At 38.7% G+C, this 57,671-nt stretch carries 47 protein-coding genes, 11 tRNA genes, 2 riboswitches and 1 other annotated feature (1 of these 61 running past the window's edge); of the genes, 11 read left to right on the forward strand and 47 right to left on the reverse strand.

All coding sequences use genetic code 11. The features are described 5' to 3' along the window. Positions 1–102: 102 nt before the first annotated feature. The 12 genes from ACAN53_RS16480 to ACAN53_RS16535 all read right to left on the reverse strand — a co-directional run bounded on the left by ACAN53_RS16480 (position 103) and on the right by ACAN53_RS16535 (position 1,783). Positions 103–173, reverse strand: a tRNA-Gly gene (locus tag ACAN53_RS16480). A 1-nt stretch (position 174) separates the two neighbouring features. Then, positions 175–251, reverse strand: a tRNA-Pro gene (locus ACAN53_RS16485). Positions 252–255: 4 nt separating this feature from the next. After that, positions 256–332: transfer RNA gene (locus ACAN53_RS16490), tRNA-Arg, on the reverse strand. A gap of 72 nt (positions 333–404) precedes the next feature. Beyond that, positions 405–489 (reverse strand) — tRNA-Leu (locus ACAN53_RS16495). A 9-nt stretch (positions 490–498) separates the two neighbouring features. Then, positions 499–582 (reverse strand) — tRNA-Leu (locus tag ACAN53_RS16500). Positions 583–591: 9 nt separating this feature from the next. After that, positions 592–663 (reverse strand) — tRNA-Lys (locus ACAN53_RS16505). Between the two features lie 4 nt (positions 664–667). Next, positions 668–742 (reverse strand) — tRNA-Gln (locus ACAN53_RS16510). Positions 743–841: 99 nt separating this feature from the next. Further along, positions 842–917 (reverse strand) — tRNA-Val (locus tag ACAN53_RS16515). A 13-nt stretch (positions 918–930) separates the two neighbouring features. Next, positions 931–1,002: transfer RNA gene (locus ACAN53_RS16520), tRNA-Glu, on the reverse strand. Between the two features lies 1 nt (position 1,003). Then, positions 1,004–1,094, reverse strand: a tRNA-Ser gene (locus ACAN53_RS16525). 3 nt (positions 1,095–1,097) lie between these two features. Next, positions 1,098–1,172 (reverse strand) — tRNA-Asn (locus ACAN53_RS16530). A gap of 158 nt (positions 1,173–1,330) precedes the next feature. Further along, on the reverse strand, positions 1,331–1,783 hold the full coding sequence (locus ACAN53_RS16535; RefSeq protein WP_379971352.1) for a SprT family protein: 453 nt from the start codon (positions 1,781–1,783) through the stop codon (positions 1,331–1,333). Between the two features lie 200 nt (positions 1,784–1,983). On the opposite strand from ACAN53_RS16535, the gene cmpA reads away from it, so the two are divergent. Beyond that, positions 1,984–2,094, forward strand: a complete 111-nt coding sequence (gene cmpA, locus ACAN53_RS16540; RefSeq protein WP_379971257.1) for a cortex morphogenetic protein CmpA — start codon at positions 1,984–1,986, stop codon at positions 2,092–2,094. 24 nt (positions 2,095–2,118) lie between these two features. On the opposite strand, the gene ACAN53_RS16545 is transcribed toward cmpA, so the two are convergent. The 10 genes from ACAN53_RS16545 to ACAN53_RS16590 all read right to left on the reverse strand — a co-directional run bounded on the left by ACAN53_RS16545 (position 2,119) and on the right by ACAN53_RS16590 (position 14,419). Further along, a complete protein-coding gene (locus tag ACAN53_RS16545; protein ID WP_379971353.1) occupies positions 2,119–4,305 on the reverse strand; it encodes a Tex family protein in 2,187 nt (728 codons plus the stop codon). A gap of 80 nt (positions 4,306–4,385) precedes the next feature. After that, on the reverse strand, positions 4,386–4,736 hold the full coding sequence (ndoA, locus tag ACAN53_RS16550) for a type II toxin-antitoxin system endoribonuclease NdoA (protein WP_379971258.1): 351 nt from the start codon (positions 4,734–4,736) through the stop codon (positions 4,386–4,388). Positions 4,737–4,740: 4 nt separating this feature from the next. Continuing rightward, positions 4,741–5,028 carry a CopG family ribbon-helix-helix protein gene (locus tag ACAN53_RS16555; RefSeq protein WP_379971259.1) on the reverse strand — a complete coding sequence of 96 codons (288 nt, stop codon included), beginning with the start codon at positions 5,026–5,028 and terminating at the stop codon, positions 4,741–4,743. A gap of 198 nt (positions 5,029–5,226) precedes the next feature. Beyond that, positions 5,227–6,396 (reverse strand): alanine racemase, encoded by a 1,170-nt coding sequence (gene alr, locus ACAN53_RS16560; protein ID WP_379971260.1) that lies wholly within the window; start codon positions 6,394–6,396, stop codon positions 5,227–5,229. Between the two features lie 173 nt (positions 6,397–6,569). Continuing rightward, positions 6,570–7,556: a LolA family protein gene (locus tag ACAN53_RS16565; RefSeq protein ID WP_379971354.1), complete on the reverse strand. Its 987-nt coding sequence runs from the start codon at positions 7,554–7,556 to the stop codon at positions 6,570–6,572. A 103-nt stretch (positions 7,557–7,659) separates the two neighbouring features. Continuing rightward, positions 7,660–8,013 (reverse strand): holo-ACP synthase, encoded by a 354-nt coding sequence (gene acpS, locus ACAN53_RS16570; RefSeq protein WP_379971261.1) that lies wholly within the window; start codon positions 8,011–8,013, stop codon positions 7,660–7,662. A gap of 354 nt (positions 8,014–8,367) precedes the next feature. Beyond that, positions 8,368–9,870: a DEAD/DEAH box helicase gene (locus ACAN53_RS16575; protein WP_379971262.1), complete on the reverse strand. Its 1,503-nt coding sequence runs from the start codon at positions 9,868–9,870 to the stop codon at positions 8,368–8,370. A 386-nt stretch (positions 9,871–10,256) separates the two neighbouring features. Next, complete coding sequence (locus tag ACAN53_RS16580) at positions 10,257–11,633, reverse strand: UDP-N-acetylmuramoyl-tripeptide--D-alanyl-D-alanine ligase (protein WP_379971263.1); 1,377 nt, start codon at positions 11,631–11,633, stop codon at positions 10,257–10,259. A 60-nt stretch (positions 11,634–11,693) separates the two neighbouring features. Then, the gene (locus tag ACAN53_RS16585) at positions 11,694–12,770 is read right to left on the reverse strand and encodes a D-alanine--D-alanine ligase (RefSeq protein ID WP_379971264.1); all 1,077 of its coding nucleotides are present in this window, start codon (positions 12,768–12,770) and stop codon (positions 11,694–11,696) included. 269 nt (positions 12,771–13,039) lie between these two features. Beyond that, positions 13,040–14,419 (reverse strand): MATE family efflux transporter, encoded by a 1,380-nt coding sequence (locus tag ACAN53_RS16590; RefSeq protein ID WP_379971265.1) that lies wholly within the window; start codon positions 14,417–14,419, stop codon positions 13,040–13,042. 254 nt (positions 14,420–14,673) lie between these two features. Here ACAN53_RS16590 and ACAN53_RS16595 point away from each other — a divergent pair, with 254 nt between their 5' ends. After that, on the forward strand, positions 14,674–15,549 hold the full coding sequence (locus ACAN53_RS16595; protein WP_379971266.1) for a Cof-type HAD-IIB family hydrolase: 876 nt from the start codon (positions 14,674–14,676) through the stop codon (positions 15,547–15,549). A 47-nt stretch (positions 15,550–15,596) separates the two neighbouring features. Here the strand turns inward: ACAN53_RS16595 and map are convergent, their stop codons facing one another. From map to ACAN53_RS16645, 10 genes are all read right to left on the reverse strand, one after another. After that, positions 15,597–16,352, reverse strand: a complete 756-nt coding sequence (gene map, locus ACAN53_RS16600; RefSeq protein ID WP_379971267.1) for a type I methionyl aminopeptidase — start codon at positions 16,350–16,352, stop codon at positions 15,597–15,599. Positions 16,353–16,627: 275 nt separating this feature from the next. Further along, complete coding sequence (locus ACAN53_RS16605) at positions 16,628–17,284, reverse strand: response regulator (RefSeq protein ID WP_379971268.1); 657 nt, start codon at positions 17,282–17,284, stop codon at positions 16,628–16,630. Then, positions 17,281–18,471, reverse strand: a complete 1,191-nt coding sequence (locus ACAN53_RS16610) for a sensor histidine kinase (protein ID WP_379971269.1) — start codon at positions 18,469–18,471, stop codon at positions 17,281–17,283. The genes ACAN53_RS16605 and ACAN53_RS16610 overlap by 4 nt, the downstream gene beginning before the upstream one ends. A gap of 170 nt (positions 18,472–18,641) precedes the next feature. After that, on the reverse strand, positions 18,642–19,784 hold the full coding sequence (locus tag ACAN53_RS16615; RefSeq protein ID WP_379971270.1) for a glycosyltransferase family 2 protein: 1,143 nt from the start codon (positions 19,782–19,784) through the stop codon (positions 18,642–18,644). Between the two features lie 1,039 nt (positions 19,785–20,823). Beyond that, positions 20,824–21,753, reverse strand: coding sequence for a manganese-dependent inorganic pyrophosphatase (locus tag ACAN53_RS16620; protein ID WP_379971271.1), 930 nt, complete (start codon positions 21,751–21,753; stop codon positions 20,824–20,826). A 119-nt stretch (positions 21,754–21,872) separates the two neighbouring features. Beyond that, positions 21,873–22,799 carry an alpha/beta fold hydrolase gene (locus ACAN53_RS16625; RefSeq protein ID WP_379971272.1) on the reverse strand — a complete coding sequence of 309 codons (927 nt, stop codon included), beginning with the start codon at positions 22,797–22,799 and terminating at the stop codon, positions 21,873–21,875. A gap of 120 nt (positions 22,800–22,919) precedes the next feature. Then, positions 22,920–24,338 carry a PH domain-containing protein gene (locus tag ACAN53_RS16630; protein ID WP_379971273.1) on the reverse strand — a complete coding sequence of 473 codons (1,419 nt, stop codon included), beginning with the start codon at positions 24,336–24,338 and terminating at the stop codon, positions 22,920–22,922. Beyond that, positions 24,328–24,795, reverse strand: a complete 468-nt coding sequence (locus ACAN53_RS16635; RefSeq protein WP_379971274.1) for a PH domain-containing protein — start codon at positions 24,793–24,795, stop codon at positions 24,328–24,330. The genes ACAN53_RS16630 and ACAN53_RS16635 overlap by 11 nt, the downstream gene beginning before the upstream one ends. A gap of 99 nt (positions 24,796–24,894) precedes the next feature. Continuing rightward, positions 24,895–26,556, reverse strand: coding sequence for a copper resistance CopC/CopD family protein (locus tag ACAN53_RS16640; RefSeq protein ID WP_379971275.1), 1,662 nt, complete (start codon positions 26,554–26,556; stop codon positions 24,895–24,897). Positions 26,557–26,560: 4 nt separating this feature from the next. After that, positions 26,561–26,857: a putative quinol monooxygenase gene (locus ACAN53_RS16645; RefSeq protein WP_379971276.1), complete on the reverse strand. Its 297-nt coding sequence runs from the start codon at positions 26,855–26,857 to the stop codon at positions 26,561–26,563. A gap of 308 nt (positions 26,858–27,165) precedes the next feature. Next, positions 27,166–27,418, forward strand: a binding site (T-box leader). A gap of 56 nt (positions 27,419–27,474) precedes the next feature. Here ACAN53_RS16645 and ACAN53_RS16650 point away from each other — a divergent pair. Continuing rightward, complete coding sequence (locus ACAN53_RS16650; protein WP_379971277.1) at positions 27,475–28,434, forward strand: bile acid:sodium symporter family protein; 960 nt, start codon at positions 27,475–27,477, stop codon at positions 28,432–28,434. A 160-nt stretch (positions 28,435–28,594) separates the two neighbouring features. Here ACAN53_RS16650 and ACAN53_RS16655 read toward each other — a convergent pair whose 3' ends face one another. Together ACAN53_RS16655 and ACAN53_RS16660 are read right to left on the reverse strand one after the other, a co-directional pair. Continuing rightward, complete coding sequence (locus ACAN53_RS16655) at positions 28,595–29,929, reverse strand: LLM class flavin-dependent oxidoreductase (protein WP_379971278.1); 1,335 nt, start codon at positions 29,927–29,929, stop codon at positions 28,595–28,597. A gap of 24 nt (positions 29,930–29,953) precedes the next feature. Beyond that, positions 29,954–30,802, reverse strand: a complete 849-nt coding sequence (locus ACAN53_RS16660) for a MetQ/NlpA family ABC transporter substrate-binding protein (RefSeq protein WP_379971279.1) — start codon at positions 30,800–30,802, stop codon at positions 29,954–29,956. Between the two features lie 78 nt (positions 30,803–30,880). After that, a riboswitch (SAM riboswitch) is annotated at positions 30,881–30,985 on the reverse strand. 180 nt (positions 30,986–31,165) lie between these two features. Then, a riboswitch (SAM riboswitch) is annotated at positions 31,166–31,284 on the forward strand. A gap of 160 nt (positions 31,285–31,444) precedes the next feature. Here ACAN53_RS16660 and ACAN53_RS16665 point away from each other — a divergent pair. The 5 genes from ACAN53_RS16665 (at position 31,445) to ACAN53_RS16685 (ending at position 36,351) form a co-directional block, all read left to right on the forward strand. Beyond that, complete coding sequence (locus tag ACAN53_RS16665) at positions 31,445–32,476, forward strand: methionine ABC transporter ATP-binding protein (protein ID WP_379971280.1); 1,032 nt, start codon at positions 31,445–31,447, stop codon at positions 32,474–32,476. Then, positions 32,466–33,116, forward strand: coding sequence for a methionine ABC transporter permease (locus ACAN53_RS16670; RefSeq protein WP_379971281.1), 651 nt, complete (start codon positions 32,466–32,468; stop codon positions 33,114–33,116). Before ACAN53_RS16665 ends, ACAN53_RS16670 begins: the two co-directional genes overlap by 11 nt. Before the next feature lie 90 nt (positions 33,117–33,206). Beyond that, a complete protein-coding gene (locus tag ACAN53_RS16675; protein ID WP_379971282.1) occupies positions 33,207–34,415 on the forward strand; it encodes an amidohydrolase in 1,209 nt (402 codons plus the stop codon). Between the two features lie 22 nt (positions 34,416–34,437). Further along, positions 34,438–35,268, forward strand: a complete 831-nt coding sequence (locus ACAN53_RS16680) for a MetQ/NlpA family ABC transporter substrate-binding protein (protein WP_379971283.1) — start codon at positions 34,438–34,440, stop codon at positions 35,266–35,268. A 297-nt stretch (positions 35,269–35,565) separates the two neighbouring features. Then, positions 35,566–36,351, forward strand: a complete 786-nt coding sequence (locus ACAN53_RS16685; protein ID WP_379971284.1) for an arginase family protein — start codon at positions 35,566–35,568, stop codon at positions 36,349–36,351. Positions 36,352–36,411: 60 nt separating this feature from the next. Here ACAN53_RS16685 and ACAN53_RS16690 read toward each other — a convergent pair whose 3' ends face one another. From ACAN53_RS16690 to ACAN53_RS16705, 4 genes are all read right to left on the reverse strand, one after another. Beyond that, complete coding sequence (locus ACAN53_RS16690; protein ID WP_379971285.1) at positions 36,412–37,671, reverse strand: dicarboxylate/amino acid:cation symporter; 1,260 nt, start codon at positions 37,669–37,671, stop codon at positions 36,412–36,414. A gap of 292 nt (positions 37,672–37,963) precedes the next feature. After that, positions 37,964–38,464, reverse strand: a complete 501-nt coding sequence (locus ACAN53_RS16695) for an acetone carboxylase subunit gamma (protein WP_379971286.1) — start codon at positions 38,462–38,464, stop codon at positions 37,964–37,966. Positions 38,465–38,483: 19 nt separating this feature from the next. Next, complete coding sequence (locus tag ACAN53_RS16700) at positions 38,484–40,757, reverse strand: hydantoinase B/oxoprolinase family protein (RefSeq protein ID WP_379971287.1); 2,274 nt, start codon at positions 40,755–40,757, stop codon at positions 38,484–38,486. A 20-nt stretch (positions 40,758–40,777) separates the two neighbouring features. Further along, positions 40,778–42,925, reverse strand: a complete 2,148-nt coding sequence (locus tag ACAN53_RS16705) for a hydantoinase/oxoprolinase family protein (protein ID WP_379971288.1) — start codon at positions 42,923–42,925, stop codon at positions 40,778–40,780. A 229-nt stretch (positions 42,926–43,154) separates the two neighbouring features. Between ACAN53_RS16705 and ACAN53_RS16710 the strand changes: the two genes are divergently transcribed. After that, positions 43,155–45,143 carry a sigma-54-dependent Fis family transcriptional regulator gene (locus tag ACAN53_RS16710; protein ID WP_379971290.1) on the forward strand — a complete coding sequence of 663 codons (1,989 nt, stop codon included), beginning with the start codon at positions 43,155–43,157 and terminating at the stop codon, positions 45,141–45,143. A gap of 174 nt (positions 45,144–45,317) precedes the next feature. Here the strand turns inward: ACAN53_RS16710 and ACAN53_RS16715 are convergent, their stop codons facing one another. Continuing rightward, positions 45,318–46,565, reverse strand: a complete 1,248-nt coding sequence (locus ACAN53_RS16715) for an MFS transporter (protein WP_379971291.1) — start codon at positions 46,563–46,565, stop codon at positions 45,318–45,320. 492 nt (positions 46,566–47,057) lie between these two features. Here ACAN53_RS16715 and ACAN53_RS16720 point away from each other — a divergent pair, with 492 nt between their 5' ends. Together ACAN53_RS16720 and ACAN53_RS16725 are read left to right on the forward strand one after the other, a co-directional pair. Next, positions 47,058–48,539: an FTR1 family protein gene (locus tag ACAN53_RS16720; protein ID WP_379971292.1), complete on the forward strand. Its 1,482-nt coding sequence runs from the start codon at positions 47,058–47,060 to the stop codon at positions 48,537–48,539. A 31-nt stretch (positions 48,540–48,570) separates the two neighbouring features. Continuing rightward, the gene (locus ACAN53_RS16725) at positions 48,571–49,308 is read left to right on the forward strand and encodes a hypothetical protein (protein WP_379971293.1); all 738 of its coding nucleotides are present in this window, start codon (positions 48,571–48,573) and stop codon (positions 49,306–49,308) included. A gap of 277 nt (positions 49,309–49,585) precedes the next feature. On the opposite strand, the gene ACAN53_RS16730 is transcribed toward ACAN53_RS16725, so the two are convergent. From ACAN53_RS16730 to ACAN53_RS16765, 8 genes are all read right to left on the reverse strand, one after another. After that, positions 49,586–50,305, reverse strand: coding sequence for an HAD family hydrolase (locus tag ACAN53_RS16730; protein WP_379971295.1), 720 nt, complete (start codon positions 50,303–50,305; stop codon positions 49,586–49,588). A 253-nt stretch (positions 50,306–50,558) separates the two neighbouring features. Next, positions 50,559–51,935: a putrescine aminotransferase gene (locus tag ACAN53_RS16735; RefSeq protein ID WP_379971296.1), complete on the reverse strand. Its 1,377-nt coding sequence runs from the start codon at positions 51,933–51,935 to the stop codon at positions 50,559–50,561. A 147-nt stretch (positions 51,936–52,082) separates the two neighbouring features. Then, complete coding sequence (locus ACAN53_RS16740) at positions 52,083–52,667, reverse strand: TetR/AcrR family transcriptional regulator (RefSeq protein ID WP_379971297.1); 585 nt, start codon at positions 52,665–52,667, stop codon at positions 52,083–52,085. 470 nt (positions 52,668–53,137) lie between these two features. Then, the gene (locus tag ACAN53_RS16745) at positions 53,138–53,890 is read right to left on the reverse strand and encodes an IclR family transcriptional regulator (protein ID WP_379971299.1); all 753 of its coding nucleotides are present in this window, start codon (positions 53,888–53,890) and stop codon (positions 53,138–53,140) included. Between the two features lie 106 nt (positions 53,891–53,996). Continuing rightward, positions 53,997–54,998: a 5-oxoprolinase subunit C family protein gene (locus ACAN53_RS16750; protein WP_379971300.1), complete on the reverse strand. Its 1,002-nt coding sequence runs from the start codon at positions 54,996–54,998 to the stop codon at positions 53,997–53,999. Further along, positions 54,995–55,720, reverse strand: coding sequence for a 5-oxoprolinase subunit PxpB (pxpB, locus tag ACAN53_RS16755; protein WP_379971301.1), 726 nt, complete (start codon positions 55,718–55,720; stop codon positions 54,995–54,997). The genes ACAN53_RS16750 and pxpB overlap by 4 nt, the downstream gene beginning before the upstream one ends. Positions 55,721–55,846: 126 nt before the next feature. Further along, positions 55,847–56,638, reverse strand: coding sequence for a putative hydro-lyase (locus ACAN53_RS16760; protein WP_379971302.1), 792 nt, complete (start codon positions 56,636–56,638; stop codon positions 55,847–55,849). Between the two features lie 16 nt (positions 56,639–56,654). Continuing rightward, positions 56,655–57,671 carry the 3' portion of an NRAMP family divalent metal transporter gene (locus ACAN53_RS16765; RefSeq protein WP_379971303.1) on the reverse strand. Its footprint extends 219 nt past the window's final position, so the window shows 1,017 of its 1,236 coding nt (coding positions 220–1,236); its start codon lies off the right edge, out of view; the stop codon is at positions 56,655–56,657.

The raw sequence follows: 57,671 nt of genomic DNA on the forward strand, positions 1-57,671 counted from the left end.
TCATCCTGAGCCAGGATCAAACTCTCCATAAAAGTTAAAGTTTGTCTAAGCTTTAAAAAATAAAACTGACGTTTCATGTTTTGTTTAGTTTTCAAAGAACTAAGCGGGTGATGGGAATCGAACCCACGCTATCAGCTTGGAAGGCTGGAGTTCTACCATTAAACTACACCCGCATGGTCGGGAAGACAGGATTCGAACCTGCGACCACCTGGTCCCAAACCAGGTGCTCTACCAAGCTGAGCTACTTCCCGTTTATGGTGCGCCCAGGAGAATTCGAATCTCCAACCTTTTGATTCGTAGTCAAATACTCTATCCAGTTGAGCTATGGGCGCATATTTTATTAATGAAGCGACTCAAATATAGTAACATGTTTGAAATAAAAAAGCAAGTGTTTTTTACTTCAATGCGGCCGAGAGGACTTGAACCTCCACGGGATTTAACTCCCACTAGGCCCTCAACCTAGCGCGTCTGCCGTTCCGCCACGACCGCATGGGAAAATGGTGCGGGTGAAGGGACTCGAACCCCCACGCCAAAGGCGCCAGATCCTAAGTCTGGTGCGTCTGCCAATTCCGCCACACCCGCGTATAAATGTGAGCCATGAAGGACTTGAACCTTCGACCCTCTGATTAAAAGTCAGATGCTCTACCACTGAGCTAATGGCTCATATTGGCTGGGCTAGCTGGATTCGAACCAACGCATGACGGAGTCAAAGTCCGTTGCCTTACCGCTTGGCTATAGCCCAATAATTCGATAAAAGATAAAACATTTACGTTTAAAGCAACAAAATTTAATTTATCATAAACCGAAATGAAAAACAAGTGCTAATTAATCTAAATAACAATGGTGGAGGATGACGGGATCGAACCGCCGACCCTCTGCTTGTAAGGCAGATGCTCTCCCAGCTGAGCTAATCCTCCATATTTAAATTAATGACCCGTACGGGAATCGAACCCGTGATACCGCCGTGAAAGGGCGGTGTCTTAACCGCTTGACCAACGGGCCATGGCAGAGAAGAAGGGATTCGAACCCTCGCACCAGTTTCCCGATCTACTCCCTTAGCAGGGGAGCCCCTTGAGCCACTTGGGTACTTCTCTATATGGCTCCGCAAGTAGGATTCGAACCTACGACCTATCGGTTAACAGCCGATTGCTCTACCGCTGAGCTATTGCGGAATAATATAACACGCATAATACGTATTAGAAATAAGACTCATTATATTCTACAAAACCTTCTACTGTAAGTCAAGACCAAGGACATAATTATATTAGCTTGGTTGCTTGGACACGTTTATAATATACTGAATATTTCCCTTTTCTGTCAAGATAATTTTTTATACGCTTTCAAGCTCTCCATTGCACTTTCCGCATACATAACGCGTTAGATTCATTCGTCTCTTCCGAACATATCGACAGCCACAACGCATACATTTATATTCATATACAGTCGATACTGTTTTTCTATGAACAGAAGGAATACTTTTACAATAGCGAGGAGCGTTCACTTGCTGAAGTAAATTTCGGAAGTCAGCATCTCGGTGACGATACCCTTTCCCCTCTAAATGTAAGTGATAATGACACAATTCGTGCTTGATAACCTCAATTAATTCTTCCTTTCCAAAGGTTTGATAATAATTCCAGTTTAACTCAATATTATGATTACGGAGCAGGTACCTACCTCCCGTGGTACGCAGTCGTTTGTTAAACAAAGCCCGATGACCAAATACCTTAAAAAAATATTGCAAAGAAATGCTCTCCACCAGCTGCTGCAGCTCGAAATCCTGCATATCAAATCTCTCCCTTAAAAGAAATACACTCTTAACATGTCCACCGCATACAATAAAGAAAAGCGGAATCGGCTCGTTCAGCTCCAAAGGTTAGAAGTTCTCCCACCATAAAGGCGCTTTTTGCCTTTATGGTGGGAAGTTTTCCAGTCAGAAGGAGCCAATTGCCATCAAACTCTTATAATCAAAAAGGAGGGACGATTATGCCTTCATGGCTTCAAAGTCAAATGCGCCGCGCCTATTTTGAAAAAAATCGATATCGAATCAAGTTATTAAATGAATGTTGGTTCTTTTATAGAAAAATACAAGAGTAGCAAACAAATGATAGATTCCATCTTCTAGTTTGCTTTCATTTCCTTTGAATCTAGAGGTAACATCGATAATGCAATTCTTGCCTTTTGAACATCCACACTGTCAATCCATACTTTCACAATCTGTCCTACCGAAACAATATCAAGCGGATGCTTCACATACTGATTGCTTAACTTCGATATATGAACAAGTCCATCCTGCTTCACACCGATGTCCACAAAAGCGCCGAAGTCAACAACATTTCGCACCGTACCTTCTAACTCCATCCCACGTTTCAAATCTTCCAAATGAAGAATATCCTTTTTCAAAATAGGCTTTGCAAGTTCATCACGTAAATCGCGTTCTGGACGTATGAGTGCATCTACAATATCGATAAGCGTTGGCTCACCAATTCCCGTATCATGCGAAAGTTCATGTATATTGATAGCTTCTAGCGTAGCTCTCAAATGATCCGAACCTAAATCCTGCGTTGATAAGGAAAGCTGTTGCAAAAGCTTTTTAACATCATCATAGCGTTCAGGATGTATACTAGTACGATCTAATGGATTTTTTCCCTCTAACACCCGTAAGAACCCAATACATTGCTCATAGGTTTTCGCTCCAAGTCTTGGAATCTTCTTCAATTCTGTGCGACTTGTAAATTTACCAGCTTCCTCTCTTTGCTTCACAATATTTTTCGCAACTGCTTTTGATAAACCAGATACATACTGCAACAAGGAAGAAGATGCCGTATTCACATTAACACCCACTTGGTTTACGGCCGTTTCAACTACAAATGTAAGACTTTCATTTAATTCCTTTTGTGACACATCATGCTGATACTGCCCTACACCAACAGACTTAGGATCTATTTTCACTAATTCAGCTAATGGATCTTGTAATCTCCGCGCAATCGATATCGCACTTCGTTCCTCCACATGAAAATCCGGAAATTCTTCACGTGCAAGATCTGATGCTGAATACACGCTTGCCCCTGCTTCATTTACGAGAATATAAAATATATCCCGGTCTACTCCCTTTAGCATGTCCACTACAAACTGCTCTGTTTCCCTAGAGGCCGTTCCATTGCCAATCGCAATTACTTCAATAGCGTATCGCTGTAAGATAGCTAGGAATTTTTTCTTGGATTCCTCAGGCTTTGCTTTTGGTGGATGGGGATAGATTACATCAATATAAAGTGTTTTGCCTGTATCATCCACTACAGCTAATTTACACCCTGTTCGGTATGCAGGATCTACCCCAAGAACCATTTTTCCTTTCATAGGTGGCTGCAAGAGCAAGTTCCGTAGATTTTCAGAAAAAATATGAATCGCTTGCTTTTCTGCCACATCAGTTAATTCCTTGCGAATTTCCCGTTCAATTGATGGCTGTATGAGTCGTTTATAACTATCCTCAATGGCCTCCTTAATAAACGGAGCAACGGAGGAGACAGTATTACAAAGAATGCTTTTCTGTAAATAATAGATGATTTCTTCAATAGACATAACAATAGAGATTTTGAGGATATCTTCCTTTTCTCCTCGGTTCATTGCCAGTACGCGGTGAGGTACAATTTTACTAATTGATTCCGTGTAATCATAGTACATTTCATACACATTTTTTTCATCTTTTTCTTTCCCCTTTACAGAAGAAACAATAGCCCCCTTTTGAAAGGTTGTGTGACGAATCCACTTACGGTACACTGCTTCATCCGCAATTTGCTCTGCAAGAATATCCTTTGCTCCTTGCAGTGCTTCCTCCTGTGTGGCGACTTCCTTTTCTTCATTGACGAATTCCATTGCTTTTTGCATGGCATTTCCGTGAGAAGGAAGCGTGAGTAACCACTGTGCGAGCGGCTCTAAACCTTTTTCCTTTGCAATTGCCGCTTTCGTTCTTCTCTTTTCCTTAAACGGTCTATATAGATCCTCTACTTCTTGTAATTTCGTAGCATGATGTAACTTTTGCTGTAGCTCCTCTGTTAGCTTCCCTTTTTCTTCAATTAATCGCAGCACTTCTTCCTTTCTCGCTTGAAGATTTACTGCATATTGCCATTTTTCTAATACCGAACGAATTTGTACTTCATCAAGGGAACCCGTCATTTCCTTTCGGTACCGTGCTATAAAGGGCAATGTATTCCCCTCTTCTGTTAGTTGAATTACATTATGTATATGTTTTTTAGGAATACCAAGTTCAGTTGCAATCGCTTGAACAATCGTTTGTTGTTTAGCTTCCATTAGATTCATTCTCATCCTCCTTTGGTATGTTGCCTACTTTAAAAAAAGTTGCCCTCAATTGAGAGCAACTTCATGAATAATCAAAAATCTATAAGTCCCAAGCTAATTTGCAGCGCTTCATCTACTCGACTCATCATACCCTCATCTAAATGAGTGATTTTATCCGTAAGCCGTTGTTTATCGATTGTTCGAATTTGCTCTAACAGAATGACGGAATCCCGTTCAAATCCGTAGCGCTTCGCATCGATTTCCACATGCGTGGGAAGTTTCGCTTTTTGAATCTGAGCTGTGATTGCAGCTACAATCACAGTAGGACTAAATCGGTTCCCAATATCGTTTTGAATAACGAGAACAGGACGCACTCCGCCTTGTTCAGAACCAACAACCGGAGAAAGATCTGCAAAATATACGTCACCGCGTTTTACAATCAAAGGATTACCCCCCGCTAACTAAGCGTTCTACCGTATGAGCTGCTTCATACTCCGCTAGAAAGGATTCAGAGGCAATATTAAGATTAATTTCTCCCATTTCAATATATCCACGTCTCATTGATTCATGTTGATAACGCTTCTTTGTCTTGTGTTTTCGCAAAAACATTTTAGTTGCTTCACAAATCAATTCGTTTCGGTTGCATTTTTCCTGTTTCCCGATTCCATCCAGCTCTGATAAGATTTGTTTGGGCAGACGAATAACTATTTCTGTCGTCACACTCGATTCCGACACGAAGATACACCTCCAACATCAACTACACACACCAAATTATATATATATTGACACTTGTTTTTATCATACCATTGTATGGTGCAAGTTGCAAAGACTTCCTAGCTTCTTGTTTAGGGTTACCCATCAGCAAATAAATCATTCATTCCCTGACTTCTATCCCTCTTTTTTATCTGCACCTAGGAATAATGCCTCTTTTTCTTACCGCTGCACTAGTAGATTTTCAATTTCTACAATTTGGCCATTTTTTCGAAATACACGAGGAACACGGAAATTTATCATACAAGTAACTTCATAGTTAATAGTTCCTAAATATGCTGCCACATCATTTGCACTAACTGTTTCGCTTCCTTGTTTTCCAATTAGTATAACATGTGTTCCAACAGGTAATGGATGCGGAAGTCGAATCATCAATTGATCCATACAAATACGACCTACAATTGGCGCTTTTACTCCATCCACCAGGACTTCAAAACCTTGAAGCTTTCGTATCCATCCATCAGCATATCCAATAGGAACAGTTGCAATCCATTCCTTGCCTTGTGCGGTATACGTTGCCCCATAGCTTACACATTCCCCTCTCTCAATTTGCTTTACATGAACGATTTTACTATGAAGAGAGAAAGCTTCTTTCAGATCGTAAGGAAGAAGTGGACTCATTTCAGGAGATGGGGTAAGACCATACATAATAATACCAATGCGAGCAGCATTGAATAAGCAATCAGCAAATCGTAGACTGGTAGCACTATTTGCGCAATGAATTAATGCAGGTCGCCCATGCATTTCTTCAAGCCACTGTATTTGCTCTTTAAATGTAGCATATTGTTTTTCAAAGTAGGTTGTGTCTAATTCATCCGCTGTAGCAAAATGAGTAAAGGCCCCCTCTATTTCAAAAGCAGGTATGTCATTTAATTCAGTAAGACAAGCTATTAATTCAGATTTTTGGCGTATTCCAATCCGTCCCATACCACTATCAAATGTAACATGCAGATGCAACGGTTGACTTTCATTCCATACTTTCTTCGCTTGATTCAACCATTCGGAATTAAAAACTGGCAACGCAATATTATTTGCAGCTGCTATATTGACATCTTGTGGGCGCACAGCCCCTAACACTAATATCGGCACAGTTATACCGGCTGCTCTCATCGCTAACGCCTCGTCCAGAAATGCGACCGCTAAACGATTAGCTCCTGCTTCTAATGCTGTTCTAGCAACAGCTGCTGCTCCGTGACCATATGCATTCGCCTTCACAACTGCAAATAGCTCTACATCTTCCGGAATAGTCTCTCTTGCATGTCTGACATTTTCGTGAATGGCATCTAAATCCACTTCTACCCATGTATCCCGGTAAAACGACGACACTTTCATTAAAAAAACACTTCCCTTATACGTTATGCAATGCTTATTCTTATATATTCTCAATTTTTAATAAAGTCTATCCTAGATTATTGTCTCATGGCAAGGAAATGTCAACGGTATTCAACAAAAACTAAACTGCTTAACAAAGAAACATGACGAGACCACGCTCGTCATGTTGATGGTTACTTCGAGGACTTTTGATACACTGACCGAGCCACCGCAAGAATTTCATCTTGCGATAATCCTTTTGCTACTAACATATAATCTACACCTTCATGCGACCAGGACACCGATTTATCCGTTAATGCTCCTATTGTAAATCCTAAATCTACTGGTTCTCCGCTCACACCAATCGGCACACTCGTTTGTGATGCTTTCGCTTTTTCTTCTACCAATGTAAATGTTTTGTCGCCAGTACCATATGTTAAGATAATGCGTTTCCCGTTGCTTGATTGCAACTGCTTTTCATCATTTAGTTTCATGTCTTGTGGGAGAGCATTTGGATATAAAACAGAAAATGGTTGATCTTCTTTTCCATTCGTAGGTACTTCCATCTGTGCACCAGACATATTCTTCTTCATGTCAAAAGCACTCGCATCAAACTTCGCATCGAATTTCACATTTGAAAAATCCACTTGAACAAGTGCGTTCTTATCATTGTCTAATAGTTTTACAGAAACAGGTGCTAAATCCTTTTTACTAAATGTAATTTCCTGCTTGGGCATCATATTTTGATTTTGATAATTGGTTTTTGTTTCAAAAATATAGTATTGGTCTGTACTCGTAAATGTCGCATCTTTATCTTTCACAATATCGCGAACAAGTGACTCAAACAGATAGGATTGACTACTATTTTGTGGCCAATCGCTTTGAAAACGAAAGCTTTTATTTAAAGCAGGTGTCAATACAAATACTCCATCATCATTTCGCAGGATAATTTGACTTTGGTCTTGCTTCGCATTCTTTAGGTTAACCCGATAATAAGTAGGCTTACTATGCCAAACATCAACTGTATATTCTTGTGCATCTGCGCCCGTTTTAATCGACAGTTTCGCCTGTGCTTGATATCCTGACATCTTTTTCACTTTGGAATCTAAATCGGAAATGACAGTTTCCTTACTTTTTTGCCCACAGCCTGCTAAAGCGACTATTGCAAGCAATCCGATCATCACTGCAAATAGCAGTTTCTTCATTCCTTCAGCCCCTTTGTCTCATAAGATAAGTAGTTTCTAGCTACTCAAATATATGAGAAGACAAACAGGATTATGCAGACTAGTCCATACCTTCTAGAATTACTTGTGCAACGGCATAGTCCTTGCTATGTGAAATAGAAATGTGAATCATATAGGGGTAAGAGGCATGTACAATCGGCTTTCCTCGTTCATCATTTATAATTTCGATATCCTGAAAGCCTACTTCTTTCCCAATCCCCGTACCTATTGCCTTGGAGAACGCCTCCTTTGCAGCAAATCGTCCTGCCACAAATTCAACTTTTCTCTTTCCAGCAAGAACAGAAGCAAGCTCACGCTCACGCTCAGTAAGTATCCGTTCTAAAAATTTAGGATGTTCTATTGATGTTGCTATTCTATAAAGTTCAGTAATGTCTATACCAATTCCTACTATCACCCTAGGGACCTCCTCTTCTGCAAATTCACTCTAAATAAAACAAACCCGATATGAAAAAGAAGAACAACTCTTTTTACGTATCGGGCTCATACTTATAATTGATTCTATATTGTTAAAAGGAAAAATGGTTGCCCTCTAAGCAGGCTTTTTGTTGTAAGGACTAGATGCACCCTATTTATATACGCGAGAAAAACAGCTATGATACCGAGCACAAGACAATAAACTCATACGATGTTTGTCTTTGTCATCGCGACTGCATTTCCAATCAATTACCCCATTTATAACGGACGAGAAACATACACTGAAGCGAGTATCGCTATATATGAATAGGTATTACCAATAAAGAATCGAGACTTATTTTGTTGCTGTCGGTTTACGTCCTTGCTTTCTGTTTTCAGAATATCCTCTGCCTTGGCCTTCAGAATGATGGCCACCTTTACGATTTCTGTTACGATCGCGAGAATCACGGCTGCGATCACGATTACGATCTCCACCGCCACGGTTACGATCTCCACCACCACGGTTACCTCTTGATGAAGTAACAGGTGGTTCATCCGTTAATCGAACAGGTGTTGTATCAGGTTCCTTTGTCATCATCTTCAATGCAGCAGCAATAACTTCTACAGAGTCTTTTTCTTCTAATATTTCTTCTGCCATACGTTTGTAGTAAGACAAGTTGTCATTGTCAATAATATTGAATAATTTTTCAGCAATTAAACGTTGTTGTCCTTCTAGTGCTTCGTCTAAAGTAGGCGTGTTCATACGTTCAATTTTGCGTTTTGTTGTACGTTCAATGTTGTGCAATTGACCGGATTCACGTGGTGTTACGAATAGCATCGCCATTCCCTTTTTCCCTGCACGTCCAGTACGTCCAATACGGTGAACATAAGACTCAGGATCTTGAGGAATATCGAAATTGTATACATGTGTTACACCAGAAATATCTAATCCACGAGCAGCAACATCTGTTGCGATAAGCAATTCGATAGAGCCTTCTTTAAATTTCTTCAACACAGACAAACGCTTTGCTTGTGTTAAATCACCGTGAATTCCTTCTGCAGCATAGCCACGTAGGTTTAATGCTTCTGATAATTCATCCACACGACGTTTTGTACGACCGAAAATGATCGCAAGCTCTGGAGATTGAATGTCCAGTAAACGAGTAAGCGTATCAAACTTTTTCTTTTCTTGCACTTCAACATAGAATTGTTGAATATTCGGCATTGTTACTTCTTTTGCCTTTACTTTAATAAGTTTTGGTTCGTGCATAAACCGTTCAGCGATGCGACGAATTGGGTCAGGCATTGTAGCTGAGAACAACAATGTTTGATGTTCTTTTGGTACATCCGTTAAAATAGATTCAATATCTTCAATGAATCCCATGTTTAACATTTCATCCGCTTCATCAAGCACTACTGTTTCAACGCTTTGCAAACGAATTGTTTTACGATTAATATGGTCAAGAATACGTCCAGGTGTTCCGACAATTAAATGCGGATGCTTTTTCAAAGAACGAATTTGACGATTAATGTCTTGACCGCCGTATATAGGAAGGATACGAACGCGTTTGCTAGTACCAATCTTATATAACTCTTCTGAAACTTGGATAGCAAGTTCACGAGTCGGTGCAATAACAATCCCTTGTATCCAATCATGGTTCGTATCTATTTTTTCCAATAACGGTAAGCCAAATGCAGCTGTTTTCCCAGTACCTGTTTGTGCTTGACCGATAATATCTAATCCTTGTAAGGCAACCGGGATGGTTTCTGCCTGAATGGGTGTTGCTTCTTCAAATCCCATTTGCTCTACTGATGCGAGCAATTCTTCACTTAATCCTAATTCACGAAATGTTGTCAATTTTACGTGCTCCTTTTCTATTTCATATAACTATTCACTTAAAAAGGCATCCTCCTCATTTTAGGAAAATGCCCTTGCTATCGAAAAGTAATCTCTTCCGCTTTTCTAATGGGCTCATCTTCGAAAGAGAAATAATGGAAATGCTTTTTTGTGCTCTACCTATTATAAGTTTTGTAATTAAAAAAAGCAAACTCACTCTTTCCCTATTTTTCAAAAGAAAGCCCTTTATTTCTAGGTTTTACAACGAATTAAGGGCTAACAAATTTATTTCATTTTTCCTATTCTACCACTTTTCGTAAAGAACTACTCAATTAAGAATTTCCATTTTGCTTACATTTATCAAAAAAAAACGATAGGATACTTTGCTCCTATCGTTACTTTCTATCTTAACCAAACAGAGGAATCAGTTCTTCAAGCTTCATGCCCCGAGATGCCTTTAGTAAAATAACATCATGCGAACATGCTATCTTCCGCAATTCACTTGCTAATTCTTCTTTATCTGTAAAACTCATCACGCGACTAGAATCAAAATTTTCATGGGCTCCTTTTGCAATCTGCTTACCAAGTTCCCCATATGTGAACACATAATCGACAAACTGCGGATCAATACACGTTCCCACTTCATAGTGGAACTGCTCTTCTTGATCACCGAGTTCTAACATTGTGCCTAGCACAACGATTTTCTTCTTATATCCGTGCATATCTTTCATAATGGTAAGAGCTGCCTTCATGGAAGTTGGACTAGCATTATACGCATCATTTATAATCGTTAATCCATCTGCTGCGTGCACCATTTCCATACGCATGCGCGTCATTTGTAGATGTGCAAGGCCTTCCTTTACATGTTTCCATGTTACACCGAAGAATGAGGCGACTGCCATACAGGCTAACGTATTATAGACATTATACTTACCAAGTACAGGAATAAAAAACGAGGTTTCCGGCGCTTGGTTCATAGAAAACTCTGTACCATTTTCCTTCGTTGTAATACGAGTAGGAAAATAATCATTTGTTTCATTATTTCCAAATGTAGCTATCGTAGCTGTAAATTCTAATTGCGGTACTCTGTTTGCCAGTAACGGCTCATCTCCGTTATAAACAAACAATCCATTTTGCTGCAAGCCGGTGACAATCTCAGTTTTTGCCTTCGCAATTCCTTCACGTGAACCAAGATCCATTAAATGAGACTCACCAATGTTCGTAATAATTGCTGCATTCGGCCGGGCAAGCTTGGATAGAAATTCAATTTCTCCAAAGCTTGACATTCCCATCTCGATTACTGCCATTTCCGTATCTTCTTCTAGACGCAGGATTGTAAGTGGCAATCCGATATGATTGTTCAAATTACCTTCCGTTTTTTGCACCTTATATGTGGTAGCAAGGATGCCCGTAAGAATGTCCTTCGTTGATGTCTTACCATTACTTCCGGTAATACCAATTACGCGAATAGATAACTGACTGCGATATTCATAAGACAAGGATTGCAAGGCGTGTAGCGTATCTTCTACAAAAATGACAGGAATGCCCGTTGGGGGATTCGGTACATCTTGCTTCCAGAAGGTCGCAGCTGCACCGTTATCCACAGCGTTTGCTACAAAGGAATGTCCATCAAAGCGCTCCCCTTGAATCGGAATGTATAGATTGCCTGGTTGAATCGAACGGGAATCAATCGATACACCCTTTATCTGCAGGCTCTCCCATTTTTCGTCCAAGCCATTTCCGCCAACCATTTCTTGAACTTGTAATAATGTTCGTTCTATCATACGAGTTCCCCTTCACAAGGAAGAAACACTATTCCCGTTGAATAGTGCTTCGTTTCCCTCTTAAATTGTATATTTGATTTGTTGCTTTTGTTCATGGCGTTCCAACGCTAAACGAACAAGTTCTTCAATCAGCTGTGGATACTCAATGCCGGCACTTTGCCATAATAATGGGAACATACTTACCGGTGTGAAACCAGGCATTGTGTTCACTTCGTTCATATATACTTTACTATCTTTTGTTAAAAAGAAATCTGCTCTTGTTAGGCCAGAGCCATCCAATGCCTTAAATGCATTAATAGCATCGCTGCTAATACGGTTATATTCTTCCTCTGTAATGTCGGCAGGAATGATTAAAGCTGTACTTTCGTCTGAATACTTCGCTTTGTAATCATAGAATTCCACTTTCGGAACAATTTCACCCACAACGGAACAACGAGGCTCTTCATTTCCAAGAATACCGATTTCCACTTCGCGTCCCACGATGTTTTCTTCAATAATAATTTTACGATCAAATTGGAAGGCTTCTTCAAAAGCTGCTTCTAATTCTTCCCGATTTTTACATTTACTTATACCAACGCTTGAACCAAGATTTGCAGGTTTTACAAAACAAGGATATCCAAGTGCTGTTTCTACTTTATCATAAGCAGCATCGCGGTTTTGTTCCCATTCATGGCGAATAAACCAAACATAATTCGCTTGAGAAAGACCGGCTTGTGCAAAAATATTCTTCATCACTACTTTATCCATACCAGCTGCAGATGCTAACACTCCGTTACCTACATAGGGAATATTCAACAATTCAAGCAGACCTTGGACAGTTCCGTCTTCCCCATTCGTTCCATGAAGGAGCGGGAATACAATGTCTACTACCTCTTCATTACTAGTTGGAGCCATTTCACGACTAAGTGCGAGTGGAGATACCGCATTGCCATCTTCTGTAAGCTTCAATGACTCAACAGATGTAACGTCTCCTTCAATACGATTTCCCTTTCGCCACTGGCCTTGCTCCGTAATATAAATTGGATAAATATCAAATTTATTACGATCTAACGCCTTTGTAACAGCGAGCGCAGTTTGCAAAGAAACTTGATGCTCCGCTGATTTCCCACCATATAGCAAGCCTAATTTTGTTTTCATGGTAACCACCTTACTCGTTTTTTCTCACCATCTTATTTTAGCACTTTTTATAAAAATGGATAGAGAATGTTTACAGAACCCATAAAGAAAAAATCAATTCTGCCCTTGTAGGTATATACGTAAGTATATGTTTTCATTAGTTAAAAATGTCCAAATGGGATGCATTCTTCCATGAAACAAAGTAGAAATTACTGTGAAAACTTCTCTAAAATAAAAGTACAAAAAGGCTGTTGAACAATGTTCAGCAGCCTTTTTGTATACGTTTTTACTTACCGTCCCATCTTTACTTCCTTCCAGTTTCCATACAGGTAATACAAAATATTTAATACAACGGTCACTGTAAAGCTAATCGGAAAGCTCCACCATACTGCACCGAGCCCATACATCTTACCAAGATTATAAGCAAGCGGCGTTCGTAGTACCCAAAGTGCTAAGAACGTGATCATAAGAGGTACCATTACCGCACCAGTAGATCGAATCACACCGGAAACGACAAACATAATTCCAAACAAAATAAACGACCAAAGTGTAATATTATTTATTTGAATCCCAATATCCAAAGCATTACTATTTTCCGGCAAGAAAAGAAGCAGTGCTTGGCGATTGAATAGATGGATAATCGCAACAAGTGAGCCTGTTAATAAAATATTGAACCATACTCCCATCCACGTTATTCGGTGAACCCGATCCCATTTACCAGCACCTATATTTTGTGCAGCCATAGAGGTTACCGCTCCTCCAATAGCCATAGCTGGCATTTGCACATAATTGGATAGCTGCGAGGCTGCCCCGTATGCAGCAGTTGCTTCTGAACCAAACGTATTAATAATGTTAACCAGCCCGAGTACACTTGATGATACGACAATCATTTGAAGTCCCATTGGAACTCCCTTCGCAATGAGAACACGAAGAATATCCCAATTCACGCGAAGCATAGAAAGATCATTCTTTGTAATACGAAGAAAATATTCCTTTTTGTATAAGTAAAAGATGATAGCAAAGAGACTAACAAATTGCGCAATAAACGTCGCCGTCGCCGATCCCCCAATATCCATCTTAGGAAAAGGTCCAATTCCAAAAATAAGCAATGGATTTAAAATAATATCTAGCCCTACGGATAAGAGTAAGAAATAAAATGGTGTCTTACTATCACCAGAGCCACGTAAAATAATCATTACATAATTGTATCCGAACATAAACGGAACACCAGCAAACATGATGCGCGTATAGACCAGTGCCATCGCCTTTGCGTCATTAGGTGTATTCAATATATCTAAAATAGGTGAAGCAAACACGAAACCTAATGATGCTACTAGTAACGAAAGGGCCATGAAAAAAATAGCACTCGTTCCTACTACCTTCTTGGCTTCTTCTATTTGCTTTGCACCAATTTTTTGTCCAACTAGTATCGTTGCCGCCATTCCGATGCCGAAAACGGAACTAATTAGAAAGAACAATATTATATTTGCATTGGAGGTTGCAGCAAGCGCCTGTTCTCCTAAATACTTTCCGACCCATATGGAATTGACCGAACCATTTAAAGATTGCAGCATATTTCCTAATAAAATAGGCATAGAAAAAAATAATAATGTTTTTGCGATGGGTCCTTCTGTTAATACAGGGCGTTGCTTCATTGCTGTTCGCTCCAAATAAATTCCTCCTCTATTATCCGCTCAGGTTAACATGCCAAATCGCATGATGATATTAGTATGTTTCGTGTCCTACTTACGTATCATCATCGAACTTCAAATAAAACACAACTAATTTGCACTTCATTCATCAATTTGTAACTTCTCTCTCTACTCACGTACACACAAGGCTCATATCACTTCCATTTTCGATGAATCATGATACATTTAGGAGGTTGAGTCATATATCTTAGTAGATAAGGAGTGTCCTAGAAATGAAAATCATTGCCATTGATATGGACGGAACATTATTATCAAATGATTTAACCATCTCAGATGAAAATGTAAATGCGATCAAGAAGGCTCAAGAAGCAGGTCACATCGTTATGATTTGCTCAGGCCGTACGAAATATAGCATTTTACAAGTAAGTAACAAATATTCGATTCGCTGTCCAATTGGAGCAAGCAACGGATCTGTAGCATATGTAGAGGATGAAATTGTGTACGCTTCCTACTTGTCAAAACAAACCGTATCCGAACTAACTCAACTTCTAGAAAACGGCTTGTTTCCTTACAAACTCTATACTAACAAAGGTGTATACGTTCCAAATACGTGGAAAGAACATGTTATGATGGCATATAAAGAAGATTCACAAATAGCTAAGATGATGACAAGAGAAGAGCTAGAACGTGTAACAGACAAAGATTTGCAAGCGCCGTATTACCGTTTTTTTGATGATGTAACCACTGTACTTGCAGACAATTCCGTTGATTTTGAGAAAATATTTCTACTAACGTTAGAACAAGAAAAACGGAAACAGTTAGTACAAGATATGCAACAAAGTAAAGATATTATGATTACCGCTTCCGCTCCAACTAATTTAGAAGTAACAACGGAACACGGGAACAAAGGAAGTGCACTAAAAGCGATTGCAAAGCATTTTCACGTTTCTATGGACCAAACAATTGCAATTGGCGATAATTTCAACGATCTTCCTATGCTGAAAGTAGCAGGCCTTAGTATTGCAATGGGAAATGCAGAAGAAGATGTAAAAGATATCTGCGATGCCGTAACACTAACAAATAGTGAAAGCGGCGTAGCTCATGCCATACACAAATATGTATTAGCTTCCGAAGGAGTTTTAAAATAAAGACTGTATAGAAAGGGACCGTTATGCAACGGTCCCTTTCGCATTTACTACTTCCCTAGCTGTTCTGTTAAAATTATCGGATCCCCGTCCGTAATGACAATCGTATGCTCATATTGCGCCGATAACGAGCCGTCAAGGGTTCTCGCTGTCCAGCCGTTACTATCCATCTTCGATTGCCAATCTCCCGTATTGATCATTGGTTCAATTGTAATCACCATACCTGGTTTAAGTCGAACCCCTTTTCCCGGAAGTCCATAATGCGGAATATACGGATCTTCATGAATGGTATTCCCTATACCATGACCCGTAAATTCACGAACGACAGAGTATCCTTTCGGTTCCACATAACTTTGAATTGCGTGACCAATATCGCCCACACGATTGCCAGCCTTTGCCTGATCTATTCCGAGATACAAGGCTTCCTTTGTGACATTAAGCAAATCACTAGCCTTCTGAGATATATTTCCTACCCCATAGCTCCAAGCTGAGTCTGCTAATCCACCATGTAAATTTACAACCATATCTACCGTCACGATATCCCCCTCTTTTAGAGGTGATTTACGCGGAAATCCGTGGCATATTTCATCGTTAACCGAAGCACATGTTGCATACTCATAGCCTCTGTAACCCTTTTGCTCAGGTTTTGCTCCGTTTTTCGCTAAGAATTTGTCTACAAACGCATCAATTTCCTTTGTCGTAATGCCAGGTTGAATTAAGGTAGCAAGCTGTTGATGACAAGAGGCTAATAACTTCCCAGCCTCATGCATAAGTGCAATTTCACGTTCTGTCTTTAAATTAATCATACTGCAGTCCTCCCTAAATACATACTAATACTTCTCTCTCCTTGGAGACAAGCATACCGAAAATGTATTTCATAAAAATATATGATAGGAGTGAGAAACCGTTCCTCTTTAGCCGTTTTATAAATAACGCAAGACCTACAATCGCTAGCAGCAGAGCAGAAACGAGAACGATATTTCCGAGCACATTTCTCCATGTTACATGGAAGATAAGATTGGTAAGTACCATCAACATTCAATAAAACAGCTTTGTTGTATGATTCTATCTATGCCTAAAGTCATATGTATGCGGTAATGCCATATCGAACTGCAAAAATTGCAGCTTGTGTACGATCACGTAATTCGAGCTTGCTTATTAGATTGGACACATGGTTCTTCACCGTTCCCTCTGTGATAAACAGCTTATTCGCAATCTCTTTATTGCTATGGCCATATCCTATCTCACGCAGTATATCCATTTCTCGTTCTGTAAGTAGCTTTATAGAAATCGGTACAGCTTCTAGTATGGGAGCCGTCGTTTTCTTTAATTCCTGCAAAACCTGAGCCGTTACCTCTTGTGGTAGAACAAGACCACCTGATTTTACCGTTAGAATCGCTTGCACGATCGTATCTGTCGGCATATCCTTTAGTAAATACCCGCTTGCTCCTTGTTCTAGTGCTTTAAAAATGAGCTCACTATCCTTAAATGTCGTTAACATTAGGACCTGAACATCGGGTAACTGCTCAAGCAAAAGTCTTGTGCCTTCTACCCCATTTGTACCCGGCATACGAATATCCATTAGTACTATTTCAGGATCGCACATCTTCGCTTTTTCCAATGCTTCCCCGCCATCATTTGCAGTCCCAACAACTTCTAACTCCTCACGTAGATTCAAAAGCATAGCCAATCCATCGCGAATGAGCGGCTGATCATCTACAATCATAATTCGTATCATACTACTCCCCCTACGGCTTTTTTATCTTGGAATAATGGAAATTGGATGAAAATATGAAAGCCTTCGTTTTCCTCACTTGTATATACAATCTTACCGCCATGTTCTTCTACTCGCTCTTTCATATTCGTAAGTCCAAACCCTTGTTTCAATTGGGTTGTCCCCCTTCCATTATCATCCATTTGTACTTCTACGGTATTCTCAGTACAGGAAATAGTAACCGCACATTCAGTTGCCCTGCCGTGACGGACCGCATTGGTTAACGATTCCTGAATAATTTTTGAAATAGAAAGATTCATAGAGGATGGGATAGTAGTAAGATCTCCGTCCATCTCAAAGGAAACCGTGACTCCTGTTGCCTTTGAAAAATCATGAATAATCGTTCGAATCACAGGTAGAAAAGAAACTTCTCTTGTATCCTCTTCCTTTAATGTGCGAACACTCATCCGAATATCTTGCAGAGTAGTCCTAGCAAGTTCAGTACACGTTTGCAACGTAGTAGCTTGTGGTAGCCCCTTCTTATAAAGTTCTTGGGTAAGTTCGAGCTGAACGATAAGTGCGGTAATATGATGTCCAACTGTATCATGAATGTCCCGTGCAATTTGATTTCGTTCGCGAACCGCTGTTAGTTCTTCCACTTCCTTCGCATACACACGAAGCTGCTCATGAGCATCCTTTAATGCTCGGTGAGATTGATACAGTGCATCATACTGAACATCGATATTCGATCTTGCAACTCCAAGCTTATGAATTAATCCCCCAACAACTGCTTCTAAGAGAATAAGAATTAAATTCATAATAGTCTGAATAGTCTCGATAGTCCCTAACAAAATGTAAGAGTTAATAAAAATAATTGCTGAGCAAACGAAGAAAAATAATGTGAATCCAGTCAATATCTTCTTATTCCCTGTGAATAAAAATAATGTGAGTACTTCGACTCCTAGTAGGATTAAATGAAGAGTTGAGGCAGGGAAACATAGACCAAGTACGACGATCCATGCGCAGTCAATAGCAAGCAGATAATAAAACAACTGACTTTTTCTTGCAATAGACAGAATAAAGAAATGATTCGTAATGAATGCTACTAGCGCTACTCCAATAAGCACCTTTATATACATAACATTGGGTGCCTCATAATAATAAACAATGGTTGCAATGGTTAATGTGGCTAATCTCAAATAACCTAACAAGATTTCACCTCAATTTTTAATTAGTAGTTTTAATCCATAGATGGCTATATTTTACTATATCATATTATAATCAAGGCCAATACCATAATTATCATAAAATTACTGTAAGTATTATCTGCTCAAGAGCAAACAAAAAAGCCGCCTAAGGCGACTTTTTTGTTTAGAAAAGATTAATCTAAGCTTACAGGCTTAACCTTTTCTCCATATTTTACATTCGCTGTTCCATGAGGAGTACGAACCCAGCTGTTGTTTTTAAATGTAAATAAAGCATATACCATAATTACATTTTGTATGATTAAGTACGGAATATGAAGCAATAACCCCGGAAGTTCAGAAAGTCCACGATCCATTGCCATCCAGAACAAAATAAATATAACTGAAAATATTAAATTCAATATGGCATTGTTATTAAACCAAAATCCAAACAAACCAATTAACATAAATAACGGTAATGCCAAGTACATGCAGAACTCAAAATCTTTAAAAACAAGTTTAGGGAAGTATTGAAAAAATACTTGCCATTGTCCTCTTGCCCAGCGTGTTCTTTGACGAATACCAACTCTTACACTTTGTGGCTTTTCATCGTAAATTCGCATAAGCGGATTATATTTCACCCGAATTTTCGCTAAGCGTAACATAGCAGAATATTCTAAGTCATCCGTAACTGAGGTTACGTCGAATGGAACACGTTCTAAGATTGATAAACGAAATCCCCAACCCGTACCACCTAAAATAGAAGAACGATTTAATCTTTCTCTTCCTGAATAGTAATAACGTAACATAAAGTGATAGTTCATTGCATACCAGCGTGTTTGTAAATTATCTGAACTATTTAATGTTGCAATGTAACCTTGTACAACATCATCTTCTTGTAAAGAGTCAACAAGTTGCTCAAAGTAATCTGGTTCGATTTTGTTATCTGCATCTAAAATTGTAACAATGACATTCGGATTAGATCCATATTCTTTCGTTAGGCTAGCAAATACATCTTTTAACAAATACTGCTTACCAGGAAGACCCGTTTTTCTTTCAAATACTTCTACATCATTTCTTTTACATATAGGTACCGTATTATCTGTACAACGATCTGCACATATAATCAAACGAACTGGATACCCATTTATATTTGACGTTACATTTTCTATCAATCGTCCAATGACTTTTTCTTCGTTATGAGCAGGGACCAATACAACGATTTGCTCCGGATGAAAATGTTTTGCTGAACGGGTTAATCGTTTCGGTATGAGCGCAGAAACGAACACAACGACTGACCATACAGCAAAAATGAACATAATTAATTGTATAAGAATCATAAGTTTCCTCCTAATTACAACTGAGTTCATCCCAAATTAAGTTAGATGAGTATATATGAGCTGTAGCTTGGTCTTTTTACACCAATAAAGATCGCCCTAAACAGATGAAAATGAATTCCCATTTTCAAACTAAGCGCGTTCTTTTTTATTTGTTGCTATTATTTTCACCGGATCTTCTTTTTACGTTCCGTATGAAACGAAAAAAGACAACTCACTTCTTCCTGTCCCTCTATATAATGGGAAGTTTGTACGAATACATTTTACTGCCTAAACGAGTCTACCAGAGGCATCATCCAATCGCTTATGTTACAAACAGATTTAATATAGGTACAAATGGATGAGATTTATAATATGTTCAATCCATCATTCACCAAGGATCCAGATAAAATGAATGTTTTGTCCATTAGCACCACCCTTTTACATTTAACCCATAATCACTATTGTATCAAATAAGCAATAAGTAAATGTTAAGATTAGATAAATATACAAATGAACTGGTATAGACGACCACCTATTACAGTTAGATTCTATACCCTTTTCTTCGTAAAGTGAATGAAATATGTATGTCAAATAGTAGAAGTCCTATTTACAGCATTGGCATGAAAGTGAAAAATCATTCTTTTCATTTTCAAATATGCCAATTCTTAATAAAGTACAGCCTTACGTCTCCACTAATTCAACATGTGTACACATAAAAAGTATCCACATATTGTGACATACAAAACAATTTCATAGACTCCATATTTACTGATCTTCGCATTCCTCTGATCAACACTCTGCAGTGATTCTAAACAGCGTGAGATCGTAACTCCATCCAAAATCCATCCACGATGCAACGAAAACGACAGATACAAAGATTTTACTTAACAAGGTGTATCGTAAATATGCCTCCACTGATAGAGTATATACTTTCTTTTCTCTCTTGGTAAGAGGGTATTTCATAATACTAGCACATTACTATAATTTTCAACATACGCAAACACAACACCATCCAATCCTTTGAACGGTGTTGTGTGCATATATTATATACTTTTTTTCTTTATTTGTTTAGTACATTCGTTAAAACGGGTACAATTTGTTTCTTACGAGAAACAACGCCTTTTAGTAAAGCTTTATTATTATCTAATGTAACACCAAACGCTTCTTCTACTGCATGTGCCGCACTACCAAGAGCTAGAGCAACTGAATCATTTTCTAAAATGTCCGTTGCAGCAAATACAAATAGGTCTAAATTACGCTTTTCAATAGTGTCACGAATCGCCTTTTCAATTTCATCTTGTTTAGCGAATACTTCATTTGTATCTACTGTGTTCACCTGTGCAATAACAGCTTTTTGACTTCCCATCTGGAATTCCTTAGCATCAAGAGAAATCAATTGATCCACTGTTTTGTCACTTAAGTTAGCGCCAGCCTTTAGCATCGATAATCCGTAGCTGTTTGCATCCACTCCTGCGATTTCTGCCAATTCCTTAGCGGCAGCCACATCTTGATCTGTACAAGTTGGAGATTTAAATAATAGCGTATCTGAAATAATGGCAGATAGCATTAAACCAGCGATTTCTTTTCGAATTGCTACACTGTTTTCCTTATACATTTTATTTAAAATTGTTGCTGTACAACCGACTGGTTCTGCGCGGTAGTATAACGGATCACTCGTTTCAAAGTTAGCAATACGGTGATGATCAATTACTTCTAATACATGTACGTCTGCGATATCATCTGCACTTTGTGGACGTTCGTTATGATCGACTAAAATCACACCGTCTCCTTCAGGTGCTACTTTAGAAACAAGACGAGGTGCCTCCACTTTAAAATAATCAAGAGCAAATGCTGTTTCACCATTTACTTCACCTAAACGAAGTGGTTCTGCGTCTACACCTAGCTCAGTTTTTAAAGCTGCGTATGCAAGTGCTGAGCAAATTGTATCTGTATCCGGATTTTTATGACCAAAAATAACTATTTTTTTCATTTTTCTACCCCTTAATTAAATAAAATTTGCTCTTTTCCAAAGCAAGAGTATTGTTTCTGTATTCTATTTTAGCATGAATTATAATTGGTTTGTCCTCAAAATTTATTTGTATGCTGTTTCTAACGATCAATCGCCTTGTTACGTGCTTTTTTCACGGTCTCTACCACTTCTTCAGGTGCTTCAAAAGAAACAAAATGTCCTATACCCGGTAGTCTTTTCAATGTATATTCATCAAAGTAATCGTACAGTTTATCTGACCAATCTACAAGAATGACTGGATCTGCTTCGCCCCATAAAACATGTGTTGTATGAGGGATTTTTTCTTCAATGCCGGCTTGCTTTTGCACTACGGCTTGTGTTTTTGCTTGCGCTCTAGCTTTATAATAGTTAATACTCCGCTTCATCCCTTCATCTTTGGCATACGATTGAATAATTGCATCCAGTTCCTTCGGACGAAGCGCCTCTTTTTTCCCTGTCCATGTTTGATAAAAATGAGTCAAATATAACCGAACAGTGTCTTCGTTATAACCTATCAAGTCTCCTGCCCAGTGCAGGTTATGAAAATGTTGATACCAAAATTGTCCTTGAATGGCTGGATCAAATCTTCTTATCCCAATTCCATTGTAAGGAGGATTCAAGAGTACTAACGAATCGACATACTGAGGATATTTCTTGGCAATAAGTTGCGCAATGGTTGCTCCAATATCATGAGCCACAATCAAAACTTTTTCGACATGTAACTCATCTAAAAGTGAAATGATATCTTTCGCAAAATGATCCGGAGTATAACCATCTATTGGATTAACATCAGGTTTATCAGATTCTCCAAATCCCCGGAAATCAGGTGCAATTACATCTGCATCTTTTGACAACGGTTCAATAACATAACGCCAATCATACCAAAAACCAGGCCAGCCATGAAGCAAAAGAACAGGCTTTCCTGTACCTTGACGTACGTAGTGAATGGTTACATCGTCACTTTTAAAATAGTGATGCTGCCAAACTGGATCATTTGGTAATCGATCCTTTAAAATCGAATCTTTCATCCTAATCTCCTCCTCTTATTTACAATAAATTCCCCTTATATGATGGATTACATCATTATCATATCAACGGGCTTCATCAGGCGGGATTTCTAGTATTTTTCAGGGATGAAACAAAAAGTTTCAGCATTCCTCATGTTTTATCTTTCGCTCTTCAAACCATGCTATTATTTGTTTATTCTGCCCGGTATCCAAATTCTTCACCTTTACACATACACCTACAAGCCCCGATAAAATATGGCATCGAATCGTTCCAACTTGATCTCTTTTTTGAAAAATCGTTTGCTCTGTGCCAATAGATTGAATATGTTTTCTTAGAATAATGGTTTTATAAGCTGCTAGTTTACGGTAGGATAAAGTAATTTGTTTCTCATATATAGTAAAACCCGCGCTACGGTAACAGGCATAGCCTTGCCAGAGTGCTAGTATCACGAGTAAAAAGATTGGAAACAATATTGGATTCCAAATTGTTACTATGCTAGCAATTAAGAAAGCTAGTACCACTTTGACAAACAAAAATCGTTTTAAAGAGTGTCTAGGTGCCTTTTCTTCAATGGGTTGCAGGTTGTACTGTGGAACCACATATTGTAGAAATGCTGGTATTTTCTTTTTTGAAATAAAGGGGTGGAGCAAGATTGTATGCACTTTTGAATCTTTCATCGACACGACTGCTTCGGCCTTAATAGAAGCAAACCCAAACAACCCTCGAAGTACCCCCTCCTCAATGGTAATACCTTGAATTTTTTTCTGTGGAAGTGTTACATTTTTCTTATTTAATAATCCATTTGCGATATATAATTTATTATCGGATGAAACGATTCGAAAACCGTAATAGGTTATGATAAACTGAATGGTCGCTGCTACCCAAGATATAATAAGAAAGACAAACGCTAACATAATCCATAAATAAAAAGACAAATGCGCCGCTTGATTTTGAATGAATTGCGAATAGGATGCTGGTATCCAATCATTCACTTGTGACCAAAGCCCCATCAGGATGGTGAATAGGATTCCAATTTGTCCAGAAGTTATGCCTGCTAGAAGCATTTCCTTTTTCGTTAAATGATACGTTCGCTCCGTATATTTCGATTCTTCTTGATGTACACGTCTCTCGCTCCCTTTCAGAATCATCACAATCTCACTTACATCCTGAACTGGGACACCGTATAAATCAATTTCAGGCACTTTTCCCCCCGCTGTTTCTACAATAACCTGTTCAATATGGAAGAATTGATGAAGCAACGTTGCATGGGTGGAAACAGATTGTACGCGATCATGTTGTATAAAGGTTTCTTTCTTCGTAAAAACACCCTTTTTGACAAATAATCCGTCCTGTTCAATTCGGAATATAGTGAAATACCAATTTATCGTAGCCACAATTCCCGTCAAACTAACAAGCCCTATAAACAAAAGAAAAATAGTAAACACGGACATGCTTTTCAATGTGAAAACAAAAAATGGAATCATACCCCAGACTATACTTTTCAAAAATTTGAAGGAACGGAACAAAATCGTAACTGGATGCTCACGTCTATTCATCATCATCTTCTACCTTAGCTAATGTAATGATCGCTTTTTGCAAATATTGCGCCTCTTGCTCTGTTAATCCAGGTATTTCCTCTGTATTTGAAGCGGTGGATACAGACAACGAGGATAGATGAAAAAACTTCATGATAGGTCCTTGCTTCATCTTTACATATTGTATGCGATTTACTGGAACAATCATATGAGTAACAATAAATAAGCCATGTGCAATTTCAATTTCATCCTCATGCAATTTATAGAAGAAATTCCGGTAACGAATAGCTGGAAATACAATATATTCACAGTACAGGATCACAAGTATTACGAATGCAGCAGCTGCATAGGTCCACGCCCCGACATGCCACCATTTTTCATTTACATAGGAATACGCACTTATTACGATGACATATAGAACGAGATGAATCAAAGCATGTACTCTCCATACCTTAACCATAACTGGATCTAATTGTTTCACTTCCATTCCACCTTCATTTTTGATTTTCTACCATTTTATTCTAAACAAAAAAGAAGCATAGATAAATAGAATCTATACTTCTTTTTTTGTTTATCTGGCTTATTTTTTAGTAGCAGCAAATACCCTGCCTACCGACGGACGGAACTCTACTTCAAATGTATCATGCGAGGAGGTAGTTCCTTGCACAGAAACCTTCCAATTGCCCTCCATATTAAGTGGTTTCCCTTCCACTTGATATTTTCCTGGCGAGACCATTGGGAGAGTAAAAATATTTCGACCCATTTCCATATCTAACGAATACATCGTAATGGTAAGCCCTTCTATATTCGTAACCGGCTGCCCATGCTGATCAGTGATATTTATTTCAAATGTATTCGGTCCTACTGCATTTGGGCTAATATGCATTGCAACTTCGTATATACTTACCTGCTTTGTTTCGTTAAACGGAACTGGAACTGGTAAAGGAGGCGTTGCTACATTTGTCAAAATAGCAGCTGTAATGAGTAAAGCAATCCCAATACCGAATTCTGCTTGAACGGATACACCTAATTCTTTCTCTTTGCGCAGCTTTCGTTTCACGATATGAACAATACCAAGTATACCCATTCCTACAAATAGAATAATTTTCGCTAGCAAGATAAGTCCATAGCTTGTCTGAAAGATGGAACGCAAATCCGGAATATATAAAGTAATGGAAAAAATTCCAGTAAATAAAATCGTTATGGTTGCTGTCATCGCCCATGGAGAAAACCGTTCAATTGTATCCCAGTATAAAGACCAATCTCGTTTTCCTTCTTGCTTTTTCGATAGTAAGAAAACAATGGCACCTACTCCTCCAACCCATATAGAAGCTGCACACAAATGAAGAACATCTATTACAACCGCAATATCTCGATAAGTCGAACTGGCGGCATGCCCCATTAATGCTTTCGTCACAAATAGTCCAGTTAGCAACAGAACTGGCAATAGCCATGCTTTTAAAGACGACCATGCGCCGTATGTAAGTGCGAGCCAAGATGTTATCACAAGTAAGACAAGCAAGATTATTTGTGAAATCCATACATATCCGAAGGTGGGAACGGAAAGTACCTCCATCCATAAAGAAGGTTGAAACGCTTGTGACCATGGTACATTTCCATATAATTTCGCCTGAAGTGGAAGATTCCAAAGCAGGCTGCAAGCAATCAATAGAAGAGAAAGAAGGATTATCGTTTTACTTCTCGTTTTTATAATGCTTGAGCCTTCTCCTTTATAAAAAACGAGATGAAACAGAATGACACCAAGAAAAAGTGAAAATCCAGTATATAAAAGTCCTCGATTTATAATCATGTCTGCCTGCGGTACATATCCTGTCGTACTTTGCATCGAATGAATTCCAGTTTCTGCACCAATTTGAAAAGGAATCGTTCCTTCGACAGGATGACCATCTGCCGAAACTGCCTTCCACTGAATCGTGTAGGCTCCATTCGGAAGTTGCTCTTTCAATTTCGTTTGAATCCGTTTTGGATTATTTTTATCGAAACTCGCCTCGTTTGTATCTACTCGTGTCCCTTTTGAATCCACAACGAAAAACGAATCAAATTTCGGTTCAATCTCCTCGTCGAATTCTACTGTTACGACGGATGGTGCTTTCGCTAACGTTTCATTTTCTGAAGGCGATGATGCAATAATATTTGCATGAGCAAAAGTGACGGTCGGGGCTACACCTATGCTTACATACAAAAGGAGCAATACCACTATTACTTTTCGTATATTTTTCATAATTTCATCCTTTTGATAATTGTCTAAGCTTATAAACTTCGCGAGATTCTACGATTGATTCAATATTTCTCCGATACGTTTGATAATGCTCGGTAGTGAGATGTTCTTCTAACACCTGCTGATCTTGCCAAATTTCATAGAAAACAAATGTTCCTTTATCGTCTATCGAACGATTGACATCATATTGTATATTACCTGCTTCTTTCTTAGAACCGATGGCAACTTTTTGTAGTTCTGCCTGTAGCGCTTCTTCAAAGCCATTCTTAGCACGAAGTATGGCCGTGATCGTAACAGCTGTCATATCTCTTATACCTCCTCTATCCCTTTGTTTCATTTCTACTAGACTTATATAACTTCTATTTATAGTAGCATATTATGACATTGACAAAAAAATAAAAGCATTGGTAGGACCAATACTTTTTTGGGAATTCCAAAGGGAATAGCGGAGCATTTTTCATTTACTTCCTCACATAATTTCACAACAACAGTAGACCGTAATAAATAATGAATTTTTTTTGTATTTTGAAGATTATATTGAGGTTTAAATTTTTCTATTACTCTTTAAATTCAAATACATTCATGATATACTCACAGAAAATTTAAAATTTTTCAAATTCAAAGACGAGAACAAGTACACGATTCCATCTGTTCAAAGAGAGTTGGTGTGTTGCTGCGAGCCAATGTTCAGACAATCTTTGTGGAAATCATCTCTAAGAAATATAGCTGAAGGAAAAAGTAAGCTATATCGGCATTCTACCGTTAACAAGAATCTGTATTGTTAGATACAGGATAAAGTGGTGCAGTGGATTTATAGATTCTTGCAAAACTAGGGTGGTAACGCGGGTATTAACTCGTCCCTTTCCAAGGGACGAGTTTTTTATTTTTCAACAAAAAATATAAAGAAGTGGGGAATGAAGAATGAAAGTATTAGAAAACATCAGTGTGTTTGCTGGAAAAACATTCACGCTATGGGTATTATTAATTTCTCTTATTGCTTACTTACATCCGCAATATTTCAAATGGATTGGCCCTTATGTTGTTATTCTTCTTGGGATTGTCATGTTTGGAATGGGACTTACTTTATCGCTTGATAATATTAAAGAAGTGTTTCGTAGACCGAAAGATGTCTTACTAGGAGTAGTCGGACACTTTGTGCTAATGCCTGGATTGGCATTTCTATTAGCCTATGGTTTAGGACTGCCGAAGGAAATTGCAGTTGGTGTCATTTTAGTTGGCTGCTGCCCGAGTGGTACTGCTTCTAACGTTATGGTATTTCTAGGAAAAGGAGATGTTGCACTTGCGGTCGCCATCGCCTCTGTTTCTACACTACTTGCGCCAATCGTAACACCATTATTAATTTTACTACTTGCAAGTAAGTGGGTAGCCATTAGCTTTAGTGGATTGTTTATAAATATTATTCAAGTCGTCATCGTACCATTAGCACTTGGACTCATTATTAAACGCTTCTTTGGAAAACAAGCAAACGCTAGTACGAAAGTATTACCTCTCATATCCGTTATCGCAATTGTACTTATCATTGCAGGAGTCGTTGCTGGAAGCCAAGCACAGCTTGCGAAATATGGCTTATCAATTCTAGGTGTAGTAGCACTTCATAATATTCTTGGCTTTTTGTTTGGATTTTTCTTCGCACGTTTGTTTGGCATGGATTTATCAAAGCAAAAAGCTGTTGCACTCGAAGTCGGGATGCAAAACTCTGGTCTAGGAGTTACATTAGCCATGGCTAATTTCTCACCTCTGGCAGCTGTACCAAGTGCCATGTTTAGCGTATGGCATAATATCTCAGGTTCCATCCTTGCTACCATTTTCAGAAGAATGAAAGATGAGAAGACATCATTCAAGGAAGAGAAGTTGGCTTAAGAAATTCACTTACTGATTGGGCCTAAGAGATGACCTCGGTATATTATAATGAGGGTACTGAAAAATTCATTCAGTGCCCTCTTTTCATAGAGACGAATACTAGTATGTAAGAGAGTGATATCTTTTTCAGTGTTCTCGTAAATAATCGGAGTCATCTTATCTACCTCATTGAATTTATTGCGAACCGATTACTTGGTTTCTTTAATCCTAAATGTTCACGTAATGTGCTTCCTTCATAATCGTGTCGGAAAAGTCCCCGTTCTTGCAGAATTGGCACAACCTTATCCACAAAATCTTCCAGACCTTGTGGAAGAAGTGGAGCAATCAGCATAAACCCATCTGCAGCTCCCTCCAAAAACCACTTTTCCAATTGATCCGCGATTTGTTCAGGCGTTCCTACCCAATCTCGTCTTGCACTTCCTTCCAACAAGTTGTAAAGCTCTCTAAGGGTAGGATTTTCTTTATCAATTACCGAAAGCATTCTTTCAAAATGGCTTTGTATACCATTCTCATGAGGGAAATGAACCTCTCTTGCTAGTGTATCAAGCGTATATTGACTAAAATCAACTTTCCCTAAATACCCTGACAAGAAGCGCAAGCCTTGTTCCGGTATAAGTAAATCTTGTAGTTGCTGATATTTTTCCTCTGCTTCTTCTTCCGTATCGCCAATTATGGGCGAAATGCCTTGAAGAATGTGTAACTCGTCTTCAACGCGGCCATAGTCAGCTAGTTTTCCCTTTAGACTCTTGTAGAAAGACCTTGCTTTATCAAAATCTTTCACATGGGAAAAGACTACCTCTGCCGTTCGTGCTGCTAATCGTTGCCCAGGCTCCGATGCACCTGCTTCTACAATAACCGGTTGTCCTTGCTTGGAACGGGCAATATTTAATGGACCTCTAACTGAAAAGAACTTTCCTTTATAATACAAAGGATGGACTTTATTCGAATGAAAAAATTGACCGGTCTCTTTATTAAAAACGAAGGCATCATCTTCCCAGGAATCCCATAACCCTTGCACCACATCAAGAAATTCCTCTGCTCGTTCATAACGTTTATTGTGTTCCACGTGCTCGTCGCGACCAAAGTTTTGGGATGTTAGCCCAGTTGCATCGCCCGTTGTCACGACATTCCATCCCACTCTTCCATGGCTAACATGGTCAATGGACATAAATTGTCTCGCCAAATTGAATGGTTCGTTGTAAGTAGTCGAGGCCGTTGCCACAAGACCAATCTTGGACGTTGCACCAGCAAGTGCGCTAATTAAAATGGTGGGATCAAAACGATTGAGAATGTTCGGATGCGAATCCTCATTAATAGCTAAACTATCCGCAATAAACGCAATATCGAATTTTCCTCTTTCCGCAATCTGTGCTAAATGGCGGTAAAAATCAATGTCAATACTGGCATCTGGCTTTGCATCAGGATGTCGCCATGAGCCTACATGAATCCCAGTTCCAACAAGATAAGCAGAAAATTTCATTTGTCTTTTCCCCATATCAGGACTCCTCCTCCATCATAATTATTTATTATTTTTAAATGTCTCCTTGTATTTAGCTAACTCTTCTAACGAAATAAAAGTAGGAATGTAATTCCCTTCGTATGTTTTATCAATAAAGTCAGTGACTTCTTTAGATTGATAAATACTAACCAGTTTCTTTAACTCGGGACGGTCCTTATCCTTCTCACGTGCAGCAATAATATTAATGTATGGCTTTGCCGTTTTACTTTCGTGGAATAAAGAATCCTTTAACTTTAAGCCAGCTGTAAGTGCCGTTCCATTATTTATAACGGATGCAGCAACATCTTGCATGACTCTCGGTGTAGTTGCACCATCGACTGGAACAATATCTAATTTTTTTGGATTTTCTTTAATTTTGTCAGCCCCGCCATCTCCGTTAAAATTATCCACGACTTTAATGAGTCCTGCTTCTTGTAACAGTAACAGGGAGCGGCCCCAGTTCGATTGATCATTCGGAATCGCAATTTTTGATCCATCTGGTATATCTTTCAAACTCTTATACTTACTCGAATAAATTCCTAATGGAGCTATAATTGTGGTACCGATTGGGACAATTTTTGTATTATGTTTAGCATTAAACTGATCCAAATAGGAAATATGCTGGAACGCATTTACATCAATTTCTCCATCATTAAGCGGAGTATTGGGATCAATGGTTGAATTGAAATTTACAATTTCTACAGTTAAGCCTTCCTTTTTCGCAAGGTCTGCGATGTAATTCCATGTTTTGATTTCGGAACTTCGAATGCCAACCTTAATCACTTTGTTTTCGCTCGAAACACTCTTCCCGCATCCAGAAATAACAAATACAAGTACCAAAACAGATAATATAATACCAAATTTTCTCATTATACATCCCCCATTTTTTATAAAATGTAAAAAGACCCTTCTTTTTGATAAGAAGAGTCACATAAACAAGCATCGGATCTCTTATCTTTCGAACAGTTCATGTTCGCTGGAATTGGCACAGTACCTATAAAGCCTGTTGCCGAGGTGTCATTGGGCCAGTCCCTCAACCTCTCTTGATAAGAATATAATTCTATGTAATAACATAAAATTACTATGAATTAAGTGTTTCATTTACTATATTTCCTTTATATACTAATTGTCAATTATTTTTTCATTTTACCTTTTGTGGATTGACTATTGACGAACCTTATTATTCTATGTATTCTAAGTATATTAAATTTTCATTAAAATCCAATATATGTTTTCTTATTTCGAGAGAGGGAGGGATTTGGCCCGATGAACTCTCGGCAGCAGACTTGTTTTCCTTTACGGAACGAGAACTGTGCCAATTCCAACAAGCTACGGCGCTTGAAAGATAAGAGATAAATTTATCTAACGCCTTCTTGTTATATGTAAGAGGCTTTTTTATTTTTCTCAAATAGGTCTATCTACAGAAAAATAAGAATCTATATCCATAATTCATAGTAAATCCATAGTTTTTATAAAAATTATGGAGTGCACTTATTTAAAGGAGTGAGATCATTGATTACATTTGAAGAAGTTACGAAAGTGTACGACAACGGACAAAGTAAAATTACAGCACTAAATGGCATTAATCTTGAAGTGAAGGAAGGCGAAATTTACGGTGTGATTGGATTAAGCGGTGCAGGGAAAAGTTCACTTATACGTTGTGTTAACTTTCTCGAAGTCCCCTCTTCCGGGCGCATACTCGTTGACAATCACGACTTAACTACCCTTTCAGAAAAACAAATTCGTGAAGTAAGGCGCAATATCGGTATGGTCTTTCAGCACTTCAACTTACTTAATTCAAAAACCGTTTTTACAAACGTCGCTATGCCGCTTATTTTAGCAAAGGTACCAAAGGCTGAAATAAAAGAACGCGTAATGGCGCTACTTGAATTTGTTGGTTTAAAAGATAAAGCTAACAAGTATCCAGATCAGCTTTCAGGTGGACAAAAGCAGCGAATTGGTATTGCACGAGCGTTAACAACTAATCCGAAAATTTTATTATGCGACGAAGCAACTTCAGCCTTAGACCCACAAACAACTAGCTCGATTTTAGATTTATTAAAAGAAGTAAACAAAACGTATGGCATTACGATTTTATTAATTACGCATGAAATGAATGTCATTCGTGATATTTGCGACCGGGTAGCTGTTCTGGAGGATGGAAAAATCATTGAAGAGGGTTCTGTTTTCGAAGTGTTCTCTAATCCATCTACGAATACGGCAAAAAACTTTGTCAGCACTGTTATGCACGATAAAATACCAGAATCGATTCTAAACGTAATTGCGAAAAATAATGGAAGTAGAAAGATTTACCGTATCGTTTTTGTTGGTGAATCAGCCGGCCATCCTCTTATCTCAACCATTGCGAAGAAATTCGATATAGATATCAATATTCTATTCGGTCAAATTACCGAGCTACAAGGGAATGCCTTTGGAAACTTAATTGTTGAATTTATCGGAAATACAAAACAAGTGGGCGAGGCGCTTCAGTCTATTCATCTATCCAATATTCTTATCAAGGAGGTTTTGCCAAGTGCAAGTTAGTACGCAAGAAATCATTGAATCGCTCATTCAAACATTACAAATGGTCAGCATTTCACTTCTCTTCTCTACTCTTATCGGCCTTCCATTAGGGGTACTATTAGTCATTATGCGCAAAGGGCATCTCATGGAGAATGCGCCATTATTCACCATATTAAATACCATTATTAATATTTTTCGTTCGCTTCCATTTATCATCCTAATGGTCGCTATCATTCCGCTCACCCGCTTACTTGTTGGAACATCGATTGGAACAGCAGCTGCGATTGTACCGCTGATCTTTTTCGCAGCTCCTTACATTGCTCGTCTCATCGAGAATTCTCTCCTTGAGGTCGATCCGGGTGTAATCGAAGCAGGAAAAGCAATGGGAGCAACGCCTTGGCAAATTATCTTCCGCTTTCTTGTACCAGAAGCATTAGGATCGATTATTTTGAGCCTTACGATTGCTACCATCGGTCTGATCGGCGCATCCGCTATGGCTGGTGCAGTCGGAGGCGGCGGAATTGGGGATTTAGCAATTACGTATGGATATCAACGATTTGACACAGTGGTTATGATTATTACGGTTATCATCCTAATCGTACTAGTCCAAGGGTTTCAATCACTTGGAAACATACTATCTAGAAAAATACGACGTCGATAAAGATAGCAAAGAAAGATATACATTAGATTTTAACATGGTACATCATGAGTAATAATCAATAAGCTACTGAATGAAGAAGGGAGAATCGACATGCCGCAAGAAAAACTGTTACATATCATTGGTCATTTAGAAAATGAACTAATTGCTGTTCGTAGACATCTTCACCAATTTCCTGAACTATCTAATCAAGAAGTGAAAACTACTGCTTTATTAAAACAGCGATTGCTTGATGTTGGGATACGCGTATTAGATGTTCCTCTCAAAACAGGGCTTATCGCCGAAGTATCTGGTAATCCAGAAGGACCTGTGATAGCGATTCGCGCAGATATTGATGCATTGCCAATTCACGAAGAAACGGATCTACCCTATATTTCTTCCAAGTCGGAAATCATGCATGCTTGTGGTCATGATTTTCATACATCTGTCATTTTAGGTGCTGCATACTTATTAAAGCAACAAGAACATTCACTTCCTGGCACTGTTCGAATCATATTCCAACCTGCAGAAGAAACTGGGCATGGTGCAGAAGAGATCCTAGGAAGCGGCGGACTCGATGGTGTACAAGCTATTTTTGGTCTTCACAACACGCCTTACCTTAAAGTAGGAGAGTTTGGTACACGAGTTGGTCCGTTAACAGCCGCAGTTGACCGATTTGAGGTCTTCGTTTCTGGCAAAGGAACACATGCAGCCGCTCCCGATAAAGGGATTGACCCAATTGTTGCTTCCTCTCATTTGATTACAGCACTGCAAACGATTATTAGTCGAAATACCGACCCATTGGATCATGCGCTCATAAGCATAACTGAGTTAACAAGCGGAAATACATGGAATGTCATTCCAGAAAAAGCTTATATGCAAGGTACTGTTCGTACCTTAAAAGATGAAACTAGAAAAGCCATTCCGAAAAAAATGAAGCAAGTATTAGAAGGAGTAGGAAATGGGCTCGGGGTTAACATAGAATTCCACTGGCATCCAGGTCCACCAGCAACCAATAATGATGCCTTATGGACGCCATTCGTGACCGATATCGCAAATGAAACAGGTTATGAAGTAAAAGCTATTGGCCCTAGTCTTGGCGGTGAGGATTTTGCTTATTATCAAGAAACGATACCAGGGACATTTGTTAACATTGGTACCGGAAAATCATACAACCATCATCATCCAAAGTTTACGATTGACGAAGAGGCCATTGTTCCTGCAGCACAATTTTTCAGCTTACTTGCTTCAAAAGCTTTACACCAAGACCAAATCTTTACTTCTATAAAAGAAAAAAATAACGCACTCCTTACTCAACAATAAATTGTAAAGGATGAATGAAAAGATGAAGTTTAGTTTTCTAAAAAACACCTTTCTTATTTTACTAGCGAGTATCCTTATTTTTAATTTAGCAGCGTGTGGCAAAACGACTACCTCCGAAAAGAAAGAATTGAAAGTAGGTACCTCCCCTGGTCCTTATAGTGAATTATTTAAAACTGGCGTGAAACCAATTCTAGAAAAAGAAGGATACAAAGTAACACTAGTAAATTTCTCTAATTTACTCCAAGCAGATATTGCTTTGACAGAAGGAAGTATTGATTTCAATGTAGATCAACACACTGCATACGTAAACTCCTTTAATAAAGAGAAAAAAGCCAATTTAGTACCGATTATACATATACCTTCTGTACCCGCTGGTATTTTTTCGAATAAGTACAATTCTATCGATCAAGTGAAAGACGGTGCAAAAATTGCAATTCCACAAGATCCATCCAATGCTTCTCGTGCTTTTAATTTGTTACAAAAAGCTGGATGGATTAAACTGAAAGATGGTATCAATCCAATTACCGTAACAAAAAATGATATAGCTGAAAATCCACACAAATTGGACATTACCTTGATGGATTCTGCACAAATTCCTCGTGCTATGGACGATATTGATTATGGTGTACTTCCGGGTAGCATTGTATATGCAGCACATATTGATCCAAAAAAATCATTATTATCCGAAACACTTGTAAAGGATTTAGAAATTACAGTGGTTGTTGATGAAAAGAATAAAGACACAAAATGGGCAAAAGCAATTTCAGACGCTTATCGCTCCAAAGAATTTAAAGATTACTTAACTAAACTGGGTCAAGATAATTATTGGTACGTACCTGATAGTTTAAAATAAAAATATGTTACTATGCTAAAATTAATTTGGCTGCCCTAATAACCCTGAAATGAAATTAACCCGAATAGTGCACGCTTTAAAAAAGTGCCATTATTCGGGTTTTTATATGTTTTTAAACTTCTACTATCCCCAATTTATTTGAGATTCCTACATAAAAGTACTATAATTTTCTATAAAAATTTATCCCGCATTAACGGGCAGTAAGACCCCCACTGATGGAAGTTTCACTTTATTATTCTGAAACATACCGTTCAAACCATTATCTAACTAACAGACGATTCAAAGGAGATGAGTGATATGGGTTTATTATATGACGGTGTAACTATTTTACGTTATGACGAAACTTTTGCAGGACAACGAAAGCTATTATCTCATTCTCACGAAGATATTGATCTACAAAATCTTCAGCATGTTAACTTATACTGCGCAAAGGATTCCCTAAAGAGAATCCAAAAAGCGCTCACAAAAAGACGAAAGAAAGGCATTACCTTTATCGGAAGCGGAAACTATCACTATACAACATTTCTATTATTACAAGAAATTCAAAACCCGTTTACTCTTATTCTATTCGATCATCATACTGATCTTGGTTTTACTACTGAATCGATTATTTCATGCGGTTCTTGGGTATCGTTTGCCTTACGATATATTCCCATGCTAAAGCATGTTGTCATCATTGGGCCTCAGGCTCAAACAACACCGCTTCAACATTCATCAAAGGTAACCATTTTACCCTATCAGAAGAACCACCCCTATTCGTATAAGACCATTCTATCGAATATTCCTACCGATACCGTATATGTAAGTATAGATAAAGACATATTAGATCCTTCGGTTGCGGTTACAAACTGGGATCAAGGGGATATGGACGTGCGTACGCTCATTGTATACTTACAAAGCATTTTCACCTATGAAAATGTGTATGGTATAGACGTTTGCGGAGAACTACCGCCTTCCCCTGTCTTATCGTTTCAACAAACCTATCAGCAATCCGTTCAAAAAAATGAATCGGTTAATCTAAAACTACTGCAAGCAGTTGCACGTTCACGCTCAAACGCAGCGCACACAAAACATCTTGCGTAAGAAAACAAAGAACGCCCCTCTTCGGGTGCGTTCTTTGTTTTCCTATTTATAAATTCAGTTTTAAACTGCTTTGGATTGCTTTAATTCTAGCAATGCTGCTTGTTGTTTCGATTCATCAAACTCATTTTCACTCTTTGCTACAACGATAGTAGCAATCCCATTTCCAATTAAGTTTACAATGGCACGTGCCTCTGACATAAAACGATCCACGCCAAGTAGTAATGCTAATCCTTCTAGCGGAATAACGTTTAGTGCAGAAAGTGTAGAAGCAAGTACGATAAATCCACCACCAGTTACGGCAGCCGCGCCCTTTGATGTTAACAGTAAGATAGCAATAATCGTAATTTGTTGACCGATGGAAAGGTTAACATGGAATACTTGTGCTAAGAAAATCGTTGCCATTGATAAGTAAATAGAAGTTCCATCTAGGTTAAAAGAATAACCTGTTGGAATAACTAGACTCGTTACAGATCTAGAAGCACCGAATTTCTCCATCTTTGCCATCATTCGTGGCAACACGGATTCAGATGAAGAAGTACCCAATACGATAAGAATTTCTTCTTTAATGTAGGATAAATATTTCAATAGACTAAATTTATATATTTTTGAAATAAGGAGCAAGACAACAAACACAAATAAAAACATAGTTGCATATACACAAATCATGAGTTTACCTAGTGGAATAAGAGTATGAATACCAAATTTACCAATTGTAAACGCCATTCCTCCAAATGCACCAAGAGGAGCCAATTTCATTACCATACCTAATATATTGAAAAACACTTTTGATAATCTTTCAAAAAAGTCGATAAGAGGTTCCCCCGTTTTGCCAAGCATTGTTATGGCTGCTCCAAAGAGGATAGAGAAAAACAAGATTTGTAGAATATCTCCTTTATCAAACGCATCAAACATATTAGATGGTACGATATGAAAAAAGAAATCCCCCCAGTTCATTGACTTACCTGTTTGTACAAAGGAGGAAACATCCCCTTTACTTAGCTTCGATGGATCGAGCCCAGAACCTGGTTTTACCAAGTTAGCAACAACAATCCCAATAATAAGTGCAAATGTCGAAACAATCTCAAAGTATAATAGCGCTTTTCCGCCAACACGACCCACTTTCTTCATACTTCCCATATTCGCAATACCAAGTACAATCGTTAAAAAGATAATTGGTGCAATGACCATTTTGATTGCATTAATGAAGGTTTCCCCAATTACCTTCATCTGTTGTCCCACGGTTGGCCAAAGTACCCCTACGGTAATACCTAGAATAATAGCAATTGCCACTTGAAACGTTAGATTCTTAATAACTCTCATGAACGACTCTCCTCCAAAGTTAAATTGCATCTCCTGTTTTTGAAAACGGTTACATTTATCCCCAATTAAAACGAAACTTGTAATAGGTTATACTAATTTCCTACAAATGTTATAGAACAGCCGAAATAGTATAGCTTATTTATGTATTTTTCTATTAATAATATATCATAATTAAATGTAAAGCTATTTTCATGCTATGTCAATATAGAATTAATCATATCAATTAAATTTCTCTCGGTAAGGGCAAATTAAAAATCAGACGACAGTTTTCACCATCGTCTGATTCCTATTCTTATTTCGCCTGTGGAAGGGGCATTTTTAACCATTCACTATAAAAAGCATCAATATCAGGTTCGAAATCCTTTAAGATTGGATACCAAGGTGTGACAGCTTCTACTTCGAGCTGCGTGGCACATTCAGGGCAGTAGTACTCACGAATAACCTGCCATTCTGGATCAGGGGCAAGCATCTTCGGGTATAATTCTGCCATTTTTTCCGGGGTATCTCGTACGTAAATCAAGGAATGAAGCTTCCAGTTGTCTTTCGCATCACAGAATTCATGACCACAATCACACTTTACAATTCTATCCCCGTTTTTCTTCTGAACAATATACAGGTGAAGCCCTGCTGGAAGAAGAATTGGATCATTCCATGGTACTCGTTCCTGAAGAATACTGATGTACGTTTTAAACCGGTCGAAATCTTTAAAATTTGAAAGCATCTCTTTTAACTTGTAAAAATCAATCGTCCCATCCACTAGCTCTTCTATGGTTTTACGATCGTATTGTGTCATGTTTTCACCCCATTCAACATTATTTGTTGTTGCGTTTGATTTTCGCCCCGAATACTGGCATTTCTAGCTCATCCTCCGTCAAGTCCCATTCGTTCGGTACATTCCAAAACTCTTTAAACTCGTTCAAAAAGCTTTCGCTAAGTGCAAAGCTACCTGCGTACATATGACGCACCTGTACTTTCGCATCTTTGGCCACGATTGCTTCTCTCTCTTGCTCCATCCACTTCTTAGTAGTTGTGCCTCGAGTAAGTCGCTCTTTTCTAATTTCCTTGCGGCGACTTTCCGTTGCTTGTTCATCGACAACGTACGTGCCCTTTTCGTTCTTGCTCACAACGGCTCCGTACACATTCTCTGCATAGCGAACTAGAATGTGACCGTCATTTAAATCGTCTTCAATCATCTTTGGCTTACGCTCAAGCGGATCTCCGAATCCAGGGCCCCCACGAAGGTAGTTTAAATACAGATCGTAATCCTTAAAAATGGTTTCCGTCGTAATAGATTGCTTATCACGGATAACCTCTTCTGCTTCCATTAATGTCTCATATTCTGGATTATCAGGATCGATATCTCCCCCTGTTGGGATTGGCAATCCCTTTTCAATCCGTTCTTTGATGTTCGTACCATGAGCTTCATAACGATATCCGGATGCTGCCGGATATCCCCCCATTAACCCACAGTCACTTGACATATACCCGTTACCCATAAAGAACATGGTCCAGTCCTTCGCCCCGTATACCATTCGGAGTGTCTCGTATCCACTGCCACCACGATATTTCCCATAACCTGCTGTATTCGGCTTAATGCTCCGTCCTAAATAAAGGAGCGGTTCTGCTAATTCCCAAATTTCCATATCACCCATATCGCCTTCAGGATTCCAAATCGCTGCCGCATGGCTAATACCATCTTTCACTGCACTTGCTCCAACGCCTTCTGCTGCTGATTCAAAGCTGTTCACAGCATGGTTTTCATTAAATTGATTGTATCCCCCGCCCTGTAGCCAGTTAGATGTATTCGCATTTCCAGCGTTCACTTCTTCCAAATAACCACGGGCAAAATAGTTACGACTAAGAGCACGCCACAAAGGGCTCCAAGCAGAAACAAGGAAATGCCATGCATAACTGTGGGCTGTACGAATATCATCTGGATTTAACCAGGAACCATAAGGAAGATCAAAGCTACTAGCATATAGTGCACCATCATTAACACGATCATTTGGAATAAGCGTCTGTGACATCATGACCCAAATTCCACTCGTAATTGCGACAGGTGTTGCATTATAACTATGCCATCCCCATCTGTTTACACCCTCAAAATTGATTTGAAATTGCCCATCTTTATGAACTGTAAGTTCAGTAGGTGCATGCATAATGGTATTGACGCGTGCGTAAGGAGGCACATCGAGATTTTCATATGGTACGTCAACAAATGAAACCTGGCGATATTTCCCCGGAATCAGCAATGTTTTCACCTGATTCACAAAACCGCGGCGGCCATCCTCAATTACTTCGCGAATAAATTGCTTATATGTGTCAGTGCCTTCCTCTTTGATAATATCAAGAACAAGGTCCCTAATCATATGACAGCCGGCAATACGCGTCCGTTCATCTAGCAGCCAATACTTTGTTGTTCGGACAGAACGTTGACTCTCAATTAACCAGTCCTTTAACAACGTATCTGCTTTCCCAATTTTTCGGCAAGCAATTTGGTAACCGTCGTCATAGCGAGTAACCGGACCCACCGTCATACTACCTGGTGCCGTTGCTCCAACGTCAATTACATGGGTTACTCCACCAACCCAACCAATTAGCTCTTCTTCGTGAAAAATAGGTACAATTGTATGGACATCACATGGATGAACATTTCCTATCTGGCAGTCATTGTTACAAAAGATATCTCCATCCTCAATTCCTGGATTTGTTTCATAATCATTTTTAATCATGTATTTAATGGCTGCACCCATCGTACCAACGTGAATGATAATTCCAGTAGATGTTACAACCGAGTCTGCATCAGGCGTATATAATGTAAAGCATAATTCTCCCTCTTGCTCAACAATAGGGGAGGCTGCTACTTTTTTTGCCGTTTCTCTAGCATGCACGACCCCTCCGCGCAGCTTCGAAAAAATCTTTTCATACCGAATCGGATCCGTTTCTTTGAGCGGCAGCGTTTGGAGTCCTGCGTAATGACCGGTAGAACGGCTAATCTCATCAATTTCACTGCGCATTTGCTTCAAAGTTTTTCCGTCCCAGCCAATGTTCTTGCGTCCCTTCAGACCTTTATCCGTTAGTTTCATATCCATAACCTCCTTTTACATTAAAGTTCTTTCAAATGGAAAATCCGATGTCCATCAAGATACGTTTCAAATCCAGGCGGAATAACAAACGTTGTGGCTGGAGATTCAAGAATCGCAAATGCTTGAATTCTATTACCCGGTTTCAGTTTTTCCATTTCCCAAATATCCGCCATCAACCATTCGCCTTTCCAGTACACTGGACGTTCGCCAAGGAATGCATCTTTTGGCGGTGTTTCACCTGTTAAAGGTTCTTCAGAAATTCGAGGTTTAGCCACTTCCACAACACCACGAATAATTGCTCCTGTAATACTGTAACCCAGTTCAGGCGATGTTGCTGCCTTCGCATAAACTCTCGTGTAAGTCTCTTCGAATGCCTCCACAAGTGCATCCCAATCGCTAACACTCTTAAATGATGCAATTGGTGCTTCAATTTCAAGGTCATTTAATTGTCCTTGATATTGCATACGGAAATAGAGGCGGAAATCTACATCTTTTCTATTAAACTGATTTTTCTCGAATTCACCTGCGACTTTTTCCATCAATTCATCCCAAGCATCTTGTAATACTTTGCCGCCAATTAACTTACTTTCATCTTGTGCATCATTGTCTACATTGATATCGAGCGTTTTATCGTAGCGATATTCGAAATCAGCAGCGCCGCAACCAAATGCAGAAAATCCTGCTGCCCACGCTGGTACGAGAACCTCCTCGAAACCAAGACCCTTTGTATAGCCTGCCGTATGAAGTGGACCTCCCCCGCCATATGAGAAACAGACGTATTGAGACGGCGAATACCCTTTACCCAAAATCATTGATTCTAAATAATTACGAAGCTGCGATTCAAGCAAGTCGATGACACCGTATGCAGCGTCTTCTACCTCTAACCCGAGCGGGTCTGCAATCTGTTCTTTCACAGCTTCATAGGCGCGTTCCGGATCTAACTTAACTTCGCCGCCAAGGAAGTTATTCGGATTAATTAAACCAAGAACAACATGACAGTCAGATACCGTTACAGTATCTAATCCTCCGTCCGGATAACAAACTCCCACTCTCGAGCCTGCACTGTCCGGTCCAAGTGTTAGCGATTTAAAGTTTGGATCGATTCTGACAAAGCTACCTGCTCCTGCTCCGACAGTATCCATTGCAACAAGTGGCAACGACAGAACCAACCTTGCCATATCCGGACTTGTGTTAATACTTAAATCGCCTTGCGTGATAAGCGCCATATCAAAACTTGTTCCGCCAATATCTGAGCATGCAATATTGCGAATACCAAGATGTTCACCAAGGTATTTCGCGCCAATTACTCCCCCAATTGGACCTGAAACAAGCGTTCTTGCTAGTTCATTTGCATGTGTACTAATCGTCCCACCATGACTAGCCATAACACGAAGATCAAAATCTGCTCCGTGATCTCTTAACATCGTATCGATTTTTGCCAATGTCTCGCGAGACGGATCGGCTGCATAGGCTTCGATAATCGTTGTATTTGTACGATGAGACTCTTTTCTCACTGGATAATAATCAACGGAAGCAAAAACCGGTATATCTTTCCCAACCTTTTGTAAAGTAGCGATTGCAATATCTCTAATTTTTCGTTCATGAACAGGATATTTATATGAATGGAGCAAGCTGATAACAATTGCTTCCACATCTTGCTCTAACAGTTCTAAAATGGCTGGTTCCACCTCATGTTCATAAAGCGGAATAATGACGTTTCCAAATAAATCCACTCTTTCCGTAATGCCCTTTGTACATTCTCTTGACACAAGTGGGGGGTCGAAGCGATGCGTATTTAAATGTAACCGATCAGAATACGAATAGCCTAGATAAGCCTGAATGGCCCGGCCCATCCGATGAAAGTCTTCCATCCCTTTATTAACGATCAACCCGACTCGGCGGCCATTTCTTGATACTAGGCGATTTAGCATGGCTGTTCCAGAATATACACCAGCAAGTAGTTTTGGAAACTCTTCTTCTACTGTCGAGTCCCAGTAAGTGAGGGCATCTCTAGCAGAGTTAAGAAGACCAATGGATTCATCTTGCGGCGTCGATTGTGCCTTTCCAACGACAAAGTCTCCTTTGTCATCAATGATGAACGTATCGGTCATCGTTCCTCCGGCGTCTATAGCAAGTATTTGCGCCTTTCTGGTTGTATCTGTTTTCATTCCCTTCTCCCCTTTCAAACTATATTTCGTACTCATCTTTTTATATAGCAAGTACTGTGCCAGTTTTCTAGACTTTCAAAATACCAATATGACTTGGTATTTTCTAAGAAGGAAACTATGTAGTTGTAGCGAATTACTACAACTGTATCGCTACGGATGTTGCACGCAACAGTTTAACGTGAAAAGTAAACGGTAGAATGTTCTTATCGATTGCTAAAGGGGGAAACCAATGAAAAATCCTTATATATCTATTTTCTCTACCTACGATTTGCCCAGTAAAGCACAGGAATTAGGAGCAATGTGGGAGTTATTTGTTACGAAGTTGGGAGAAGATGCGATAGTAGAAAAAGTGAGGACAAATATTTTTCATTCTTGGAAACGTTGTCAGGAAACAGGTGTTAACCCTTCACAATTACAAACAAAGCTCGCATTATCAGATTACGAATTAAACCTGTTACTAAAAAAATCTGAACTCTATCAAATTGCCCGTCCTATTATCGATGATTTATTTCATAAGATGACGGGTACCGGCTATATGATCTCGTTGTCTGATCAAAATGGTCGTATTATTTATTTGAAAGGCGATTCCACTACTACCCGCGAAGCCGAAAAAATGAATTTCGCATCCGGAATGGACTGGAGTGAACATACCGCAGGTACAAATGCAATTGGTACAAGTATTGTTACAAAAAAACCGATTCAGATTTTTTCCGCCGAACACTACTGTCAAGGATGCCATCAATGGACATGCTCCTCCGCTCCCATCACTCATCCCTTTACGAAAGAAATCATTGGTGCAATAGACTTCACAGGACTTTGGAATCATGCCCAGCCTCATACGTTAGGACTAGCAATATCTATAGCACAAGTTATTGAAGCACAGCTTACGCAAATTTATGTTAAAATAAACAGCTATTTAACTGAAATTTTTTTTCGTGAAAGCAGTAAGTGGAAAACCGAACATATTCTTGTGCTTAACCGTGCCCTGCTTGTTGTACAATGCAGTCAAAAACTAACAGAACAATTTAATCTGTCAGCCGAATTGAAAATATCCGAATATCCCCAGTTTACTTGTCTAGTAAGTGAACTGGAATTACTATCAAATGTTTCAGGCCGAAACCGGAACGAAAACGAATTGACAATTCAAGGTTTCCATATAAAGGATATAAATCGAATTTATTATTTGGACACTTTTGTCGGCTATACGATCGTTTTTAAAGACAATAAAAATAAAGAAAAAGCTCCTTCCGCAGTCATTCCACAAGAGGGACCTTGGACAGAAGTTATTGGAACATCAATAAACTTCACAGCGGCTTTATATAAATGTCATAAAGCTTCTGTATCAAACGTTCCCATTCTTCTATTAGGAGAAAGCGGAACCGGAAAAGAGAAAATTGCACAAACCATACATAAATCAAGTAACAGATGTAACAAACCATTTATAGCTATTAACTGTGGTGCCATCCAAAAAGAACTAATAGGAAGTGAATTATTTGGATACGAGCGCGGAACCTTTACCGGGGGCATAACAGGAGGGAAAAAGGGAAAATTCGAAGAAGCGAACGAAGGTACTTTATTTTTAGATGAGATCGGGGAAATGCCGCTCGACTTACAAGTACATTTACTAAGGGTGCTACAAGAAAAAGAAGTGACAAGATTAGGATCATCTCAGCCTATTTCTGTAAATGTACGAATTATCGCTGCAACAAACAAAAATTTATACGAACTATGTAAAAAAGGGCTATTTCGAGAAGATTTGTTTTTTAGACTAAATGTCGTTACAGTTACCATTCCCCCGCTCCGTGAACGAAGGGATGATATTACGCTACTAACAGAATACTTTTTAAAACAGCTTTCTACCCTATATGAGAAGAATCCGATTACCCTTTCCGAACATACTCGATCCTATCTTTTGGCATACAATTGGCCTGGTAACATTAGAGAACTTCAAAATGCGCTTGAACATGCTGTTATTTTCAGCGATTCCTCTGTTATTGAATTACGTGACTTGCCATCTTACTTATTTGAAAATGAAAAGAACTTCTCCCTAGACAGCAACCAAATGGAATTATCTTTACTCGAAGCAAAAGAGCAAAACATACTCATCAAACTTTTGAAAGAAACGGACTGGAATATATCAGCAGTCGCTAAAAAAATGAACATAGCAAGAACAACCTTGTATCGGAAGATTAAAAAATATAAGTTGCAACAAAACTAAAAGCAATTACCTGAAAACAAGTTCATGGATTTTTTATCCTGTAGTTTCTAGAAAGATATCTATGGTAGCTATTTTTACGAAAAAAATAGGTATCATTAATTTCTATGATACCTACAAATTATTTTATATTGTTATACAATAATGTTTTGTACCATTTACATTACTAGGCAATCCCTATACATCCTTCACACTTTCCTGTTTCATTTCCGGCCGTTTCAATAGTGGCATCATAATGATACCCCCAACTATGAAAAGTACTGTCGCTACTTCGAAAATAACTACAAGAGAAAGTGCTTCTTTCAGCCATCCCGCAATGGTCATGGATATGACCATTGCCCCCATAAAGAACGGGATTAATATACCGTTAACACGACCGATAAATGCCGCCTCTGTATTTTGCATGATCATTGTGTTAATTGCGATTTGGATGCAAGGAAAAACAAGTCCGCATAGGAATTGTGCAGTGAGTGTCAACCAAAACTGCGTGGATAGCCCCATCAATAAAAAACCACAGGCACTGACAAGCATCCCGAAAATAAGAAGATGCTGTGGAGCATATTTTTTTGCTGTCCCCATTACAAGTCCTCCACCGATAATCATTGCAATTCCGTTTGCCGCCATTAACCATTGTAGAGACTCCTTTGGCAATCCTAGTCGTTCAGTAACAAGAAATATAGTGAGCGGTTGCGTTAATCCGATTGCCAATCCAGCAGCAACAAAACAACCACCGAGCAGTGTCAAAGACGGTTTTTTAAGAACATAACGAAATCCAGCCTGCATTTCTTGCCATAGCGTCGTTTTTTCTTCCATCGCCTTACTATCGTAGTCTGGTGGTAGCATTAAAAGCACAGCAGCAGACAACAAAAAGGCAATCCCCATAACACTAATGGCTACATCAATACCATATTGCTGATAGACGAATGTGCCAATAATAGGACCTAGAATCATGAACACAGCAAAAATGGTCTGATACATAGACATTCCTAGTTGAATAAGCTCTTCTGATACATGCAGTTTAAACAATTTCATGCCAGATGGCTGTGAAAATTGTGACAATATTGACGAAACAAGCGTTGCAAAAAAAATCGCTTTCCAACTGCCAAACACGAGCGTTAGCAAAACAATAAAAATAGAAAGGGCACTAAGAAGATCACACCAAATCATTGTTCGTTTCGGAAGCCATCGGTCAGCAAACGTCCCTCCAATAAATGAAAATAAAAAGATAGGGGCAAATTCTGCTACAGAAATGAGGGAAACTGCCACTGCATTTTCATTTGTCCTTTCCATTACATACAATAATATAGAATAATTACGAACCCAAATACCGATTTGCAAAAAAAACACCGACAGCAATATCGTGCGAATTACTCTGTTACGAAATAATGCCCCCATTGAAGTGCTTGAAGTAGAATCAACCGTCATATTTTCTCCTTCCCCACTGGACTTATCAATTCCAGTCCAATTAAATAATTTTATCCAGCATTAGTAAAGCTCCCATTTCTAGATGAGGAGAATGGAAGAAATCGAAATAGGTTAAAAAACACTTCCATTCCTTTTTGACGGGCTTATTATACCATGTAAAATAATGGGTATACAAACAAAATCAAACATTTGTTCTTATTTCTATAACAATTTTATTTTCATATATTCAAAGAAGAAATATGATGTATCGCGCATACACAATAAATCTCTTTTTTTCCTGCAAAACCAATCTACACGTTGGTATTCAATCACTTTGTAATGGGAAAATGTGCTTATAAATTGAACAATACTTTATTAATTCTTATTTAAGTCCAATATGATTACTGTTATTTCGTTGACAAAACGTCATCTTTAAATGATAATAATAATCAGTTACGATGGTAATGATAATCGTTTTCAATTATTGAATTAAAAATTTACGGAGCTGATACTATGTTTAAGAAATTTGGCTATTCATTGCTCTTCATTCTTCTGTTTTCATTTGTTATTATGAAGCCGCTTTCTAGCTTGGCTGCAAGTCAGGGAACAGAAAATATGAGTAAAGCTGAGCAACAGGTCGATCAAGCATTATTGCTTGCAAAGCAAGGTAATTTAGATGAGGCACAACAAACCTATCAGAAATTTAATGATACTTGGCTTGCAATTGAGGATTCTGTAAAATCTGATTCAGGTCAAGCATATAGCGATATTGAATCCAATATGGGTCAAGTGCAATATGCTTTCATACAAAACAAGCAGCAAGATGTTAGTACGGCGCTACAAAACCTTAAAAGTGTCAATGAGAAATACATTCAGGGTCAATATTCGCAGAGTGATAGTTTTAAGAAGCAAAACATCACACTTTCTGATTTCGTTGTAATGTTACAACAGACACAGGAAGCAGTCCAAAAAAGCGACCAGCAATCCTCATTATCGAATATTACTAAGGTTAGAGAGTCATGGCTTAGTATTGAGGGTACGGTAGTATCACAATCAGCTACCATATATGGCGATTCAGAGCGTGATATGGTTACGGTAAATGCAATGATTTCTGCTGGTAAATATCAGGATGCAAACCAGTTACTTGATCAGATGATTGGGTACTTGACCCCACTTGCTAGCAAAACCAGTTATACCATTTGGGATGCCGCAATGATTCCGATTCGTGAAGGACTAGAGGCACTACTAGTTGTAGCCGCATTATTAGCCGTTGTTAAGAAGTCTGGTGAAAAAAAGGGAAAAGTTTGGATTTGGGGCGGTGTTTCAGCCGGTTTAATTTTTAGTGCTATTTTAGCAGTTATTGTAAAGTTCGTTTTCACCTCTGGCGCTTTCGGCCAAAATAATTTCCTAATTTCGGGCTGGACAGGCATAATCGCAGCTGTGATGCTTCTTTATATGAGTTATTGGTTGCACAGTAAATCCAATATAGCAGAATGGAATCAATATATTCATAATAAAAGCCAATCTGCATTAAATACAGGACGGATTGTATCCCTTGGGTTTCTATCATTCTTAGCCGTTTTTCGAGAAGGAACGGAGACCGTACTATTTATTATTGGCATGGTGAACCAAATTAGTACAGAGCAGTTGATTATCGGTGTTCTCATTGGTCTTGGCATCTTAGCGGTCGTAGCTTACCTCATGCTAGTTATCGGTATTAAATTACCGATGCGCCCATTTTTCCTAGTATCCAGCCTTATTGTCTTCTATATGTGCTTTAAATTTACAGGGCTTGGTATTCATAGCTTTCAACTTGCGGGTTCGCTACCATCCACAACATCCGGATACTTACCAAGTATTGATTTCTTAGGATTCTATCCATCTTGGCAAAGTGCCCTGCCGCAAATCGCATTACTTTTGTTTGCTTTAGGCGCTTTACTATGGAGCCGTGTTAAACAACCAAATCAAAAGGTGCAAAAAACAATCCAAAACTAAAATTTATAACAAATCTGGGGGATTCTATTCAATGAAACTTATAAATACGATTGCGGCAATAGCTATGACAGGTACATTAGCCCTAACTGGTTGTAGTATGGCAACCCAATCTTCATCTACTACTTCTACTACTAAAACCAATACGCAATCTGCATCTGAAGGACAAACTGCTACGAGTGTAAATGATGGAGTTGCAAATTTACTGCATACTGCTAAACAATTAAATAAAGCCATTACGGCCGGAGATGAAGCAAACATTAAGAAAACTGGACCACAACTCGAAGAAAATTGGAAAACATTCGAAGATAATGTGAAATCACAATACCCTGATCAATATACACAAATTGAAAAATATCTTAACCCAGCTGTTGCAGGATCAAAAGAAAGCACAATTAATAAAGAGGCCCTTTCACAACTGAATAATCAATTAATTGATGTTTTATACCAATTTTCACAGAAGCTTATTCCTGTCAGCCAAGTCAAAGATGGTATTTCAAAACTACTTACAACAACAACTGACTTAAAGCAAGCGATTAACGACGAAGATCAAGCCAAGGTGAAGGAATTAGGACCAAAATTAGAAGAGACTTGGAAGACGTTTGAAGATGGAGTTAAACCAAGAAGTGCAGACCTCTATGAAAAACTGGAAGCATCTTTGAACCCAGAAGTAGCAGGATCTCAAGTAAGCCCTCTTGATAAACAAACTCTTGGAAAATTAAATGACCAGTTAACGCAAACATTACATGAACTAGAACAGACAATTAAATAGAAAAGAAACCGTATAAAAATAGAAGTTGACTCAAAAATGATATGATCTCCTTATAGTAGACAGAAAAAGGGAAAAGCTTGAATTCTGAATACTATGGGGGACTTTTCATGGAAAAATCAAGGAAAACACATTCAAAAGAATTCGAACTAGATATTGTAAATAAGTATCTTAACGAGGAGTCATGTACTTTTTTTGAGAAAGGCGTTTCATATAGTACAAAAGTAGTAACACTACTAAAAAGCAATCCCTGCCTACAAAACAGAGATTGCTTTTCGTTTTATTTCACATGGATGGAGGGCAGTTCCAATACATCTAGCAAACCAGATAAATGATCAATTTCACGTAATGGCCGTATGTCCGATTCTGGTTGTCGTTTCCGGTGGTTAAACCAGACGGATTGCGACCCTGCACGATGTGATCCTACGATATCATTTATCCAAGAATCTCCAACGTAAAGAAGATCTTCCGGTTTAACCCCTACCTTCTTCGATACTTCATGAAAGATTTCTGGATTTGGCTTTTCTACTCCCATTGCACCTGATATAAAAATATGCTCCTCTGGAACATACTTTGTTAAACCAAGGCATTCAATCTTCTTTGTTTGGTGCTGGGCGGGACCGTTCGTAATAACGCCAACCATAAAACCGTATTCTGTTAAACTTGTTAATAAGCTTGGTACTTCAGGAAGAAGAGCAATGGAATGGAGTGCTTCTTCGTATTGAAGCTGAAATTGACAGGCTTCACTTGCTGTAATCGTAACTTGATAGTCTCTCAGTGTCCGCACGGCTCGTTCTATACGAAATTCAACTAGTGTGTAAGTTCCATTTATATGATTTTCCCACATGGAATCACTATAATAGCGAAATGTTTTATAAACATCGTTCATGGGGAGATTCTGTGATTTTATTGGAAATACAGATTGCAGTGCCTCTACAAAAGGCTTCTGATGGTCATGCAGTGTGTCATCTAAATCAAAAAAAATCGCCTGAAAGGCCATGAGTAAATTCCTCCTATATGGTCGTTCTTCTCTTATATTATAGCAAGAAAAGAAGAGATTATTAGAACTTATTAGACTCATATATGTGAACACCGTTATCTACTTTATTATGACAAAGCTTTCGCCTAAATCACAATTCAATACATATCAATCCACCAATCTCTCTGATTTGTTTCTAAATTTTTTATTTATTTCAACACAAAAACAGGCCCCCTATCTTGCATCGGGAACCTGCTCTCTTCTCTATATCCTTTTATGCCTCTACTTGCTCAAGAACCTTTTTAAAACTGGCAACAACTTTGTCGATTTCCTCTATTGATATAACCAAAGGTGGCTCAATGCGGATTGTCTTCGAATTCACGAGAGTTCCTGCTACGAGTACGCCTTCATCAAACATTCCTTTCGAAACGGCATATCCTACTTCGTCTTTATGAAATTCAATCCCAATCATCAATCCTTTTCCGCGAATTTCCATGACCTTGTCTTCATGTCCAATCGCGGCCTCTTTCAATTTCGCTAAGAAGTATTCCCCTTCTTTTTCTGCGCGCTCTGGTAATTTTTCTTCAAGCAACACTTGTATCGTTGCAATCGCAGCGGCACATGCAAGTGGATTGCCGCCGAATGTTGTGGTATGCATAAATGGATTTGGAAATAACGATTTAAACACTTTTTCTTTCGCTACAATCGCACCTGCTGGCATAATCCCACCGCCGAACGCTTTTGCAAGACAAAGAATATCCGGTACGACGTCATATAATTCAGCCGCAAACATTTTGCCCGTGCGGCCCATACCGGTTTGCACTTCGTCAAAAATCAGGATTGCATCGTATTGATCACATAGCTCTCTCACTTGTTTCAAGTAGTTTTCTGGCGGAAGGATGATGCCGCCTTCTCCTTGAATTGGCTCTAGAATGACCGCTGCCACATCTTCCCCAACTAACGAGCAAACTTCAAACGTTTTTCTCATCATATCGATATCCCCATACGGAACGTGACGGAAGCCCGAAACGAGTGGAAAGAATGGTTTCCGGAACATACCCTTCGCCGTACCAGATAGAGAACCTAGGCTTTTCCCATGGAATGCACGAGTTGTGGAAAGAATCGTTGACCGGTCGCTATACATCTTCGCCAGCTTTAACGCTGCTTCGACACTCTCTGTCCCGCTATTCGTGAAGAAGGAGTACTTCAAGTCTCCAGGCGTAATGTCTGCTAAAATCTTAGCAAGCATCGCACGAAGCGGATCCAACAAGTCCTGGCTATGTAAGGCTTGGCGTTTCAATTGATCTTGAACCGCCTTCAACACCTTCGGATGACGATGCCCTACGTTATAAATCCCAAACCCACCAAGACAATCAATATACTCTTTCCCGTTTACATCTTTAAAGCAAGATCCTTCATCGGACCATTCGACAGCAGCAAACTGCGTATCCATCGTTACTGTTTTACGATATTCAAGAAAGCCTGGATTTACATATTCACGGAATCCTTCAACCGTTTCCTTTGTAATCCATTTCGCTTCCTCGTCAGTTACTTCGTTTTTTTCGATTAATTCCAACACCTTAGCAATATACTCATTTACACCCTTATACTTCTCTTCCATTCCTGTTTGAGATTGCTCCTTAACTGTCATCGTGATCTCTCCTTTTTTTATCCCATTATGAAAAACATGAATTTTTAGATTATTAATGTTAAATTGCCCCAACTTCAAAGAATAAAAACAAAAATGAATGAACGTCAGTCATTTTTAGGGTAAATGAAATCTGAACTTCTAATATTATTAACGGGTAACCAACGATCTTTGTAGAAATTGAAATACTTCTGATTTAGAGGATTCTAACGTAAGATCCTGATCTTGTCCGATATAAAATCGTTCAGCTGCATTTTCCACAAAATTAATAATCATCTTTGCTGTCCACTTAACATTTATGCTGCTCATTACTTCATTTTTATAAATTGCCTGTAGAATCATATCCTCAAAAAACTGGTAATATGGTTGATAAATAAGTTCCCATACTTCCATTGAATGGTCAATCGCCAACCCGGAATAACAAAGTACAATAATATCCTTATTTTCATCCGTAATACTATAAACCTCGTCTATCACAATGCACAATGCATCCCAAAAGTTTTGCTTTCCTGTAATTCTTCCCTTTATTCTTTCAAGCGAACTTGTAAGAAGGTTATTAGCAATTGCAGGAATTAAAGCTTTTTTAGAGCGAAAATATAGATAAAACGTTCCTTGTGCAACTCCAGCAACTTTGACAATGTCCGAAATAGAAGTCTTATCTAACCCTTGTTCTGAAATAACATGGATTGCTGCTTGTAGTATCTTTGTATATTTCTCGTTCTTGTTGTTTATCATTGTTTCTTCCTCCACCGAATGACTGATGTTCATTCATTTTGTATGCATTATCACCCCGAAAAAAGTAAAATGATTTTTTCTTCTCTATATGTATACATTAGCATAAACAATAGATTTTTGATGAGGTTGTGTTATATTATCTAACATATTTTTTGAGATTGCTGGTAACATAAGAGAACTACAAAATGCGCCTGGCATGCTGTTATTTTCAGAGATTCTTCCGTTATTGAATTACGATGCTTTCTAGCTTGCTTATTTGAAAATGGGAAATTCGTCCAATCCACAATGACCCAATAGATTTATCTTTATCAGAAGCTGAAGAGCAAAAAATGCTCCTCAGATTTTTAAAGGGAAGGACCTAGAATGTAGTCAGCAGTCGCTAGAAAATAAAAGTGGAAAAATCAACCTTGTATCGAAAGATTAAAAATATCAGTTACAACAAGATTATATAGCAATTACCAAAAGACCATCTATTTCTTATACCCTAATTTCAGAGAAATATCCATAGCAGCTGTTTTTACCTTTTCAACTAATAGAGGTAATCTCTCTTCACTAAACCGGATATCAAGGCCTGCCACACTAATACCAGCAACCACATGCCCTTTATGATCATAAATGGGTGCAGCTATGGCGGAGGTATAATTTTCAAGCTCAGATCGGCTAATTGTATAGCCACTTCTTCGCGTTTCTTCTATTATAAGTCGTAGTTTTTCTTTATCTGTAATCGTACCATAGCCAATCGGTTGTAAATGTATTTCATTCAAATATTGTTCTACTTCTTCTTCAGGCAAATAGGCAAGAATAATCCGGGAATCCCCTGCATATAAAGGTGATTTCCTACCTATAGCCGTATACAACCGAACGGGTTGGGTTGTATCTTGCTTTTCAATATACATTGCTTCTTTCCCATATTTTACAATAAGGTTCACTGCTTCCTCAACGTCATCTCGAAGCGCTTTCATAACAGGGAGTGCAATTTGCCTGATATCTAACCGCTGTGCTACTAATTGACCGAATTGAAGAAACAACAATCCTAATGAATAATATCCGTCTTCGTCTTTGTCCAGCAGCTGCATATCTTCTAAAGAAGTAAGCATACGATGCACAGATGTCTTTGGCATATGTAAGAGTTCAATCACTTCATTTAAATTTAATTTCGCATGTGTTAAAAACAGATTAAGTATAGCCATTGATTTAATTACCGTTTTATTCTTGTTTTCCACAAGCTTCCCCCTTTTTTCTCACCATTCAATAGAATCTGCTTTACATTATACTATTGAATGTCCAAAAAAAGGTAGAAGAAACACACTCACTAATGGGTGTTTTCATCTATTTTTCTTGAATTTGAATACTGCACTTGAGCTGTTGTATGTGCGCCTCTCTCTTTAAAAGTAATTGTTCTGCCTCTTTTAAATCTATGTGTGTAAAATAAATGGTTTCACCCGGCTTAACTTGTGCGATAACAGGAAGGTCTACGGTTGCCACTTGAGCAATTCTTGGATATCCTCCTGTCGTTTGACGATCTGCAAGTAAAATAATCGGATTTCCATCAGGTGGAACTTGAATCGTTCCGTGACAAACTGCTTCTGAGAGTAATTCAAATGGTTCTTGTAGTTGTAAGGGAAATCCTGATATACGATAACCCATCCGATTCGACGCAGTCGTCACGGTGAATGGTTCTGTAAATAATCGTTCTTGACTTTCCTCTGAGAATGCTTTGAAATGTTCTCCTGGCATTACGCGAATCATATGATTCCTTTGACTAGAAGAAACATGGCTTGGTACGTACCATTTCGTCGTTGAAAACGAATGTGCTTGATTCATACGTTCCAGCTTATTCATACACTTTTTAGCAAACCCCGATGCATAACCAACTGGTAGCCTATCGTTTTTTTGCAAGGATCTTCCTTTATATCCACCCAATTCTCCAAGTATATATGTACTCTTGCTATTCATAACTTCTGGAACAGCCAAACCTCCAGCTACGGCGACATAAGCTCTACACCCAGATGTACATGAGCCAAATTTAAGAACGCTCCCTTTTCTTACACATACAGGTCGTCCCATCGGAACTGACATCCCATCAATAGTCGGTGATAAATCTCCACCTGTAATCGCGATAAGCATCGTTTGCTCAAATAATAAAGATGGTCCAATTAATGTAATTTCTAAAACCGCTTCTTCTTCCTTATTACCAACAATTATATTTGCAATGCGCAATGAGTACGTATCCATCGCACCGCTAATAATAACTCCATGTTTTTGAAAGCCTGTTCTTCCCAAATCTTGAATCGTTGTAAACAGACCCGGTCTCATAACTTTTATACTCAAACTTCTCCCTCCCTGTATGCTTGATACTCTTCATAAGAAATAGCATGAAACTTCACACAATCTCCTGCCTGAAGAAGAGTGGGCGGGGTTTGTTCAGGAAGAAAAAGTTGAAGCGGAGTTCGACCTATTAATTGCCAACCACCTGGTGTAGAAATGGGATAAACACCTGTTTGCATACCTGCAATTCCAACTGAACCTTTTGGAATTGATAGTCTCGGAGAGGGACGACGAGGCGTGGCAATCCTGTTAGACATCCCTCCTAAAAATGGAAAACCGGGACAAAATCCAATCATGTAAACAAGGTATTCTCTACTTGTATGGATGTGCACGACTTCATTTGTCGTCAAATGATTATATCTTGCTACTTCTTCTAGATCAGGACCAAGCTCTCCCCCATAACAAACAGGAATAGTAATGATACGTGAACTAGCGTCGTCTTCGTTTTCAAATACTGTAAGACTTTTTTCTATAATAGATTTTACGATTTCATAGGGTGATACAGCTTCTTCTTTTTTATATTTACGCCAAATGGCAGGTGGATCATAAAAAATAGTTAAACTTGTATAGGCTAAAACACACTCTATAAATCCATGAAATTTATTTTCTTCCATGTATTTGGCTAACATCTTTATTTTATGATGTATCCCATAGTCAATCTCTTTACCGAATTCGATACGAATTGCTGAATCGCCAAGTGGCGAAATCGTAACTTTCTGTTCCAAACAATCACCTCTTACTAAGCACATGTTCACATAGGGCATGTACCGTAATATAAACAGGACGAAAGCTAGTAAAAAATGTACTAGCTTTTTTGCGATTTCTATATACGAAATACTATAAAGTTAGTTTCACAATACTCCTAACTTTTCATCTGGTACATCTGTTATAAACATATACCCCGGGGCATGCGTAATTATTAAATCTGGTTTACTTCGCATCGCTACAGCTTGAGGTGTTACACCACAAGCCCAAAATACGGGAACTTCTCCATCCTTAATCGAAACGGGATCGCCAAAATCAGGATGAGTAATATCTGTAATACCAATTGCTTCTGGGTTTCCAATGTGAACAGGTGCCCCATGCACAGATGGAAAACGAGAGGTTACTTGAACCGAACGAACGACATCACTATTTGGTATTGGACGCATACTCGTTACCATATATCCTTCAAACTTTCCTGCTTTCACACATGGAATATTCGTTTCATACATCGGAACATTACAATTTTCTTCAATATGACGAACAGGAATACCATTATTCAGCAGTGCATGTTCAAATGTAAAACTACATCCTAGTAAAAAACCGACCATATCATCTTCCCAATACTCTGTAATATCTGTTACCTCTTCTGCAAATTCGCCGTTCTTATATATCCGGTATTTAGGAATATCCGTTCGTAAGTCGCCACTTGGCGCAACTAGCTGAGGAATCGGTGATCCTGGTTCCGTAACATCAAGTACTGGACAAGGCTTTGGGTTACGCTGACAAAATAGAAGGAAATCAAAAGCTAGTTCTTTCCTTAAAATAACTAAGTTTGCTTGTGTATATCCTCTTGCCATGCCAGAAGTTGGTTTGTTGATCTTATTATCACGAATCATTTCACGAATTTGAGAAGGTGACATCGTAGCAAAATTCTCCACGTTTTCCATTCCTCCCTTACTTAAATAATGTAGGAATATCATGCATTAATGTATATACACTCATCCAAGCTAAAACAGCCACCACGAGAACTCCTAAAATTGTCATCCATAATGGATGCTTATAATCGCCTACAATTTTCTTCTTATAGGCAGCTACTAGCAAAGTCCCTAATGCCAGCGGAAGGATCAGGCCATTTAAGGCACCAACAAGAAGTAATGTCTTAACAGGCTTTCCTATAATTACGAATAATAGGGTTGATACTAAAATAAAACCAATAATAATTTTTCTATGATTTGTTTCTAAACTACGATGAAAGGTTCGAACAAATGATACAGAAGTATAGGCAGCCCCCACTACAGATGTTAGAGCAGCAGCCCACATGACAATACCAAAAATTTTATATCCAACATTTCCTGCAGCCAGTTGGAATACAGAAGCAGGCGGATTCGCAGGATTAATATGTAGCCCCTTTGAAACAATACCAAGTACAGCTAAAAATAAGACAACGCGCATAACAGATGTAATGAGAACTCCTGTTACCGAGCTTCTTGTCACTTCTGGAAGTGCTTGTTTCCCTTTAATTCCTGCATCTAAGAGGCGATGGCCACCTGCAAACGTAATGTATCCTCCAACAGAACCGCCTACCAACGTAATAATAGCAAAAATATCAATTTTATCGGGCACAATCGTTTTTACGACAGCTTCGCCGACTGGCGGAGATGTAATAAATGCAATGTATATAGTCAATCCAATCATGATCAATCCAGCAATTTGCGTGAAGCGATCCATCGCTTTTCCTGCTTCTTTAACTAAAAATATTAAAATTGCTATTACAGCACTTATAATGGCACCTGTTTGTACAGAAAATCCAAACAATACATTGAGTCCTAATCCTGCCCCAGCAATATTTCCTATATTAAATGCAAGCCCGCCTAAAACGATCAAAAAAGCTAATACATAACCAAGACCAGGAAATACCAGATTGGCAATGTCTTGTCCTCTTTTTTCAGATACGGCAATAATTCTCCAAAC

This window comes from Ectobacillus soli (genome assembly GCF_042610425.1).
In the GTDB taxonomy this organism is placed as follows: Bacteria; Bacillota; Bacilli; order Bacillales; family Bacillaceae_G; genus Ectobacillus.

Excerpts from the sequence above, each read along its gene's own strand:
- ACAN53_RS16535 (WP_379971352.1), bottom strand. The coding sequence starts at position 1,783 with ATGCAGGATTTCGAGCTGCAGCAGCTGGTGGAGAGCATTTCTTTGCAA.
- cmpA (WP_379971257.1), top strand. The coding sequence starts at position 1,984 with ATGCCTTCATGGCTTCAAAGTCAAATGCGCCGCGCCTATTTTGAAAAA.
- ACAN53_RS16545 (WP_379971353.1), bottom strand. The coding sequence starts at position 4,305 with ATGGAAGCTAAACAACAAACGATTGTTCAAGCGATTGCAACTGAACTT.
- alr (WP_379971260.1), bottom strand. The coding sequence starts at position 6,396 with ATGAAAGTGTCGTCGTTTTACCGGGATACATGGGTAGAAGTGGATTTA.
- ACAN53_RS16565 (WP_379971354.1), bottom strand. The coding sequence starts at position 7,556 with ATGATCGGATTGCTTGCAATAGTCGCTTTAGCAGGCTGTGGGCAAAAA.
- ACAN53_RS16580 (WP_379971263.1), bottom strand. The coding sequence starts at position 11,633 with ATGATAGAACGAACATTATTACAAGTTCAAGAAATGGTTGGCGGAAAT.
- ACAN53_RS16585 (WP_379971264.1), bottom strand. The coding sequence starts at position 12,770 with ATGAAAACAAAATTAGGCTTGCTATATGGTGGGAAATCAGCGGAGCAT.
- ACAN53_RS16595 (WP_379971266.1), top strand. The coding sequence starts at position 14,674 with ATGAAAATCATTGCCATTGATATGGACGGAACATTATTATCAAATGAT.
- map (WP_379971267.1), bottom strand. The coding sequence starts at position 16,352 with ATGATTAATTTAAAGACAGAACGTGAAATTGCACTTATGCATGAGGCT.
- ACAN53_RS16605 (WP_379971268.1), bottom strand. The coding sequence starts at position 17,284 with ATGATACGAATTATGATTGTAGATGATCAGCCGCTCATTCGCGATGGA.
- ACAN53_RS16615 (WP_379971270.1), bottom strand. The coding sequence starts at position 19,784 with ATGATTCTTATACAATTAATTATGTTCATTTTTGCTGTATGGTCAGTC.
- ACAN53_RS16620 (WP_379971271.1), bottom strand. The coding sequence starts at position 21,753 with ATGAAAAAAATAGTTATTTTTGGTCATAAAAATCCGGATACAGATACA.
- ACAN53_RS16625 (WP_379971272.1), bottom strand. The coding sequence starts at position 22,799 with ATGAAAGATTCGATTTTAAAGGATCGATTACCAAATGATCCAGTTTGG.
- ACAN53_RS16630 (WP_379971273.1), bottom strand. The coding sequence starts at position 24,338 with ATGATGAATAGACGTGAGCATCCAGTTACGATTTTGTTCCGTTCCTTC.
- ACAN53_RS16640 (WP_379971275.1), bottom strand. The coding sequence starts at position 26,556 with ATGAAAAATATACGAAAAGTAATAGTGGTATTGCTCCTTTTGTATGTA.
- ACAN53_RS16645 (WP_379971276.1), bottom strand. The coding sequence starts at position 26,857 with ATGACAGCTGTTACGATCACGGCCATACTTCGTGCTAAGAATGGCTTT.
- ACAN53_RS16650 (WP_379971277.1), top strand. The coding sequence starts at position 27,475 with ATGAAAGTATTAGAAAACATCAGTGTGTTTGCTGGAAAAACATTCACG.
- ACAN53_RS16655 (WP_379971278.1), bottom strand. The coding sequence starts at position 29,929 with ATGGGGAAAAGACAAATGAAATTTTCTGCTTATCTTGTTGGAACTGGG.
- ACAN53_RS16660 (WP_379971279.1), bottom strand. The coding sequence starts at position 30,802 with ATGAGAAAATTTGGTATTATATTATCTGTTTTGGTACTTGTATTTGTT.
- ACAN53_RS16675 (WP_379971282.1), top strand. The coding sequence starts at position 33,207 with ATGCCGCAAGAAAAACTGTTACATATCATTGGTCATTTAGAAAATGAA.
- ACAN53_RS16680 (WP_379971283.1), top strand. The coding sequence starts at position 34,438 with ATGAAGTTTAGTTTTCTAAAAAACACCTTTCTTATTTTACTAGCGAGT.
- ACAN53_RS16685 (WP_379971284.1), top strand. The coding sequence starts at position 35,566 with ATGGGTTTATTATATGACGGTGTAACTATTTTACGTTATGACGAAACT.
- ACAN53_RS16690 (WP_379971285.1), bottom strand. The coding sequence starts at position 37,671 with ATGAGAGTTATTAAGAATCTAACGTTTCAAGTGGCAATTGCTATTATT.
- ACAN53_RS16695 (WP_379971286.1), bottom strand. The coding sequence starts at position 38,464 with ATGACACAATACGATCGTAAAACCATAGAAGAGCTAGTGGATGGGACG.
- ACAN53_RS16700 (WP_379971287.1), bottom strand. The coding sequence starts at position 40,757 with ATGAAACTAACGGATAAAGGTCTGAAGGGACGCAAGAACATTGGCTGG.
- ACAN53_RS16705 (WP_379971288.1), bottom strand. The coding sequence starts at position 42,925 with ATGAAAACAGATACAACCAGAAAGGCGCAAATACTTGCTATAGACGCC.
- ACAN53_RS16710 (WP_379971290.1), top strand. The coding sequence starts at position 43,155 with ATGAAAAATCCTTATATATCTATTTTCTCTACCTACGATTTGCCCAGT.
- ACAN53_RS16715 (WP_379971291.1), bottom strand. The coding sequence starts at position 46,565 with ATGACGGTTGATTCTACTTCAAGCACTTCAATGGGGGCATTATTTCGT.
- ACAN53_RS16720 (WP_379971292.1), top strand. The coding sequence starts at position 47,058 with ATGTTTAAGAAATTTGGCTATTCATTGCTCTTCATTCTTCTGTTTTCA.
- ACAN53_RS16725 (WP_379971293.1), top strand. The coding sequence starts at position 48,571 with ATGAAACTTATAAATACGATTGCGGCAATAGCTATGACAGGTACATTA.
- ACAN53_RS16730 (WP_379971295.1), bottom strand. The coding sequence starts at position 50,305 with ATGGCCTTTCAGGCGATTTTTTTTGATTTAGATGACACACTGCATGAC.
- ACAN53_RS16735 (WP_379971296.1), bottom strand. The coding sequence starts at position 51,935 with ATGACAGTTAAGGAGCAATCTCAAACAGGAATGGAAGAGAAGTATAAG.
- ACAN53_RS16740 (WP_379971297.1), bottom strand. The coding sequence starts at position 52,667 with ATGATAAACAACAAGAACGAGAAATATACAAAGATACTACAAGCAGCA.